Here is a 57,671-nt window from a genome sequence, read left to right on the forward strand (position 1 = left end):
GGGGTAGCAAAAATAGGCCGCTTGAGCTGGTAAAACGCCGGTCTGCTTCTGGAGCCTGATGCATCACCACTGGATGTTCCAGGCGGAGAACGGCTGATCGGGCCGTCGCCCTGCGTTCCGGTGGTGCGCAGGGCGGTACGGTGGGGCCGCCGAATGGGGAGGGTTGGGGACATGGACGTGTTCCTTGTCGGTGCAGCCGCGGTGGGCTTTGGCCTGTTGGGTGCCTGCGGGTGTGTGGCGTTGGCCACCGGGTGGCTGCTGCCGTGGCTGCGCAGCCGCGTAGTGCGGCCGGAGCTGTGGGGCTATGGGGCGGTGTCGCTGGCCGCGAGCCTGGCGACCGGTATGTCCTTCAAAGTGGCGGGGCATTCGATGATCGTGCTGAACACGCTCTTCGTCGTCACCGTCGCGTTGGCTGTCCTGGGCGGCCTGCTGCAAAGGCGCTCACTGCGTCGCCCCGAGGGCGGCTGAACGGCCCGTGCCCGCTCAGCGGGCGGCGGGCAAGGTTGCCGCAGGGCGACGCCTTCGAAGCCGCGAGGCGCGTCGCCTTCACGGCGCGGATCCGCCCGCACCGCTTCGCGCAGGCCGAGGAGCGGACGCGGTCGTCCTGGATGCGGCTCGGGCCCGGCCGGGGGACACTCACACGAAGGACGGCGCATCTCCGGCGCCGACCGGAAGGAAACCCGGATCCCGCTCCCGGAAAGGCGTTCTGGTGCAGATCCAAAGGGCGTTCGGTGCGGCCCGGTGCTGCATCGGTGAGCCGTCGATGCGCCTCCACGGCGGGTGAGGCGGCGTTCTAGCGTCCGGCTGGAGGTGAACGGCCATGGTGCGGCGGGCAGTGCGGTGGGGGATGAGTCTGGGGCTCGGGGCGGCATGGACGTGGGCCGTCGTGCGGATCGTGCTGGGCGCGGATGTGGGGGCGCTGGAGGGCGCCGTCGCGGCCGGCGGCTGGGGGCTGAGCCTGCTGCCGGTGCACTGCATGCCGAAGGCGTGCGCCGCGGGCGCCGTCGGACCGGAGCGGTGGGTGGCCGCCTGGCGGGCCGGTGATGTCACCAGGGCATCGCGACTCCCCCGTTCGGACGCAGGATCTGGCCCGTCGTGAACGAGGACGCGTCGGACGCCAGGTACAGCACGGCGTGCGCGACCTCCTCTGCCTCGCCGACCCGGCCCAGGGGCGACATGCGGTTCATCAGGGTCTCCGCGCGGGCCTGCGCCGCGTGGTCGTGGCGGGCGGTCATCGGTGTGCGGATCCAGCCGGGGGCGACCGCGTTGACCCGGATGCCGTGCCGGCCGACCTCGGTCGCCAGCGTCTTCGTGAGCTGCACCACGGCCGCCTTCGCCGCGCCGTAGCAGAGCAGCCCCGGGCCGCCGGTGTCGACGGCGCCCGAGGCCATGGTGACGATGCTGCCCCCCGTTCCACGGTCGAGCATCAGCAGCGCCGCCTCCTGGCAGGCATGGAGCACGCCCTTGAAGTTGACGTTCAGCACCCGGTCGAGGTCCTCGTCGGTGGTCTCCAGGACCGGGCTGCTGTGCATGATCCCGGCGACCGCCGCCGGCACGTCCAGGCGCTCGCAGGACCGTACGGCCTCCCGCAGCGCGGCCCGGTCGGTGACGTCAAGCCGATGGGTGCGGGCGGTGCCGCCCCGGGCCTCAATGTGGGCCGCCGTCTCGCGCAGGCCGGCGGCGTCCCGGTCGGCGCAGTGCACGGTCGCGCCCGCCTCGGCCAGCAGCACGGCACAGGCCCGGCCGATGCCGCTCGCGGCGCCGGTGACGAATGCGGTGCGTCCGCTGAGGTCGTACGCGTCGACGGTCATGAAGTGACCGTACGAGCATTTCTGACGGGTCGTCAATTGTTGTCGCGGGGGCGGATTCCGCGGGCCTGCGGGGAACCCGGTGCCGGTGCCGGGCCCTGCTGGCAGCGCGGGCACCAGTACGTGGGCCGCTCCCGTGAGCCGTCGCCCTGGTCGGCCACCCGGACCTGGGTGTGGCAGCGCAGGCAGGGGCGGGGCGCCCGGCCGTAGACGAACAGGTCCTGGCCGCGTCGGCCCGTGGTGGTGCGGACCGGCCGGTCGCGGTTGGTCTCCAGGAGTCTCTTGGCGAGGGCGGGCAGCTTCGCGGCGCGGTCGTCGGGCAGGGCGCCCACCGGCAGCCACGGGGTGACGCCGAGCAGGAAGCAGAGCTCGCTCTTGTACACATTGCCGATGCCCGCCAGGTTGCGCTGGTCGAGCAGGGCCTCGCCGAGGGGCCGGGCGGGGTCCGCGAGCAGGTTGGCGAGGGCGGCCTGCGGATCCCAGTCGGGACCGAGCAGGTCGGGACCGAGATGGCCCACGGCGCGGGATTCCTCCGTGGTGCGCAGCAGCTCCAGGACCGGGAGGCGGTAGCCCACCGCGGTGTGCTCCCCGGTGCCCAGGATGACGCGGATCTGGTGCGCCGGGCCGCCGCTCCAGCGCTCGCCGTCGCCGTACACCCGCCAGGCGCCGTCCATGCGCAGGTGTGTGTGCAGCGTGAGACCGCCCTCGATACGGGTGAGCAGGTGTTTGCCACGCGGCGTGACGTCCAGCACCGTGCGCCCGGTGAGATCGACCGTGGCGTACCTGGGCACCCGCAGATCGCTGCGGGTCAGCACCCGGCCCGCGAGCGTGCCGTGCAGCCGCCTCGCGGCCTGCCAGACCGTGTCACCTTCGGGCATGCGTCCAGGGTGGCACGACGGGCAGTCGTGGCACGACGGGCGCGTGGTCGTCGGCGGCAGCTGCCGGTGCCGCGGTCGTGTTCGTGGCGGTGGGGTGCGCTGCCGCGGACACGACGGCGGGGGAGCGGCGTCCGCGTCGGGGGGCCTGGGCGCGACCGCCGCGATCCGGTTCGCGTCGGGTTCTGGGCCGGGTTCCGCGTCGGGTTCTGGGTCGGGTTCCGGGCGTCCCCACCCGGTCGGGCACGATCCGGCTCGGGGCACCGGCGACGGTCCCGGTGACGGCCCGGGCGCGGGGGTGCGACGGGGCGCGGCAGCGGTGCCTCGGGCGGTGTGGGCGGGGCCGGGCGTGCCGTCGGCTCGGCGGGAGCCGGCTTGGTGGGTACGACGGTCCGCTCCCGTTCCGTGTGCCGCCGGACCTCGGCGGCGCCCGGGCGGGGCGCATCCGCCTGCGCCGTGGTGGTGCTGGGCTGTGTGCAGATCACGCGGTGAGCCAGCTGTTGATCACGGTCTGAGGCGCAGTCCGCGCGGGGTCGCCACGAAACCGGCTCCTTCCAGGAGAGTGCCGACGGGGGAGGTGAGCGCCGCGGCGCCGTTCACGCGCTCCACCGTGACCGTGCCCAGGGCGCCCGCGCGGGCGGCGGTGGCCAGGGCGTCCGCGGCGGCCCGGAGACGGGGGTCGTCGGCGGGCTCGGTGTCTGCGGTGGCGGGCCAGGCCAGCAGGGTCTTGCCGCCCCGCTCCATGTAGAGCGTCAGCTCGCCGTCCACCAGCACCACCAGGGAACCCGCCTTGCGGCCCGGCTTGTGCCCGGCCCCGGTCGGCGGCTCGGGCCAGGGCAGGGCCGAGCCGTAGGCGTTCGCCGGGTCGGCCGCGGCGAGGACGACCGCCCGGGTGTCGGCGGCGGAGGTACGGGTACGGCGGTCGCCGTATCCGGCGCCGTACGGCAGGACAGGGCCGCCTCGGGGGCCGCCGTGCCCGGGGGAGGCGATGGCCCTGAGGTCCCTGGGGGAGACGTAGTCGCCCGGTGCGGTGCGGTTGCCGGGTGGCAAGGAGAGGTCTTCCTCCGGGTACGCCCAGTCGGTCCCCTCGGTCGTGTCCGTCCCGTCGGGTCCTTCCGCTGCCTCCGGCCCGCCGAACGCGCCGGAGGCCTGGTCGAACCCGGTGGCCGAGGCGTCGTCGGGCGGGCTGGAGCCCTGGAAGCCCTCGTGCGTGAAGTCGGGGATGTCGTCCCCTGCGGGGCCCGGGGTGTCGTTCCCCGTGAAGCCGTGAGGGCTGCCGTTCGCGGCGCCGGGGGCGGGCAGGCCGTCGCCCCGCTCGCGGGCGTTGGCGACCGCTCGCAGCCGGTCGACCGCCCCGTCCATCGCGAACTGCGCGGCGCCGAGCCCTTCGACGACATAGCCGCGCCGGGCTTGGCCGCTCTCCTCGAAGGCCGACAGAATCCGGTAGACCGCCGAGAAGCCGCCCTCCACGCCCTCGGCGGCGACCGCTCCCCGGGTGACCACACCGTGCCGGTCGAGCAGGGTGCGGGCCAGGGCATGGGCGCGCACGGTGCCGTCCGGCTCGCGCTCCGGGAGCAGGGACCAGCGGCCCGCGACGGTCGGCGGGCCGGCGCGGGAGACGGGGCGGGCGGCGGCCGTCAGCGAGCCGTAGCGACCGCGCGGGACGGTGCGCCTGGCCCGGTGGGCCGTGGAGCCCGCCGTGCGGCCCGAACCGAGCAGCGAGCGCATCGGGGCGAGTGTGTCGTTCGTCAGCCGCCCGGACCAGGCCAGTTCCCAGAGGGCGTCGGCCAGTTGGGGATCGGTGACGTCCGGGTGGGTGGTGGCGCGGACCTGGTCGGCGATCTGCCGGAAGAACAGGCCGTAGCCGCCGGAGAGGGCGTCCAGCACCGACTGGTGCAGCGCGGTCGGCTCCAGGGGGTGCGGCGGCGGCAGGAGCAGCGGTGCCGCGTCCGCCAGGTACAGCGACACCCAGCCGTCCTTGCCGGGCAGCGCCCCCGCTCCCGCCCAGACGATCTCACCGGCCGAGGTGAGTTCGTCGAGCATCGAGGCACTGTAGTTCGTCACCCGCGACGGCAGGACCAGCTTCTCCAGGGCGGACGCCGGGACGGACGCACCCTGCAACTGTTCGACGGCGCGCACCAGTCCGTCGGTGCCGCGCAGGCCGTGCCGCTTGCCGATGTGCTGCCACTGCGGCAGGAACTGCGCCAGCGCGGGCGGCGGCACCGGCTCCAACTCGTGCCGCAGCGCGGCCAGCGAACGGCGGCGCAGCCTGCGCAGGACCGCCGCGTCGCACCACTCCTGGCCGATCCCCGCGGGGTGGAACTCGCCCTGGACGACCCGGCCGCCCGCCGCGAGCCGCTGGAGGGCCCCCTCCGTGACCGCCACGCCCAGGCCGAAGCGGGCCGCCGCGGTGGCCGAGGTGAACGGGCCGTGGGTGCGGGCGTACCGGGCGAGGAGGTCGCCGAGCGGGTCCTTGACCGGCTCGGTGAACGCCTCGGGCACCCCCACCGGCAGTGCGGTGCCGAGCGCGTCGCGCAGGCGGCCCGCGTCCTCGACGGCCGCCCAGTGGTCCGCTCCGGCGATCCGGACCCGGATGGCGCGGCGGGCGGCGGCCAGCTCCCCGGCCCACCGCGGGTCGGCGCCCCGCTCGGTCAGTTCGGCCTCGGTCAGCGGTCCGAGCAGCCGCAGCAGGTCGGCCACGCCCTCGACGTCCTTGACCCGGCGGTCCTCCGTGAGCCACTGGAGCTCGCGCTCCAGCTCGGTCAGCACCTCCGCGTCGAGCAGTTCACGCAGCTCCGCCTGGCCCAGCAGCTCGGCCAGCAGCCGCGAGTCCAGGGACAGGGCGGCGGCGCGCCGCTCGGCCAGCGGGGAGTCGCCCTCGTACAGGAACTGGGCGACGTAGCCGAACAGCAGGGACCGCGCGAACGGCGACGGCTCGGGGGTCGTCACCTCCACCAGGCGCACCCTGCGGGACTCGATGTCCCCCATCAGCTCGGCGAGCCCGGGGACGTCGAAGACGTCCTGGAGACACTCGCGGACCGCCTCCAGGACGATCGGGAACGAGCCGAACTCGCTTGCCACCTGGAGCAGTTGCGCGGCCCGCTGGCGCTGCTGCCACAGCGGGGTGCGGCGGCCGGGGTTGCGGCGCGGCAGCAGCAGCGCGCGGGCGGCGCACTCGCGGAAGCGGGAGGCGAACAGCGCCGAGCCGCCGACCTGGTCGGTGACGACCTGGTCGACCTCGCCCTTGTCGAACGCGACGTCCGCCGCGCCGACCGGCGCCTGCTCGGCGTCGTAGGCCGTGGACGCCTTCATGGGCTCCTGGTCGAGCAGATCCAGGCCCATCAGGTCGGCGTCGGGCAGGCGCAGCACGATGCCGTCGTCGGCGTGCATGACCTGCGCGTCCATGCCGTACCGCTCGGACAGGCGGGCGCCGAGCGCCAGTGCCCACGGGGCGTGCACCTGCGCACCGAACGGGGAGTGGACGACGACACGCCAGTCGCCCAGTTCGTCGCGGAAGCGCTCCACCACGATCGTCCGGTCGTCGGGGACATGACCGCACGCCTCGCGCTGCTCGTCCAGATAGGACAGGACGTTGTCCGCGGCCCAGGCGTCGAGGCCCGCGGCGAGCAGCCGCAACCGGGCGTCGTCCTTCGGGAGCGAGCCGACCTCGCGCAGGAACGCGCCCACGGCGCGGCCCAGTTCCAGCGGGCGGCCCAACTGGTCGCCCTTCCAGAAGGGCAGCCTGCCCGGCACGCCGGGCGCCGGGGAGACCAGAACGCGGTCGCGCGTGATGTCCTCGATGCGCCAGGAACTCGTGCCCAGCGTGAAGACGTCTCCCACGCGCGACTCGTAGACCATCTCCTCGTCGAGTTCGCCGACCCGGCCGCCGCCCTTCTTCGGGTCCGCGCCGGCGAGGAAGACGCCGAAGAGCCCCCGGTCGGGGATCGTGCCCCCGGAGGTGACGGCGAGCCGTTGCGCGCCGGGGCGGCCGGTGACCGTGCCGGCGACCCGGTCCCACACCACGCGCGGCCGCAGCTCGGCGAAGGCGTCGGACGGATAGCGGCCCGCGAGCATGTCAAGGACGGCCGTGAACGCCGACTCCGGGAGCGAGGCGAACGGCGCGGCACGGCGCACGGTGGCCAGCAGGTCATCGACCTGCCAGGTGTCCAGCGCCGTCATGGCGACCAGCTGCTGGGCCAGGACGTCCAGCGGGTTGGCGGGGACCTTCAGCGACTCGATGGCGCCGGAGCGCATCCGCTCGGTGACGACGGCGGCCTGCACGAGGTCGCCGCGGTACTTCGGGAAGACCACGCCGGTGGAGACGGCGCCCACCTGGTGACCGGCACGGCCGACACGCTGCAGGCCGGAGGCGACGGAGGGCGGGGACTCCACCTGCACGACGAGGTCGACCGCGCCCATGTCGATGCCCAGCTCCAGGCTGGAGGTGGCCACCACGGCGGGCAGCCGGCCCGCCTTCAGGTCCTCCTCGACCAGGGCACGCTGCTCCTTGGAGACCGAGCCGTGATGGGCGCGGGCGATGACCGGCGGCGCGCCCTGGGCCGCGCCCGACCCGCCCATCAGCTGGGCGGGGGAGTGGTGCTCCTCCAAGGGCTCGCCGGTCGCCCGCTCGTAGGCGATCTCGTTGAGCCGGTTGCACAGGCGCTCGGCGAGGCGCCGGGAGTTCGCGAACACGATCGTCGACCGGTGGGCCTGCACCAGGTCGGTGATCCGCTCCTCCACATGCGGCCAGATCGACGGCCGCTCCGCGCCCTCGTTGCCGTCGGCGGCCGGGGAACCGACCAGCTCGCCCAGGTCCTCCACCGGGACGACGACGGAGAGGTCGAACTCCTTGCCGGACTCGGGCTGGACGATCTCCACCTTGCGGCGCGGTGAGAGATACCGGGCCACCTCGTCGACCGGGCGGACGGTCGCCGACAGCCCGATGCGGCGGGCCGGCCTGGGCAGCAATTCGTCCAGCCGCTCCAGGGTGAGCGCGAGATGCGCGCCGCGCTTGGTACCCGCGACCGCGTGCACCTCGTCCAGGATCACCGTCTCGACGCCGGTCAGCGCGTCGCGGGCGGCCGAGGTCAGCATCAGGAACAGGGATTCGGGGGTGGTGATCAGGATGTCCGGCGGGCGTGTGGACAGGGCACGGCGCTCGGCAGCCGGGGTGTCGCCGGAACGGATGCCGACCTTGACCTCGGGCTCGGGCAGGCCCAGGCGCAGGGACTCGTGCCGGATGCCGGTGAGCGGGCTGCGCAGGTTGCGCTCGACGTCGACCGCGAGGGCCTTGAGCGGTGAGACGTACAGCACACGGCAGCGCTTCTTCGGGTCGGCGGGCGGTGGGGTCGAGGCCAGCTGGTCCAGGGCGGCGAGGAAGGCGGCCAGCGTCTTGCCGGAGCCGGTCGGGGCCACCACCAGCACGTCGCAGCCCTCCCCGATGGCCTGCCACGCGCCCGCCTGGGCCGCGGTGGGCGCGGAGAAGGCCCCCGTGAACCAGCCGCGGGTCGCGGGGGAGAAGCCGTCGAGGGCTCGATGTGCGGAGCTGACCATGCGTCCATCCTGCACCCGAGCACTGACAAACGGCCTGACCTGGGCAAACGCCGCCGGTGCCGGTGCCGGTGCCGGTGCCGGTGCCGGTACGCCGGGCGGCGGGCGTCGGGCGCCGACGGCGGCCGTGGCCGGACCGGCAAGGGCCGGGACCGTACTGACGGGGGCTGCTGATGGCATCGGCGGGGGCCGGGACCGTATAGACGGGGCCGCTGATGGCATCGGCGGGGACTCGGACCGCACTGTCGGGGGCCGTTGACGGCACCGGCGGGGGCCGGGACCGCATCAGCCGGCCGCGACCGGACCGACGGCGGCGTGGCCGCGGCGGCGGTGTGACGGACAATGACCGGATGGCGGGGTCGGGCGAGCTGGCGCGGCACTGGCAGTACGAGGAACTGCCCGGTGTCGACCTGCTGCGCGCCCGCTACATCCGCAAGACCTTCGTCCGGCACACCCACGAGCACTTCGTGATCGCGGCCATCGTCGACGGCGTCGAGGTCTTCCACCACGGCGGGTCGGACGTGGCCGCCGGCGCCGGAGCACTGGCGCTGGTCAACCCGGACACCGCACACACCGGCCGGGCGGGCGGCCCCGAGGGCTGGCGGTACGGAGCCGTCTACCCCTCGCCCGACGTGGTGGCCGCGATAGCCGCCGAGACCACCGGGATCCGGGGCACCCCCGGCTTCGTCAGCCCCGTCCTCGACGACCCGTACGCGGTCGGCCTCGTCCACCAGGTGCTGCGCGCCGCCGACGAGGGCAACGCGCTCGCCGCCGACACCCTGCTGCGGGTGGCGGTGACCCGGCTGCTGCGGCTGAACGGCGGGCCGGTGCCCCGGCACGAGGTGCGGACGGCCGGAACCCGGATCGCGGCACGTGCGCGTGCCGTGCTGGAGGAACGGATGACCGAGCCGCCCACGCTGGAACGGCTCGCCGCCGACCTCGGAACCAGCCCCTTCGCCCTGCTGCGGGCGTTCCGCGACGCCTACGGCATGCCGCCGCACGCCTGGCTGACCGACGCCCGGGTGCGTCGGGCCCGGCGTCTGCTGGACGCGGGCACGACACCGGCCCAGGCGGCCGTCACCGTCGGGTTCACCGACCAGCCGCACCTCAACCGCCACTTCGCCCGGATCGTCGGCGTGCCTCCCGGGGCGTACCAGCGTGAGCGCAAGAACGTACAAGACCCGCGGCGGCGGCTGCCCGTACCGTCCGAGGTGTGGCAGAACAGACAGCTCTCGCAGACATACGCGCCGAAGACCCAGGGAAAGCCGACTCCGCCGTCGTCCGGGACGCACTCGGAGTCGGAGTCGCCGTAGGACTGTCCGGCTTCGCCTTCGGGGCGACCTCGGCCGGCGGCGGACTGAGCGTGTCGCAGACCTGTGTGCTCAGCCTCCTGGTGTTCACCGGCGCCTCCCAGTTCGCGCTCGTGGGCGCGCTCGCGGCCGGCGGCGGCCCGGTCACGGCCGCGGCGGGTGCCTTCTTCCTGGGGGTGCGCAACGCGTTCTACGGGCTGCGCCTGTCCCAGTTGCTGGCTCTTGGCCGCGCGGTGCGGCCGTTCGCGGCCCAGTGGGTGATCGACGAGACCACCGCGGTGTCGCTGGCGCAGCCGACCCGGCGCGCTGCCCGCCTCGGCTTCCTGGTCACCGGGATCAGCCTGTACGTGCTGTGGAACCTCACCACGCTGCTCGGCGCCCTGGGCGCCGAGGCCATCGGGGACACCGACGCGTGGGGCCTCGACGCGGCCGGACCCGCGGTCTTCCTCGCGCTGCTCGCGCCCATGCTGAAGTCCGTGACCGAGCGAGCCGTGGCGGGCCTCGCGGTGGTCCTGGGGCTCGGTCTGCTGCCCGTCCTGCCCGCCGGGGTGCCGGTGCTGATGGCCGCGCTCGCGGCGCCGCTCGCCCTGTTCGTGGAGGGCCGCCGCGGCGGCCGGACCCGCGGCGGCGCCGCTCGCCCTCAGCCCGCACCAGATCGGACGACACCGGACCCGACGACAGAGGAAGCGCGTTGAACACCTGGATCGCCATCGGGGCCACCGCCCTCGGCTGCTACGCGGTCAAGCTCGCCGGCCTGCTGGTGCCCGCGGGCGCCCTGGAGCGGCCGCTCGTCAAGCGGCTCGCCGCCCTGCTGCCCGTCGCCCTCCTCGCCGCCCTCACAGCGCAGCAGACGTTCGCAGACGGCCACGCGCTCGTGCTGGACGCCCGGGCGGCGGGGCTCGCGGCGGCCGCGGTGGCGCTGATACTGCGCGCTCCGTTCCTGCTCGTCGTCGCGGCGGCGGTGCTGGTGACGGCAGGAGTGCGCGCCATGGGCGGCTGACGCCGGACCCGAACCGACCGGCGCCAGCTCGGTCGCGCCCGCACCCGCGCGTGGGACTCGCGCGAACTGCCAGGCGTGCAAGGCCTGAGCACAGACCGCACGCGCCCGCGCGTGGGGCTCGCGCGCGTCACCCCACGTGCCGGCCGTGTGCTCTCAGCGTGCGCAGGGCCTCGATCGTGACCATGGGGCGGGTCTCCAGAGTGATGCCCGGGGCCCACCGGACGTGGCGGGCCGGCCAGCCGCCGTCCTCCTGCTGTCGCGCGGCGAGGAAGTCCAGCGAGCGCGTCATCTCGTCGTCGGTGAACCACGCGCGCGCGAGTGAGTCCGGAGTCCGGGCGAAGTCGTGCGGGAGGTGGCGTCCCGCCGGATCGTGGCCGGGCGCGAGGGGCTGGTGAGGCGGGACGGGCTGGTCCGCCGAACGGTCCGCATCCAGCGTCGCGAGCCGCTGCTCGCGCACCAGGCGGCCCAGCCGGTCGGCGAGCGCCGCCGCGCGCGGGCGGTCGGGCACGGCGTCCAGGAAGGCCACCGCCGCCGTGATCTCACGGGGGTGGGGCCTCTCCAGCGCCTCCACGGTCCGCCAGCAGAAGTCCGTGGCCCGGAACAGCCAGGCGTGCCACACCTCGTTGCGGTGCAGCAGGCCGACCACCGGAGCGGTGGCCAGGAGGTCGCTCGGCAGGTTGTCCACGACCGGCACGGACGGGGCAGTCGGGTAGCCGCGCTGGCCGGGACCGACCGGAGGCAGGGCGCCGTCGGCCGTGGACACCGACGTCAGATAGCGGCACACGCGTTCCACCCGCTGTCCGCCGCAGCGTCCGATGGCATCCAGGACACCCAGCGCGTGACCGGTGTGCGGTGGCTGGCTGACCGGGCCGCGCAGATCGGGCTCCAGGGCGTGGCCGTACCCGCCGTCCTCGTTGCGATAGGCGTCCAGTGCCGTCTCCACCGGATCGGCGCCGCCGTTCAGGAAGTGGTACGCGAACAGGCGCTGCTCCAGCACGCGCGCGGTGAGCCAGACGAAGTGCTCGGCGCGGAAGAGCGGGGAGTGCGCCGTGGGCGTAGGGGGGAGTGGGGAAGCTCCGGTTTCGGCCATGCGACAGACCGTAGGGCGGAAAGCGGTCTCCGCACGTGGCCCCGGGCAGGGCCCACCCTCAGGGGCGGGATACTGGAGTCATGCGGTTGACGGTCTTCTGGCAGCGGATGGCGGACCAATTCGGTCCGGGATACGCCGATACGTTCGCGCGCGATCACGTGATGGCGGAGCTGGGCGGACGCACGGTGCGCCAGGCGCTGGACGCCGGCTGGGACGCCAAGGACGTGTGGCGCGTGGTCTGCACCGTCATGGACGTGCCGGGGGAACGGCGCTGATCGGTCACGAAGACCGGAGGAGGGCAGCGGGTTGTCGGTGCCGTGGGCGAGACTTGCACCGTGGCCTCCACTGACGAGACCGGGCAGATCACCCGGCACGCATCCCCGCCCGGCGCGACGCCGCCCGCCCGGCCTCCGGCCGACCGCGCCGCGCCGGGCGCCCGCATGCCGCGCTGGCTGCCGCGCGCCATGGTGCTCGCGCTCGCCCTCATCGCCTCGTTCCAGCTGGGCAGCTGGGCCTTCCACCAGCTGACCGGTCTGCTGATCAACATCCTTATCGCGTTCTTCCTGGCCCTCGCCATCGAGCCGGCGGTGAGCTGGATGGCCGGGCACGGCATGCGCCGCGGGCTCGCCACCTTCCTGGTCTTCCTCGGCCTGGCGATCGTCACGGCGGGGTTCGTCACCCTGCTCGGCTCGATGCTCGCGGGCCAGATCGTCAAAATGGTCGAGGGGTTCCCCGACTACCTCGACTCGGTCATCAACTGGATCAACGAGACGTTCCACACCGAACTCAGACGGGTCGACGTCCAGGAGGGGCTGCTGCACTCCGACTGGCTGCGCAAGTACGCGCAGACCAGCGCCGCCGGGGTGCTCGACGTGTCCGCCCAGGTGCTCGGCGGCCTGTTCCAGCTGTTGACGATCGGGCTGTTCTCGTTCTACTTCGCCGCCGACGGGCCGCGGCTGCGTCGCGCCCTGTGCTCGGTGCTGCCGCCCGCACGCCAGACGGAGGTGCTGCGGGCCTGGGAGATCGCCGTGGACAAGACGGGCGGCTACCTGTACTCCCGCGGGCTCATGGCGCTCGTCTCCGGGATCGCGCACTACGTCCTGCTCCAGGCCCTCGGCGTGCCCTACGCGCCCGTCCTGGGCGTCTGGGTGGGGCTGGTCTCCCAGTTCATACCGACCATCGGCACGTACCTCGCGGGTGCGCTGCCCATGCTGATCGCGTTCACGGTCGATCCCTGGTACGCGGTGTGGGTGCTGGTCTTCGTCGTGATCTACCAGCAGTTCGAGAACTACGGGCTGCAGCCCAAGCTCACCTCGAAGACCGTCGACATCCACCCCGCGGTCGCCTTCGGGTCGGTCATCGCGGGCACCGCGCTGCTCGGCGCCGTCGGCGCGCTCATCGCGATCCCCGCGGTCGCCACGCTCCAGGCGTTCCTGGGCGCGTACGTGAAGCGGTACGACGTCACGGACGACCCCCGGGTGCAGGGCCACCGGGTGCGCGGCACGAACGGGCCCGGCCGTCTCACGCGCGCGTGGACGCGGCGACCGGGACCGGGCGAACCGGAGGCCCAGGAGGAGGGCTCCGCCTGAGGATCGGGCGTGGCGCCGTGATCAGTGTGCGTCGCTTCAGTATGTGAGGACCGCTCAGTACGTGAGGACCGCCCAGATCCCGGTCGCGGCGACCGCGGCCACGTAGCAGCCGATCGCGACGGCCACGGTGCGCCGCCGGGTCTGTTCGCTCCAGGACGTTCGGGACAGCAGCCAGGCCAGCGCCGGCAGCACCAGCACGGCGTGCAGGCTCACCCCGTGCAGCGGCTTGAGCGGGGCCGTCGAGTGGTAGGCGGCCTCCTGGTGGCCGGTGCGGGTGAGCAGCACCCCGCGCGCGATCATCGCGGCACCCGAGGCGAGCGCCACGAGCAGGACGGCGAATCCCGCACGGACCGCCGGTGCCATGCCCGGGGGCCCGGCCGGCCGGTGCCGGAAGGCGGCCACCGCGAACACGGTGAGCAGCACCACGAGGACGCCGCCGCCGATCGCCAGCGTCATGGACACCGCGGTGTCGAAGGGCGTCTCCATGTCGAGGTGCGAGGGCACCCGCCGCCAGGCCTGCAAGGTGATGCCGCCGACCTCCACCACGCAGTCGGCGGCGAACACGGTGAGCAGGACGGCGCGCAACCGTGTCTCGATGCGCAGATACGAGGTGACCCAGGTGATCGCGATCAGCGTCGCGCCGAAGGAGAGCCCGAACGTGACGGGTTTGCGCCAGGAGACGGGGCCGTACCAGGGGCCGCCGTCGACGGCGAACACGGCCAGGTGCAGGGCACCGGAGACGACGAGAAGCAGACCGATCGCGTGACAGAGACGCTCGACGGGGCGTGGATCATCCATGCGCCAAGGCTCCCGAGCGAGTGACCCGAGGTCGTCGTCCAGCCGAAGACACCCGTCGTACGCCCTGGGGAGCAGCGGTGCGACGGACTCGCCGCCCCCCTCCGACAACTCAAGTTGTCTTGACAAAATTGTCGGAAGCAGGCTAAGAGCGTGCTGGACGTCGCTGTGATCGAAGACCGCGCCGTGGCGGAGGCGTTACTGGCACCGGTCGAGGAGCGGTGCAAGCTCAGCGTCACCGAGCGGGTGTACCACACGGCGATCGCCTCCCGATCATCGTCCACGGCAGCGCCTCCCTGAACCTCGGCCTGTCCGACGGGGGTCTGATCGACCGCTACCGCCTGCTCGTCTTCCCGCTGCTGGTGGGTGCGGGCAAGCGTCTGTTCAGCGCCACGGACAAGGACACCCAGAGGCTGAAGCTGGTCGAGCGCGACGTCCACGCCAACGGCCTGCAGAAGCAGGTCTTCGACGTGGTCCGCTGACACGGCTCGTGTCCCGCACTGTCGTCGCCTCTTCGGACCGACCCCGCGGCGGTCAAAAGGCGATAAGGCGACGGCAGGTCCGGGAGGCCGCCGGCCTCAGGGGCGGTCGATGGCGCGCTGGGCCCGGGTGGGAACGCCGGTCAGCCGAGGTAGTTCGCGTGTCCCTCCTCGTCGAGTTCGAAGGGGCCCTCGGGGATGATGCAGAACTCATTGCCCTCGGGGTCGGCCATCACCAGGAACCCGCCGTCGGCATACTCCTGCAGCCTGTGCCCGCCGAGCGCCTCGACCCGCTGCTGCTCCGCGGCCGGGTCGGGCGAGGTGATGTCGAAGTGCATGCGGTTCTTGCCCGACTTGCGCTCGGCGGTCTGCTGGAAGCCCAGGCCCAGGCCGTCCTCGCGCCGCAGCCAGACATACGGTCCGGTGCGGCCCACGACCGGCCTGCCCAGCAGATCGGACCAGAACGCGGCAAGCCGCTCGGGGTTGGTGGCATCGACGATGAGGGCATGGATCCGCATGGGTGAGTGAGCCATGCCCCGACCCTTTCACGGCCCGCAAGGCCGCACAGCGGCAGCGCCACGCCACCCGCGTGCACGCTGCGCCCACCGTCATCGCCCCTGGACGCGCCCGGCGGCATGGTGTCGCCCCCGCCCCGGCCCCCGTGTTCTACACCCAGCCACAGCCGTCGTACGGGGCCGGCCTGGTGCCCCGAACGCCCCGCTGCCTCCCGGATACGGCCAGTCCCCGGCCCCGCAGGCCCCGGCGCCGCCGCCCGGCCAGGGACAGCCGGTCCCGCCCCCGGATACGGCCGGCAGCCGCCGCTCGGACAGGCCCCCGGCCGCCCGCCCGCCGGCTACGGCGTGCCGCAGGGCGCGCCCCAGCGCGGCGCCGGTGTGACCGCGCGTTATGCGGCGGCAGAACCGGTCGGCCGGTGGGGCTTCGACGGGCGGACGGCAGTGGCTGGACGAGCGTAAGTGCCGTGTGGTGCGCTTGACATGAAAATCGAACATCCATTCTCATAGAGGTCCAGGCGAAGTTCTCGACGGGGGGTTTCGGCCCGGTTCGGGTGGATAAGTGCCGGAGTTATCCACAGGCCGGGTCGGCGTCGGGACGCATTGTCAGTGGCAGGCGTTAGCGTCTTTGACGTGAAGCGATCGACTCAAGCAAACCGGGTGGAACCCATGGCAGGAACCGACCGCGAGAAGGCGCTCGACGCCGCGCTCGCGCAGATTGAACGGCAATTCGGCAAGGGCGCGGTCATGCGCATGGGCGAGCGGTCGAAGGAGCCCATCGAGGTCATCCCGACCGGGTCGACCGCGCTCGACGTGGCCCTCGGCGTCGGCGGCCTGCCGCGCGGCCGTGTGGTCGAGATCTACGGACCCGAGTCCTCCGGCAAGACGACCCTGACGCTGCACGCCGTGGCGAATGCGCAGAAGGCAGGCGGCCAGGTCGCGTTCGTGGACGCGGAGCACGCCCTCGACCCCGAGTACGCGCGCAAGCTGGGCGTGGACATCGACAACCTGATCCTGTCCCAGCCGGACAACGGCGAGCAGGCGCTGGAGATCGTGGACATGCTGGTCCGCTCCGGCGCGCTCGACCTGATCGTCATCGACTCCGTCGCCGCGCTCGTCCCGCGCGCGGAGATCGAGGGCGAGATGGGCGACAGCCATGTGGGTCTGCAGGCCCGGCTGATGAGCCAGGCGCTGCGGAAGATCACCAGCGCGCTCAACCAGTCCAAGACCACCGCCATCTTCATCAACCAGCTCCGCGAGAAGATCGGCGTCATGTTCGGCTCCCCGGAGACCACGACCGGTGGCCGGGCCTTGAAGTTCTACGCCTCGGTGCGCATCGACATCCGCCGCATCGAGACGCTGAAGGACGGCACGGAAGCGGTCGGCAACCGCACCCGCTGCAAAGTCGTCAAGAACAAGGTCGCGCCGCCCTTCAAGCAGGCCGAGTTCGACATCCTCTACGGCCAGGGCATCAGCCGTGAGGGCGGCCTGATCGACATGGGCGTGGAGCACGGCTTCGTCCGCAAGGCCGGCGCCTGGTACACGTACGAGGGCGACCAGCTCGGCCAGGGCAAGGAGAACGCGCGCAACTTCCTCAAGGACAACCCCGACCTGGCCAACGAGATCGAGAGGAAGATCAAGGAGAAGCTGGGCGTCGGAGTGCGGCCGGAGGAGCCCGCCGCCGAACCGGCCGCGGCGGTCGCCACCGCTCCGGGCGACGCGGCGAAGACGGCGCCCGCCCCGGCAGCCGCCAAGGCCACCAAGCCCAAGGCCGCCGCAGCCAAGAGCTGACCCGTGACACGACGAACCGACTGGGCCGAGTACGCACAGCTCGACGCTCACCGGGAGCGGACGGGCAGAGGTGGCGTCGGTCCCGCCCGGCCGGGCGACGGCCCGGACGGCGAGGGGGCGTTCGAGGACGACCGGCCGTCTTGGGGTGGAACCCGCGGAGGGGCCGACCCCTTCGGCCCCGACGGCCCGCGGGACCCATACGGTGACGAGCCACACAGCGGTTGGCCCCACGACGAGGGGCGGTACCGGGACAGCCGCCACGACGAGGGGCGGTACGGGGACGGCTCTCACGGCGAGGGGACACAAGGCGTGGGGCCCCACGGGGGTGGGCCCCGCGGCGAAGGACCACACGGGGATGGACCGCCCGGTGGCGGGCGTCGTGGCGGCGCCCCGCGCGGGCGTCGTCGGCGGGGCCACGGGGGACCGGCCGACGAAGACGGAGGCTCCTTCTCCTCGTCGAGGGCCGAGCAGGAGGAGTCTCCAGGGGACCCGGCTGAGCGGGCGCGGGCGATCTGTCTGCGCCTGCTCACCGGGACCCCGCGCACCCGCAAGCAACTGGCGGACGCCCTGCGCAAGAAGGAGATCCCGGAGGACGTCGCCGAGGAGGTGCTGTCGCGGTTCGAGGAGGTCGGCCTGATCGACGACAGCGCGTTCGCCGACGCCTGGGTGGAGTCGCGGCACCACGGCCGGGGGCTGGCCCGTCGCGCGCTCGCCCGGGAACTGCGCACCAAAGGGGTCGACTCGGCGCTGATCGACGAGGCCGTGGCCCAACTCGACGCCGAACAGGAGGAGTCGACCGCTCGCGACCTCGTCGCCCGCAAGCTGCGCTCCACCCACGGCCTCGACCGGGACAGACGCATACGGCGCCTGGCGGGGATGCTCGCCCGCAAGGGCTACCCCGAGGGCATGGCCCTCCGGGTGGTCCGGCAGGCGCTGGAGGAGGAGGGCGAGGACACGGAGTTCCTCGACGGCGAGGAGTTCTGACCCATCGGGAACGGGCCGGCGAGATCGGTCACGAGGGCGGCACCACCGAGACGCCGAGCCGTCTGGCCACCGCGGACCGGTGCCGAAGCCGTCCCCCGGCCACGCTCCGGACCCGGAGGGCCGGGCGTGGAGGCCGGGGGAGTACGGCCCGGCGGACGGACGCCCTGGGTCAGGACGCCACCGGCAGCCCCGCCGCCTTCCACGCCTGGAAACCGCCGATCAGGTCCGTGGCTCGGTGCAGACCCAGCAGGTGCAGGGAGGAGACCGCCAGACTGGACGCGTAGCCCTCATTGCAGAGGATTACGATGCGCAGGTCGTGGCCGGTGGCCTCGGGCGCGCGATGGCTGCCCCGGGGATCGAGGCGCCACTCCAGTTCGTTGCGCTCGATGACCAGCGCGCCGGGGACCAGCCCATCGCGCTCGCGCAGCGCCGCGTACCGGATGTCGACCAGCAGGGCATCCCCGCCCTGCGCCGCGTCATACGCCTCGCGGGGCTCGATCCGCCGATAGCCCGCACGCACCCGCGCCAGCAACTCGTCTATGCCGAGCGGCGGTTGGGCCCCGCTCGCGCCCGACGACTCGCTCACTGCCAGTCCTCGGGGTGCTCCACCTGCTCCAGACGCAGTACCTGGCCGCTGCGGCTGTAGCGGCGGATCTGCGGCAGGGGCGGGTAGTAGGCGTGGACGGACACGGCATGCCGTTCGGTGGACTCGTTGAGCACCTCGTGGACATGGTGCTGACCGAAGGAACGCCCCCGCCCGGCCGGCAGCCGCCGCTCGCGGTCCACGCCCTCGGTGAGTTCGAGCGTCTTCCAGCCGTCGGTGGGCAGCCGGGCGGCGAACGAGTTCTCCTTCAACTCGCCCACCGCGGTGAGGAAGGCACCGATCGACTCGGCGTGGTCGTGCCAGCCGGTACCGGTGCCGGGAGGCCACCCGATCAGCCAGGCCTCACTGCCGCCGGGCCCGTCCAGGTGCACCCAGGTGCGCCCCTCCGGGTCGAGCGGAAGCGAGGCGATCAGTTCGGCGTCGGCGGCGGTCCGTCGGACGAAGTCGAGGAGGTCAGCCTGGGTGGGCGGGGCCGCCGCGGCACCGGTGGCAGGAGAGGCGGAGGGAGCAGATGCGGAAGGAGAGACAGACACGTACACCGTCCTGTTGAGCGTTCGCCGAAAGCGCGCCGCAGGTCAGACGGGGCGCGCCGATGAGAGGGGTGCGAATTCAGCAGGTGCGGCGACACACGCAGCCCGCATAGCGGACCAGGTCCATATGGACCCTCCGCCACAGGCGCACACAGGTGTCGATCACGAAGCGGAGTACACCACTGCGGGAGCGCAGCGGTCAACTTGTCGTCGGAATGTGGACCGGACCAAGGGAGGACCAGGAGAGAGGGAAGGGTCAGCGCGCCCCGGAACCCGCCCCCGCAGCGGCCTCGGCCTCCTCCTTCGCGGCGCCGCCCAGTGCCGCCTGCGCGGCCGAGTACAGGTCGGCCGGTCGGACCCCGCCCAGCGCGGTGATTAGGTGCCCGTCGGGGCGGACGAGCAGCACGGTGTGCGCGGGCGCGCCGGGGTAGGCCTCGGCAACCAGCAGCTCGGCCTGGTACGGCAGCGCGGCCACCGCTGCCGCCAGCCGGGGCATGATCCCGGCGGTCACCCAGTGCTTGCGGTCCCACACGCCCGTGCCCGGAGCGATCAGGACGACCAGCAGCGCACCGCGGCCGAGACGGTCCCGCAGCCGGACGAAGGTGCCGTCCTCCGCGGTGACCCGCACATCGCTGACCTGGGCGCCCGGCGGAGTGTCGACCGGGACCTCCGCATCGAGGTGCCCGGGCGCGAGTGGGGAGTCGGCGTACGTCCCCGGTGCGCCGAGCTGCCCCCGTCCCAGATGGCCGTCCGTGAGCAGCGTGTCGTACCCGCGGGCGGTGCCGGGGACGTAGGCGCGCAGTCCGCCACCGCCGCGCAGCACCGGCAACACCTGGTCGGTGGCGCGCAGTCGCGCGGCGACCACGGCGCGCCGCTCCGCCTGGTAGGAGTCGAGCAGCGCCTCGTGCGGACCGTGGTGCCAGGCCGGCGCCAGCTTCCAGGCGAGGTTGTCGGCGTCCCTGAGCCCCTCGTCGAGGCCCTGGGTGCCGAGCGCGCCGAGCAGATGGGCGGCGTCCCCGGCGAGGAACACCCGCCCCGCCCGCCACCGGCGGGCGAGCCGGTGATGCACTGTGTGGACGCCGGTGTCGAGGAGTTCGTACGGCGGTGTGGTGCCGCCCGTCCAGCCGGCCAGGGTCTCGCGGACCCGGGCCACGAGGAGTTCGGGCGTGACGAGGTCCTTGCCCGGCGGCAGCAGCCAGTCCAGGCGCCACACGCCGTCCGGCAGGGGGCGGGCGGTCACCTCGCCGGCGAACGGCCCGGACGCCCGCCACGGCGGCAGCCGGTGCAGCAACCCCCAGTCGGGCCGGGGCAGTTCGGCGCGCAGCGCGGCCACAGCGTGCCGCTCCACCGCCGTACGGCCGGGGAAGCGGATGTCCTGGAGCTTGCGCACGGTGGAGCGGGGACCGTCGCAGCCGACGAGATAGCTGCCGCGCCACCAGGTGCCGCCCGGCTCCCGGGTATGGGCGGTGACGCCGGAGCGTTCCTGCTCGATCGTGTCGAGACGGCTGTTCACGGCCAGCCTGGCCAGCGGCTCGTCGGCGAGCGCGGCGCGCAGAGCGCCGGTCAGCACATGCTGCGCGAGATGCAGCGGGCCCGGCTCCTCGTCGTCGAACTCGATCTCGCCCATCACCTGCTTGCGCCGCAGCGACCGCCATCCGGCCCAGCGCAGCCCCCGCTCGGCGAGCGGGACGCCGGTGAGCCGGGTCACCAGCGCGGCGGTGTCCTCGCGCAGTACGACGGTGCGCGCGGCGCGTGGTTCGTCCATGCCCGGACCCTCGTCCAGGACGACGGACGGCACATCCTGGCGGGCCAGCGCCAGGGCGAGCGTAAGCCCGACGGGCCCCGCTCCGACGATGATCACTGGGTCCACGGCGCGGCGCCCCCTGCCCGCGGCTCTGCCTGGACGGACATGTGTGAACAGGAAGGTGGAGCAGGGTGCACGATCACAGAACGTATGCAACCCATTGGCGGTGTTTGCGTCAAGCGACCAAGGGCGGTGGCGATCATGCCACTGCCCCCGGGGAATTGTCGCTACGTCAGATCATCGTCTGATTGGGTTTATCGGGCTGATCAGGTGCGTTGGGCGTATCAGGCTCGTTGGACTCATCGGGCAGCGCTGCGCCCACCGCGGGTCCGCCCGCGCTCAACGGGCCCGCCCGCGCGCAAGGGCCCCATCGGCATCATCCGACCTTCGTCACGTCTTCGTGCTCGCCCGGGGCGGCCAGCTCGGCGACCGCGTCGGCGCCCAGGACCGCGCCGGTGGACTTCTTGCCCTGCCGCAGCCGTCGCTCAAGCCACCCCGCGAAGGACGTGAGCGAGAAGTTGATCGCCACGAAGATCACGGCCACCACGGTGAAGGAGGCGATCGTGTTGGCCCCGTAGTAGCCGCTCATCGTGTTGGCCGAGGCGAGCAGTTCGGGGAAGGTCATGACCGCGCCGCCGAGCGCCGTGTCCTTCACGATCACCACGAGCTGGCTGACGATCGCCGGGAGCATCGCGGTGACCGCCTGCGGCAGCAGGATCAGCCGCATCGTCTGGTTCTTGCGCAGACCGATCGCCATCGCGGCCTCGGACTGGCCCCGCGGCAGGGACAGGATGCCGGCCCGGACGATCTCGGCCAGCACGGACGCGTTGTACAGCACGAGGCCGGTGACGACCGCGTACAGCGGACGGTCGTCCGAGCTGACGTCGGTGTACTCGGAGTACCAGGCCATCCCGAAGATCATCAGGACCAGGACCGGGATCGCCCGGAAGAACTCGACCACGACCGACGCCGGGACGCGCACCCACACGTGGTCCGAGAGACGGGCTATGCCGAGGACCGCCCCCAGCGGCAGCGCGATGATCATGGACAGGGCGGCGGCCTTGAGGGTGTTCTGCAGACCGGGCCAGATATAGGTCGTGTAGGCCTCGGTGCCGCCGAGGAACGGCTTCCATTTCTCCCAGGCCAACTGTTCCTTGTCGGCAAGGGCGCTGAACACCCACCACAGGACGGCGGCCGCGGCGAGGGTGAAGACCGCCGTGTAGAGGACGTTGCGCCGCTTGGCGCGCGGGCCCTGGGCGTCGTACAGGAGGGAACTCATCGCTTCACCGCCACCTTCTTGGCGACCCAGCCGAGGAGCAGACCGGTCGGCAGCGTCAGGAGGCAGAATCCGACGGCGATGACGGCTGAGATCAGCACCAACTGCGCCTCGTTCTCGACCATTTTCTTCATCAGGTACGCGGCCTCCGCCACGCCGATCGCGGCCGCCACCGTGGTGTTCTTGGTCAGCGCGATCAGGACGTTCGTCAGCGGGCCGACGGCCGCACGGAAGGCCTGTGGCAGCACCACCAGGCCCAGTACCTGGGTGAAGCTGAGGCCGATCGCCCGGGCGGCCTCGGCCTGCCCGACCGGCACCGTGTTGATGCCGGAGCGCAGCGCCTCGCAGACGAAGGCGGATGTGTACACGATCAGGCCGAGCACGGCCAGCCGGAAGTTGCTTGTCTCGATGACGTTCGACCCCATGGTGATGTTCAGAGTCGAGTACAGGCCGAGCGAGCTGAACAGGATGATCACCGTGAGCGGGATGTTCCGCACGATGTTCACGTAGGCGGTTGCGAAACCGCGCATCAGCGGCACCGGGCCCACCCGCATGGCGGCCAGCAGGGTGCCCCAGATCAGGGAGCCCACGGCGGACAGCAGCGTCAGCTGCACCGTCACCCAGAAGGCGCCCAGCAGGTCGTAACCCTCAAGAAAGTCGACCCCTAGCCCCGGCGTTGCGGGTTGTGGGGAGGCCCGGGGGCCCGCCCCCCCCGGCGCCCCACCAGCCGGGCGCTGCTTCAGCTCTTGACGTCGCCGATCTTCGGGGCGGGCTCGTTCTTGTAGTTGGCCGGACCGAAGTTGCTGTCCACGGCCTTCTGCCAGGAACCGTCGGAGACCATGGACTCAAGGGCCTTGTTGATCTTGTCCTTGAGGTCGCTGCCCTTCTTGACGCCGATGCCGTAGTTCTCGTTGGTCATCTTGAGGCCGGCGAGCTTGAACTTGCCCTTGAACTGGGACTGCGAGGCGTAGCCGGCGAGGATCGAGTCGTCCGTGGTGAGCGCGTCGATGGCCTTGTTCTGCAGACCGGTCAGACACGCCGAGTACGTCGGGTACTCCTGGAGCTGGGCCTTGGGAGCCAGCTTGTCATGGACGTTCTGCGCCGAGGTGGAACCGGTCACCGAACACAGCTTCTTGCTGTTGAGGTCCGCGGCCGCCTTGATGCTGTCGTCGTCCGCGCGGATCAGCACGTCCTGGTGGGCCAGCAGATAGGGGCCGGCGAAGTCGACCTGCTGCTCGCGCTCGGGGGTGATCGAGTAGGAGGCGGCGATGAAGTCGACGTCACCGCGCTTGAGCATCGTCTCGCGGTCGGCGCTCTTCGACTCCTTCCACTCGATCTGGTCCTCGCCGTAGCCGAGCTTCTTGGCGACATACGTGGCCACGTCCACGTCGAAGCCCGTGTAGCCCTGCGGGGTCTTCTGGCCGATGCCGGGCTGGTCGAACTTGATGCCGACGGTGATCTTCTTGCCGCCGCCGGAGGAACCGCTGTCGTCCTTGTCGTCGGAACCGCACGCGGTGGCGGCCAGGGAGAGGGCGAGCACGGCGGCCGAGGCTGCGGTGACCTTGCGGAGCTTCATGGTGAACATCCTTCGTGTGGTGAGGAAGCGGGCCGGCGGTGCGGGTGAACCGGTTCGTCCGTCATACGTGCGGGTGCCGTCAGTGGTGCAGGATCTTCGACAGGAAGTCCTTGGCCCGGTCGCTGCGCGGGTTGCTGAAGAACTGGTCCGGCGTGGACTGTTCGACGATGCGGCCGTCCGCCATGAAGACCACGCGGTTGGCGGCCGAGCGTGCGAAGCCCATCTCATGGGTAACGACGATCATGGTCATGCCGTCGCGGGCGAGTTGCTGCATGACCTCCAGGACCTCGTTGATCATCTCGGGGTCGAGGGCGGAGGTCGGCTCGTCGAAGAGCATCACCTTCGGGTCCATCGCCAGGGCCCGTGCGATGGCCACGCGCTGCTGCTGCCCGCCGGAGAGCTGCGCGGGGTACTTGTCGGCCTGGGTGCCGACGCCGACCCGGTCGAGCAGGGCCCTGGCCTTGTCCTCGGCCTGCTTCTTGTCCGCCTTGCGGACCTTGACCTGTCCCAGCATCACGTTGTCGAGCACGGTCTTGTGCGCGAAGAGATTGAAGGACTGGAACACCATCCCGACGTCAGCCCGCAGCCGGGCCAGTTCCCTGCCCTCCTGGGGCAGCGGCCTGCCGTCGATCGTGATGGCGCCCGAGTCAATGCTCTCCAGGCGGTTGATGGTGCGGCACAGGGTCGACTTACCGGACCCGGAGGGTCCGATGACCACGACGACCTCGCCGCGAGCGATCGTCAGATCGATGTCCTGGAGCACGTGCAACGCGCCGAAGTGCTTGTTGACGCTTCTCAGGACGACCAGATCGCCGGTCGCGGCCACGTCTTCCTTGGCCACCGATACTTCGGTCATCGCTCTCGGGCTCCGTCCTCCTCGGTTGCGGAGGACAGTAGTGAGCCCTGTGACATGCGTCATTACATCTGAGGGGAATCTGAGCATCACGATCCGATAGCAATCGGACACGTGTTGTAGCAGTTGCGAGCTGGTCACGTATCGGCCGGGTAACGGATGCGGTGGGTAACCGGAACCCTCTTGACGCCGTCCTCGTCCATCGGCGTGACTGCCATGGTGCACGCGCGCGTGGGCAACCTTCTTGTGCGCGGGCACCTTCTTAGTGGCCGATGGACAACCGGGACGGTACGACCGCTGAACCCGAGGGGGCGGGGATGAGACTGCTGCTCGTCGAGGACGACAACCACGTCGCGGCGGCGCTGTCCGCGATCCTCGCCCGGCACGGCTTCGACGTCACGCACGCGCGCAGCGGCGAGGAGGCGCTCCAGGCGCTCGTCCCCGAGGGCCCCGGCTTCGGCGTGGTCCTGCTCGACCTCGGCCTGCCCGACCAGGACGGCTACGAGGTGTGCGGCAAGATCCGCAAACGCACCGGCACCCCGGTGATCATGGTCACCGCGCGTTCCGACGTCCGCTCCCGGATCCACGGCCTCAACCTCGGCGCCGACGACTACGTGGTGAAGCCGTACGACACCGGGGAACTGCTCGCCCGGATCCACGCCGTCAGCCGGCGCACCGTCCACGAGGACACCGCAACCAGCGGCGACGGCCCGCTGCGGCTCGGTCCCATGCACATCGAACTGCCCACCCGCCAGGTCATGGTGGACGGCACGGTGATCCAGCTGACCCGCAAGGAGTTCGACCTGCTCGCGCTCCTCGCCCAGCGGCCGGGCGTGGTGTTCCGGCGGGAACAGATCATCAGCGAGGTCTGGCGCACCAGCTGGGAGGGCACGGGACGCACCCTGGAGGTGCACGTCGCCTCCCTGCGGGCCAAACTGCGCATGCCCGCACTGATCGAGACCGTACGCGGCGTGGGCTACCGGCTCGTCGCCCCGGCCGCCTAGCGGGCACGGGTGCGCACACGTCTGCTCCCGCTGCTCATCGTCCTGATGGCGGCCGTGCTGCTCGCGCTCGGCATCCCGCTCGCCGTCAGCAGCGCGGCGGCCGAGCAGCAGACGGTGGTCGTCGACCGGATCGACGACACGGCCCGGTTCGCCGCGCTGGCCCAGTTCGTCACCGACGCGCCCGCCGGGTCACGCCGCTCGTCCGAGGACGAGCGCAAGGAGACCCTGCGCCGCGAACTCACCAGCTACTTCGAGGTCTACGGCATCCGCGCCGGCGTCTTCTACCGCAACGCCTCGCCGATGGCGAACGCGCCCGGCGACTGGCTGCTGCCCGAGGAGGGCGAGGTGCGCGACGCCTTCGACGAGGCGCTGCTCAGCCGGCGCAGCCACGACCCGGAGCAGGTCTGGCCCTGGCAGCGCAGCCGGCTCGTCGTCGCCTCGCCGGTGATCCGCGACGGCGACGTGGCGGCCGTGGTGGTCACCGACTCGCCGACCGGAGCGATGCGTTCGCGGACGCTGCGCGGCTGGCTGCTCGTCGGCGCCGGTGAGATCGCCGCGATGCTGCTCGCCGTCGGTGCCGCCCTCAGGCTGACCGGCTGGGTGCTGCGGCCCGTGCGCGTCCTGGACGCCACCACCCACGACATCGCCACCGGACGCCTGAAGTCACGGGTTGCCGCGGCCGGCGGCCCGCCGGAACTACGCAGGCTGGCCCGTTCGTTCAACGAGATGGCGGACAACGTCGAAAGCGTGCTGGAGCAGCAGCGGGCCTTCGTCGCCGACGCCTCCCACCAGTTGCGCAACCCGCTCTCCGCGCTGCTGCTGCGCATCGAACTACTCGCCCTCGAACTGCCCGAGGGCAACGAGGAGATCGCCTCCGTCCAGACCGAGGGCAGACGGCTCGCCCAGGTCCTGGACGACCTGCTGGACCTGGCCCTGGCCGAGCACGCCGAGGCGGACCTGCGACTGACCGACATCGGTCAGCTCGCGGCGGAGCGGGTGGCCGCCTGGGCACCGGCCGCCGAGGTCAAGGGCGTCCGGCTGGTCGGTGACTGCCCGCCCACCACCGCCTGGGCCGACCCGATCACGCTGTCCAGCGCCCTCGACGCGGTGATCGACAACGCGGTGAAGTTCACCCCCGAGGACGGCACCGTCGCGGTGGCCGTCGCCCGCAACGGCGCGACCTCGACGGTCGTGGTCACGGACACCGGGCCCGGCCTGTCCGACGAGGAACTGGCCCGCATCGGCGACCGCTTCTGGCGCAGCGGCCGGCACCAGAACATCAAGGGTTCCGGCCTGGGCCTGTCCATCACCCGGGCCCTGCTCGCGGCGGGCGGCGGCTCCATCGCGTACGGGCATCACGCGCCGCGCGGCCTGAAGGTGACGGTGGCCGTTCCCCGGCACGGGCCCGTGGCCGCGAGCGCGCCTACGGTTTGACCGACCGGTAGTACCGCCGCGCGCCCTCGTGCAGCGTCAGCGGGTCGGTGTAGATCGCGGTACGCAGGTCGACCAGCTGCGCGGAGTGGACATGGCCGCCGATGTCGTCACGGCTCTTGATCACCGTGCGGGTCAGCCACTCGGTGAGCCTCGGATCCACGTCCTTGCGGGTCATCAGCAGGTTGGAGACCGCGATCGTCGCCACGGTCATGCCCTGTTGGGCCAACGGGTAGGCGGACTCGGGCATGTTGGTGGTGCGGTAGTAGCGGGTGACATCGCCCTGGCCGCGCAGCCGGGCCACCAGGTCGGCCCCGATCGGGACGAACCGGAGGGCGAAGGTGCGGGCCACCTCCGACAGCCCCTTCGTGGGCAGGCCGCCCGACCAGAAGAACGCGTCGATGTCGCCTTCCTTCAGCCGGTCGGGCCCGGTGTCGATGCCGTCGGCCAGGGGTGTGATGTCCTTGCCCGGATCGATGCCCGCGGCCCTGAGCACCCGGTTGGCGATCAGCCGCACTCCGGAGTCGACCGGTCCGATGGCCACCCGCTTGTGCTTCAGGTCCGCGACCGTCCGCACATCGGAGTCACGCGGGACGATCAGCTGCACATAGTCGTCGTACAGCCGGGCCACGCCGCGCAGGTCGCTCGCGCCGGGCCGGTCGTCGAGCACATAGGTCTCCACCGCGTCGGCCGCCGCGATGGTGAAGTCGGCCTTGCCGGTCGCCACCCGCTGTACGTTCTCCTGCGAGCCGGCGCTGTTCAGCAGCTTCACCTTCAAGCCCGGCATGTCCTTGTCGAGTTCGGTGCGCAGCCGCTCCCCGTACTCCTGGTACACCCCGCGCTGGGTCCCGGTGCTGAAGACGATCGTCCCGGTCGGCGGGTCCTCGCCCAGGGGCAGCAGCCACCACGCCAGCAGGGCGAGGGCGACGACACCGACGGCCGCGCCCTGCACCGCACGGCGCTTGCCGACACGGGGGATCACCTTGGACATGCGCGCGATCCTGCCAGCCCGCCCATGCTCCTGAACAGGCCGGGCGAGGCGGGGGCGGTGTCATGGTCGGGCGGCCCGGGGCGTGTTCGGTGTCGTGGGCACGCGGGGTGCGGCGCGGGTGGCTGCACAGTCGGCGGGGCGGGCCGCGGGCGATGTCACAGGTGGCCGCTACAGTCGCCGTATGACCTCCTCGCCCGCCGACCTCGTCCGTGAATTCCATCTGGCCTTCGGCCTCGACGCCCGCAGCACACCGACCGAGGTGTCCCCCGAACTGGCCGCGCACCGCGGGGAACTGCTCGCGGAGGAAGCCGCGGAGGTCGCCGAGGTCTCGGTGGCGGGCCCCCTCGACCGGCTCGCGCACGAACTGGCCGACGTGGTCTATGTGGCGTACGGCACGGCGCTGGTCCACGGCATCGACCTCGACGCGGTGCTGACCGAGGTGCACCGCTCCAACATGAGCAAGCGGGGACCCGACGGCCGGGTCGCCCGCCGGGCCGACGGCAAGGTCCTCAAGGGCGACCACTACGAGGCCCCGGACGTCTCCGCGGTCCTGCGCCGCCAGGGCTGGATACCGGGCGGCGCCTGACGATGACGCGGTGCGCCGTGGGTGTGCGCCGTGGGCCCGGCCTCCCGGGCCGCGCAGGCAGGGGCCCTCCCCGAAGCGCCTACCCTTGAGGAATGACCAGCAGCAGCGACCGGAGCCCCGCAGTGGACGTTCGAGAATCCAAGAGCTACGAAATCCGGACCTACGGGTGCCAGATGAACGTTCATGATTCCGAGCGATTGTCCGGGCTGCTCGAAGAAGCCGGTTACGTACGCGCCCCCGAGGGCTCCGACGGCGACGCGGACGTCGTCGTCTTCAACACGTGCGCCGTGCGCGAGAACGCCGACAACCGGCTGTACGGCAACCTCGGCCGGCTCGCGCCGCAGAAGGCCCGGCGCCCCGGCATGCAGATCGCGGTCGGCGGCTGCCTGGCCCAGAAGGACCGCGACACGATCGTGAAGAGGGCGCCCTGGGTGGACGTCGTCTTCGGCACGCACAACATCGGCAAGCTCCCCGTCCTGCTGGAGCGCGCCCGCGTGCAGGAGGAGGCCCAGGTCGAGATCGCCGAGTCCCTGGAGGCGTTCCCCTCGACGCTGCCGACCCGGCGCGAGAGCGCGTACGCGGCCTGGGTGTCGATCTCCGTCGGCTGCAACAACACCTGCACCTTCTGCATCGTCCCCGCGCTGCGCGGCAAGGAGAAGGACCGCCGCCCCGGCGACATCCTCGCCGAGGTCGAGGCCCTGGTCGCCGAGGGCGTCAGCGAGATCACGCTGCTCGGCCAGAACGTCAACGCCTACGGCTCCGACATCGGCGACCGCGAGGCGTTCAGCAAGCTGCTGCGCGCCTGCGGCGCCGTCGAGGGCCTGGAGCGGGTGCGTTTCACCTCGCCGCACCCCCGCGACTTCACCGACGACGTGATCGCCGCCATGGCCGAGACGCCGAACGTCATGCCACAGCTCCACATGCCCCTCCAGTCCGGCTCGGACACCGTCCTGAAGGCCATGCGCCGCTCGTACCGGCAGGAGCGCTACCTCGGCATCATCGAGAAGGTCCGCGCCGCGATCCCGCACGCGGCGATCACCACCGACATCATCGTGGGCTTCCCCGGGGAAACGGAGGAGGACTTCGAGCAGACCCTCCACGTCGTCCGCGAGGCCCGCTTCACGCAGGCGTTCACCTTCCAGTACTCCAAGCGCCCCGGCACCCCGGCGGCCACCATGGACGGCCAGATCCCCAAGGAGGTCGTCCAGGCGCGCTACGAGCGGCTGGTCGCCCTCCAGGAGGAGATCTCCTGGGAGGAGAACAAGAAGCAGGTCGGTCGCACCCTGGACCTGATGGTCGCGGAGGGCGAGGGCCGCAAGGACGGCGCCACGCACCGCCTGTCCGGCCGCGCCCCCGACAACCGCCTGGTCCACTTCACCCAGCCCGAACAGCCGGTGCGCCCCGGCGACGTGGTCACCGTCGAGGTGACGTACGCCGCCCCGCACCACCTCCTCGCCGAGGGCCCGGTCCTCGACGTGCGCCGCACGCGCGCGGGTGACGCATGGGAGAAGCGGACCGCGGCCGAGTCCGTCAAGCCGGCGGGCGTCATGCTGGGCCTGCCCAGGATCGGCGTCCCGGAGCCCCTGCCGGCCGCCACGAGTGCCTGCGGCTGCGACTGACGTACGCTGCCGATCATGCTTGTCGCCGCCGCAGCCTGCCCCTGCCCGCCCCTCCTCGTGCCCGAGGTCGCCGCGGGCGCCGCGGCGGAGCTGGACGCCGCGCGTGCCGCGTGCGCGGACGCGCTCGGCGTGCTCGCCGTCGCCCGCCCCGACCGGCTGGTGGTCGTGGGACCCGCCGCGCCGGACGGTCACGGCGCCCACCCGCAGGGCGCCCGGGGCTCCTTCCGCGGCTTCGGCGTCGACGTCGCCGTGCGGCTCGGGCCGCGCGTCGACCCGGCCCCCGGGCGTGCCCTGCCACCGTCGCTCGCCGTCGCCGCCTGGCTGCTGGAACGGACCGGCTGGGCGGACGCCCCGATCGAGGGACTCGGCGTGGGGGAACCGCTCGCGCCCGAGCGGTGTATCGAAGTGGGAAGGGAAATCGGCGCGCGGGCCGCGCGGACGGCACTGCTGGTGATGGGCGACGCCAGCGCCTGCCGCACGCTCAAGGCGCCGGGCTATCTGGACGAGCGGGCGGCGCCGTTCGACGCGCGCGTCGCGCATGCGCTGGGATCGGCGGACCTGGCCGCCCTCGCGGCACTGGACGCCGAACTGGCGCAGGAGCTGAAGGCGTCGGGCCGCGCACCCTGGCAGGTGCTCGCGGGCGCCGCCGAGGGCGCGCACCTGACCGGCACCCTGCTCTACGAGGACGCGCCCTACGGCGTGGGGTACCTGGTGGCGGCCTGGTCCTAGGCGCCCAGGAACCGGGCGTGTGACGGCCGACCGCCACGCCCAGATGCTGTGGCCTGGCCTGGCCTGCGGCGGCCCTGGCGCCCGATCCGCGGCGCCACGGAACCACGGCGGCGGGTCCGCGGAACCACGGTGGCGGCGCCACGGGACCACGGTGGCGGGTCCGCGTCCCGGACGCGGACCCGCGTGATCAGGAGGACGGTGGGGGCGTCTCGGTCGTGCCCGTCGTCCCCTTCGTTTCCGACGCCCCCGTGGTTCCCGCGGTCCCGGTCGTACCGCCGGCCGCTTCGGGACCGCCCTTGTGCGCGAGCCGGTCCATGGCGCCCTTGGCCTTGTCGGTGCCCGCGTGGATCTTGTCGCTGTACTTGCCCTTGGTCTTCTCGTCGACCACCTTGGCGGCCTTGTCGATGCCGCCCTGGATCTTGCCCCCGTGCTGCTGCGCGAGGTCGGACACCTTGTCCTTGGCCGGGCCCAGCTTGGCCTTCACATTGTCGAAAAGACCCATGGTCCACCTTCCTTGCGGGACGGTTGCCTGCGGGCACCCGCACCGTCCCCCGCCGCCTCCGCGGCTTCCTCGCCACGGCCCCTGCCAAGGTCGCGAGAAGGCAGTCTGAAGTGCCCACATCCGTTCCATACGGTACTCGCGCGGGCCCGATCCCGCGTGACCCGACGCATCCCCGGGCGTGACCGCGCAGCCCCGAAAGGGCCGCCCGCCGGCCGTCGCACCACCCGTTCGAGGCGCGGCCGCGGGGTTTGCGAGACTGGTGCGGTGAGCAGTACACCCTCCGCCCCCCGAGTCATCGCCGTCGTCGGACCCACCGCCGCGGGCAAGTCCGACCTGGGCGTCTTCCTCGCCCAGCGGCTCGGCGGCGAGGTGATCAACGCCGACTCCATGCAGCTCTACCGCGGCATGGACATCGGCACGGCCAAACTGACCCTGGAGGAGCGCGGCGGCGTCCCGCACCACCTGCTGGACATATGGGACGTCACGGTCACCGCATCCGTCGCCGAGTACCAGAGGCTGGCCCGCACCCGGATCGAGACACTGCTCGGCGAGGGACGCTGGCCCATCCTGGTCGGCGGCTCCGGCCTGTACGTCCGCGGCGCGGTGGACCACCTGGAGTTCCCCGGCACCGACCCCGAGGTCAGGACCCGGCTGGAGGACGAACTCGCGCTGCGCGGCTCCGGAGCGCTGCACGCCCGTCTCGCCGCCGCCGACCCCGAGGCCGCTCGGGCGATCCTGCCCAGCAACGGCCGCCGTATCGTCCGCGCCCTGGAGGTGATCGAGATCACCGGCCGGCCGTTCACCGCCAACCTTCCCGGCCATGACTCGGTGTACGACACCGTGCAGATCGGTGTCGACGTGGCCCGCCCCGAACTCGACGAGCGCATCGCGCACCGCGTCGACCGCATGTGGGAGGCGGGCCTCGTGGCCGAGGTGCGCGCACTGGAGGCGCGCGGCCTGCGCGAGGGGCGCACGGCGTCGCGCGCGCTCGGCTACCAGCAGGTCCTCGCGGCGCTGTCCGGGGACTGCACCGAACAGGAGGCGCGCACGGAGACCGTACGTGCCACCAAACGCTTCGCGCGCCGCCAGGATTCGTGGTTCAGGCGCGACCCCCGCGTGCACTGGTTGAGTGGGGCCGCGGCGGACCGCTCGGAACTTCCGCACCTCGCACTGGCGTTGCTCGAACGACCGGTCACAGCCTGATCACGTGATGGCATCGGGATGCGCCGCCGGTCATCGGGGCCTTCGGCGCCATGCCATCATCGAGCTTCGATCGACCAAGTGGAGTCCGAGTTGGGAGGGCGCGTGGCGATGGAGGCCGGCCCTCGCGACACCGCACAAGGCACCGAACACGTCACCGCCGACGTCGGCGAAGCGGAGCCGGGTGAGGACCGCCTGAGCCCCGACGGACCCGACGAGACGCCGGGCGGCGTGACCGCCGACGGACCCGAGCCGGAGGAGATGTTCACCGGCGGGCCGGAGGTCGAGGTCGAACTGCGCCCGCAGCGCCGGCTGCGGATCTGGCAGCTCGCCCCCATCGTGGGCCTGGCCGCGGTCGGTTCCCTGATGTTCGCCTTCCCGCTCGCCTTCGACTTCGGGGACAGCGGCGCGGTGATCGCGATGCTCGGCCTGCTGATCTGCTCCTGCTCCGCGGGCTGGGGCATGATGGCCGCCCGCCGCGTCGGCCACACCCTGCCGGGGCTGCCCGCGCGGGGCTCCGGACGCCGCCCCGACTGGCGGGTCGTCCTGGCCTACGTCCTGATCGTGGCCGTGGTGGCGGTCCTCGCCGTGTGGCGCGTGGCCCGCCTCCGTCACTGAGCCGACCGCGTCGGCCACCGAGGACCGCTTGCCGCAGGCGTCGGCGGGGGAGCCACATCGGATTCCGAGGACCGCTTGGCCGCAGGTGTCGGCGGGGGAGCCACATCGGATTCCGAGGACCGCTTGGCCGCAGGTGTCGGCGGGGCGTCGCGCGTAATTCCGAGGACTGCTCGGCAGCGGTGGTCGGCGGCGGGCGCCGGGTCGGTCTCCGAAGGCCGCTCGGCCGTTATCCCTCGGGGGTGCCGCCGGTTTCCCAAGGGTGTGTGGCTGCGCCCGGCGGCTGAGCGCCGCGTCGGTGAGCGAGAGGCGTTCGGAGGCGGGCGTCGGTGAGGGCGGTGTGCCGGTCTGCGAAGGCCGGTCGGCTGTGCCCGTCGGGGGTGCCGCGTCCGACCCAGTCGGCTGGACCCGTCGGCGGGGTGTGGCGTCGGTGAGCGAGGGTGCTCGGAGGCGGGGTGTCGGTGAGGGCGGTGTGCCGGTCCGCGAAGGCCGGTCGCCTGTGCCCGTCGGCGGGGTGTGGCGCCGGTGTCCGAGGGCCGCTGGGCCGCGGGTGTCGGCGCGGTGTCCGAGGGTCGCTCGGCTGCGGCGTCGGTGGGGTGGTGCGTCGGTTGCCGGGCGGCGGGGGTGTCGTAGTGACCCCGTACGATCGAGGGATGAGCACGCGGATCGCCTTCCTCAAGGGTCACGGCACCGAGAACGACTTCGTGATCGTCCCCGACCCGGAGAACACCCTGGACCTCACCCCGGCCGCCGTCGCCGCCCTGTGCGACCGCCGCGCCGGCATCGGCGGCGACGGCGTGCTGCACGTGGTGCGCTCCGCCGCGCACCCGGGGGCCGCGGGCATGGCGTCCCGAGCGGAATGGTTCATGGACTACCGCAACGGCGACGGCTCGGTCGCGGAGATGTGCGGCAACGGAGTCCGGGTCTTCGCGCGCTACCTCCAGCACGCCGGACATGTGACGGAAGGCGACCTGACCATCGCCACGCGCGCGGGTGTGAAGACCGTCCACATCGCCAAGGACGGCGACGTCACGGTCGGCATGGGCAGCGCGCGCCTGCCCGAGGGGGCCGTGACGGTGAGCGTCGGCGAGCGCAGCTGGCCCGCGCGGAACGTGAACATGGGCAACCCGCACGCCGTCGCCTTCGTCGACGACCTCGCGCACGCGGGCGACCTGCGCACCCAGCCCCCGTTCAGCCCGGCCGCCGCCTACCCCGACGGGGTCAACATCGAGTTCGTCGTCGACCGCGGTCCCCGGCACGTCGCCATGCGGGTGCACGAGCGCGGCTCCGGCGAGACCCGCTCGTGCGGCACGGGCGCGTGCGCCGTCGCCGTGGCCGCCGCCCGCCGCGACGGCACCGAGCCGGCCGTCACCGGAAGCCCGGCGACCTACACCGTGGACGTGCCCGGCGGACGCCTCGTGATTACCGAGCGGCCGGACGGCGAGATCGAGATGACCGGCCCCGCGGTGATCGTCGCCGAGGGCGAGATCGACGCCGAGTGGCTGGAAAACGCGGCTCGCTGACCACGCGAATCGTGGCCCCAGCCGCCCTGGACGCGTGGATCCGCGGGCAACGGGGCCCGTGCCGGTTCGAAACCACGGCCGACCGCGGAGCGTGTGGCGCAAAATCGTAAACCTCCAGATCGTCGCTCGAATGGGTGATCCGTTTCACGCTCGGCGAGAGGCGGTCAGTCGGGCGTGGTGGGCTCGATAGCATCAAGCACCGGCACGGACGGGGGAACGTCGCCATCCCTGAGCCGCGTACGCCCTGGGGCTCCGTCCGCCGGTCCACAAGCCGGAGGTGCCCATGAGTGCGGAGGCCACGAACCCTGCGACCCCTGGTCCTGTAGCCCCTACAGCGCCCCGCAGGAAGGCCCGCCCCCGGATCGACCTGCGTCGGCTCGGCCGGGCCGCGCTGCTCGGTCCGGCCGCCCGTGACCGGCTGCCCGACGCCATCGGCCACGTCGTGGACGCCCACCGCGCCCACCACCCCGACGCCGACCTCGAACCGCTGCGCCGGGCCTACGTCCTGGCGGAGTCCTCGCACCGCGGCCAGATGCGCAAGAGCGGCGAGCCGTACATCACGCACCCCCTCGCGGTGACCCTGATCCTCGCCGAACTCGGCGCCGAGACCACGACCTTGACGGCATCCCTGCTGCACGACACCGTCGAGGACACCGATGTGACGCTGGACCAGGTGCGGGACGAGTTCGGCGAGGAGGTCCGCTACCTGGTCGACGGGGTCACCAAGCTGGAGAAGGTCGACTACGGCGCCGCCGCCGAGCCCGAGACCTTCCGCAAGATGCTCGTCGCCACCGGCAACGACGTCCGGGTGATGTCGATCAAGCTCGCCGACCGGCTGCACAACATGCGCACCCTCGGCGTGATGCGCCCCGAGAAACAGGCCCGGATCGCCAAGGTGACCCGCGACGTCCTGATCCCGCTCGCCGAGCGGCTGGGCGTCCAGGCCCTCAAGACCGAACTGGAGGACCTGGTCTTCGCGATCCTCCATCCCGAGGAGTACGAGCACACGCGGCAGCTGATCGCCGCCAACGCGGCCCGGTCCGACGATCCCCTCACCGAGGTCGCCGGCGAGGCCCGCACGGTCCTGCGCGAAGCCGGCATCCAGGGTGAAGTCCTCATCCGCCCGCGGCACTTCGTCTCCGTGCACCGCGTGAGCCGCAAGCGCGGGCGGCTGCGCGGCGCCGACTTCGGGCGGCTGCTCGTGCTGGTCAACGAGGACGCGGACTGCTACGGCGTGCTGGGCGAGCTGCACACCTGTATGACGCCCGTCGTCTCGGAGTTCAAGGACTTCATCGCCGTACCCAAGTTCAACCTGTACCAGTCGCTGCACACGGCCGTCGCCCGCGCGGACGGCCAGGTCGTCGAAGTCCTCATCCGCACCCACCAGATGCACCGCGTCGCCGAGGCGGGCGTGGTCGCCCTCGGCAACCCCTACGCCCCACCCGCTGACGAGCATGCGTCGGCGGCCGACGGGGAACGCGCCGACCCGACCCGCCCCGGCTGGCTGTCCCGGCTCCTCGAATGGCAGCGGGGCGCCCCCGACCCCGACACCTTCTGGTCCACGCTGCGCGAAGACCTCGCCCAGGACCGTGAGATCACCGTCTTCCGGCCCGACGGCGGCACGCTCGGCCTGCCCGAGGGCGCCACCTGCGTGGACGCCGCCTACGCCCAGTACGGCGAGGACGCGCACGCCTGCATCGGCGCCCGTGTCAACGGCCGCCTGGCCACCCTCAGCACGGTCCTCAGGGACGGCGACTCCGTCCAGCTCCTCATGGGCCAGGACCCCGCCTCCGAACCCTCCCGGGAATGGCTGGAGCACGCCCACACACCGGCCGCGCGGATCGCCATCCAGCGGTGGCTCGCCGCGCATCCCGAGGATCCTGCGGACGCCCCGGCGGTGGAGCGCGGGCGGTTCGGCGAGCGCCCCTCCGACATCGGGAGCGGCGCCGGGTCGGCGCCCGGCCCGCGGACTCCGGTGGCGAGTGACCCGACCGCGCCGGCGGCCGACGCCCGCACGGGCGCCGACGTCGCAACCGAGCGCGCGGGTGGCGCCCCCGTCCTGCACGCTCCGGGCGCTCGCTCCGGCGGTCACCGAGCGCGCTCCGGCGTCGACCCCAGACGCGCGGGCGCCGACCTCCTAGTCGAGGGCCCGAGCGCCGTCGTACGCCTCGCCGGATGCTGTACGCCGGTGCCGCCCGACGAGATCACCGGCTTCTCCGTGCGCGGGGGCGTGGTGACCGTGCACCGCCTGCGCTGCGCCGCGGTGACGCGCATGAAGAGCGGGGGGCGCGCGGAGGTCGGCGTGCGGTGGGGCGACAGCGCCGCATGCCGGGTCACGCTTGTCGCGGAGTCCTTCGGACGGCCCCATCTGCTCGCCGACCTCACCGAAGTGATCGCCCTGGAGGGCGCCGAAATCGTCTCCGCCACCGTCGAACCGCCCAGCGAACAGCGCGTCCGCCACACCTACACCCTCCAACTCGCCGACGCGGCCGGCCTCCCCGCCCTGATGCGCGCCATGCGCAACGTGCCCGGCGTGTACGACGTGACCCGAGCACAACACGAAACCCCCAACCCCTGACCAACACCCCACCTCCCGCACCCCCAAGCACCGCCCACCACCTGGCACGCCCCGAGCGGCGCCTGGCAGCAGACTCCGCGCCCCGGCCTGCGCCGGAGCTGGCGTCTCCCGAGTTGCGTCGGGCAGGCACCATTACGGCTCCGAGCGGCGCCCGTCACCGAGCCACGCGCCTCCGAGCGGCGCCCACCACCGAAGCTCGCGCGCCTCCAAGCTGTGCCTGGCAGCAGACTTCGCGCCCCGAGCTGCGCCGAGCCCCGGATTGGCGTCTCCCGAGTTGTGCCCGGCGCCGGGCTGTTCGCCGCACGAGTTGCGCCCGCCACCGAACCTCGCGCCCCCCGAGCTGCGCCCTGCACCGGACCCTGGCCTGCCGGGCTCCCTCAGGCTCGGGCCCTGGTCTCCTGACGCTTGCCCTCCTGGCCCTTGGCTTCTGGGCGTTGTTCGGCACCGGGGACTGGCCTCGTAGGCGGCGTTGGCACCGGCGTTGCCTCCTGGGCGGCAGCGTTCGGCACCGGCGCTGGCCCCGCTAGCGGCGTTCCGTACCGGTGTTGCCTCCTGGTCGGGGGCGTTCCGTACCCGGTGCTGGGCTCGCCGGCGGCGTTCCGTAGCGGGCCTCGGACTCCTGCCGGCGTCGGCCGGACCAACCCGTTCGAGTGGGCAGCGCGCGCGTCGCCACGGCGGCGCACGGGCGCGCTGGTAGCGGTGGTGCATGCTGCTCACCCCCCGCACCCGGCCGCGCCGGGCCACCCGGCACCGGAAGGCCGCCCTCCTGGCCGCAGCCGTCTCCGTGTGCCTCCTGTCCGCGAGCGCACCCGCCGCCCCGCTGGGCGTCGGCGACCGGCTCTTCCCGTACCTCGGCAACCCCGGATACGACGTGGCGTCGTACGACCTCGACCTCACCTATCCCGGCAGCAACGAAAAACCCCTCAAGGCCGTCACCACCATCGACGCCTGGACCACCGCCACCCTGGACCGGCTCAACCTCGACTTCGCCCACGGCAAGGTCGAGTCCGTGGAGGTCGACGGCAGGCCGGCCGGTTTCGCCTGGGCCGGCGACGACCTGGTCGTCACCCCGGACAAGCCGCTGCCCCGGGGCAGTTGGACGAGGATCATCGTCCGGCACACCAGCGACCCGATGCCCGCGAAGGACCGGGACGGCGGTTGGGTGCGCACCACGGACGGCCTCGCCCTGGCCAACCAGGCCGACGCCGCGCACCTGGTCTTCCCGTGCAACGACCACCCCTTCGACAAGGCGATGTTCACCTTCCGGATCACCGCCCCGAACGACTACACCGCGGTCGCCAACGGACTGCCGACCGGCGTGGACCGGGTCGGCTCCGCCACCACCTGGACGTACCGCACCCAGCACCCCATGGCCACCGAACTCGCCCAGGTGTCCATCGGCCGCTCCAGCGTGCTGCACCGCTCCGGACCGCACGGACTGCCGGTGCGCGACGTCGTGCCGAGCGCCGACCGCAAGGCCCTCGAACCCTGGCTGGCGAAGACCCCCGGCCAGATCGCCTGGATGGAGGGCAAGGTCGGGCCGTACCCCTTCGAGACGTACGGCCTGCTCATGGCCCAGGCCGCCACCGGCTTCGAACTGGAGACACAGACCCTCTCCCTCTTCGAGAAGGAACTGTTCACCGAGCCCGCCTACCCCAAGTGGTACGTCGAGTCGATCATGGTGCATGAGCTGTCGCACCAGTGGTTCGGGGACAGTGTCAGCCCGCGCACCTGGTCCGACCTGTGGCTCAACGAGGGACACGCCACCTGGTACGAGGCCCTGTACGCGGAGGAGAAGGCGGACCGGCCCATGGTCGACCGGATGAAGGCGGCCTACGGCGCCTCCGACCGCTGGCGCGCCTCCGGCGGCCCGCCCGCCGCCCCCAAGCCCCCCCAGCCGGGCCAGAAGATCGGGATCTTCCGGTCGAACGTCTACGACGGCGCGGCACTGGTCCTGTACGCCCTGCGCCAGGAGATCGGACACTCCGCCTTCGAGCGGCTGGAGCGGCTCTGGGTGCAGAAGCACCGGGACGCCACCGCGACCACGGCCGACTTCGAACGCCTCGCCTCGTCGGTCGCCGGACGCGATCTGAGCGGATTCTTCAAGGGCTGGCTGTACGGCGAGAAGACCCCGCCGATGCCCGGACACCCGGACTGGAAGTCCACGCCTCCCGAGAAGAAGACCGGGGAATCCCCCTCGCAGAACGCCGCGGGAACATCCGGGAAGGCGGGGACGGGAACATCCGAGAAGGCGGGCACGGGGGCGTCTGAGAAGAAGGGAAAGGGAGCATCCGCGAAGGAGGGAAAGGGAGCGTCCGCGAAGGAGGGCGCCGCATCGCGGGTGAGCGGGGCCGCGGGATGAGACCCGGAATAAGCCGGTGACGAGACGGCCCGTGCCGTGCGACCATCGTCAGGTCGGCGCGGCACGGGACACGGGAATCTACCGCCGTCCTCGTGCGTTGGTCTTCATGACAGCCGTAACGGAAATCCCCTGCGACGTAAGGACCCAATGACCTCCTCTTCTTCCTTCTCCCAGGACACCAAGCGCTTTGCGCACGACTACCCCGAGGGTCTTCGGGCCGATGCCCTGATGGAAGAGGACGTCGCCTGGAGCCACGAGAGCGACGGAGAGCGGGACGGCGACCAGTTCGACCGCTCCGAGCGCGCGGCGTTGCGTCGCGTGATCGGCCTCTCCACCGAGCTTGAGGACGTCACCGAGGTCGAGTACCGACAGCTCCGCCTGGAGCGGGTCGTGCTCGTCGGGGTATGGACCTCCGGGACCGTGCAGGACGCCGAGAACTCCCTCGCCGAGCTGGCCGCCCTCGCCGAGACCGCGGGCGCGCTCGTGCTCGACGGCGTGGTCCAGCGCCGCGACAAGCCGGACGCGGCCACCTACATCGGCTCCGGCAAGGCCGAGGAACTGCGCGACATCGTCCTCGAAACGGGCGCGGACACCGTCATCTGCGACGGTGAGCTGAGCCCGGGCCAGCTGATCCACGTGGAGGATGTCGTCAAGGTCAAGGTCATCGACCGTACGGCCCTGATCCTCGACATCTTCGCCCAGCACGCCAAGTCCCGAGAGGGCAAGGCGCAGGTGGCGCTCGCGCAGATGCAGTACATGCTGCCCAGGCTGCGCGGCTGGGGCCAGTCGCTGTCCCGCCAGATGGGCGGCGGCAAGGGCGGCGGCCTCGCCACCCGTGGCCCCGGTGAGACCAAGATCGAGACGGACCGGCGCCGGATCCGCGAGAAGATGGCGAAGATGCGCCGGGAGATCGCGGAGATGAAGACCGGCCGCGAGATCAAGCGCCAGGAACGCAAGCGGAACAAGGTGCCGTCCGTCGCCATCGCGGGCTACACCAACGCCGGCAAGTCCTCGCTGCTCAACCGCCTCACGGGCGCGGGCGTCCTGGTCGAGAACGCCCTGTTCGCGACCCTGGACCCGACCGTCCGCCGGGCCGAGACCCCGAGCGGCCGGGTGTACACGCTCGCCGACACCGTCGGCTTTGTCCGGCACCTGCCGCACCACCTGGTCGAGGCGTTCCGCTCCACCATGGAGGAGGTCGGCGACTCCGACCTGATCCTGCACGTGGTGGACGGCTCGCACCCCACCCCGGAGGAGCAGCTGGCCGCCGTGCGCGAGGTGATCAGGGATGTCGGCGCCACCGACGTGCCCGAGATCGTCGTGATCAACAAGGCGGACGCGGCCGACCCGCTGGTGCTCCAGCGGCTGCTGCGCGTCGAGAAGCGGTCCATCGCCGTCTCGGCCCGCAGCGGCCGGGGCATCGACGAACTGCTCGCGCTCATCGACAACGAACTGCCCAGGCCCTCGGTCGAGATCGAGGCCCTGGTGCCGTACACGCACGGCAAGCTGGTCGCCCGCACCCACACCGAGGGCGAGGTGATCTCCGAGGAGCACACCGCGGAGGGCACCCTGCTCAAGGCGCGGGTGCACGAGGAACTGGCGGCCGACCTCGCGCCGTACGTTCCCGCGTCGCTCGCCTGAGCCACCGCGACACAGACCGAAGGCCCGCCCCCGCCGACCGCGGGAGCGGGCCTTCGGCATGTCGTGGTCTCACTGACCGCCGTACGTCCTGCTCATGTTCTGGTACAGCGCCTCGGCCTCCTGGCCGAGCTGCGGACCCGCGAGCCAGGTGCTGTCCGTCGGGCCGATCGACGTGTTCGAGACCAGCACGGTCCTGCCGTCCGCCACCCGGAACCAGCCGCCGCCCGACGATCCGCCGGTCATGGTGCAGCCGATGCGGTACATCGTCGGCAGCGACGGACTCAGCGACAGCCGCCCCGGCCGGTCGAGGCACTTGAACATCTTCAGACCGTTGTACGGCGGCGCCGCCGGATACCCCCAGGCACCCATACTGGCCACCTCGGCCGCGGACGGCGCGGAGAAGTCCACGTCGAGCGCCGCGCCGACGGTCTCCTCCAGGGACTTCGACCCGTTCTCCGGCTTCACATGCAGTACGGCGTAGTCGTGTGCGGCGCCCGCGCCGCCCGTCTCCGAACCGCCCTGGATCCACTCGTTCGAGGTGGAGGCCCAGTCCGCCCACCAGGTGCCGTACGGGGCGATCTGCGAGGTCGTCGCCCCCGACAGCTCCGCCTCGGACTTGCCGAGGTCGTTGTACGACGGCACGAAGGCGATGTTGCGGTACCAGCCGCCGTTCTGACCGGCGTGCACACAGTGACCGGCCGTCCACACCAGGTTGGACCTGCCCGGATGGTTGACGTCCTTGACGACCGTGCCGGAGCAGACCATCGAGCCCTCGGGGGAGTCGAAGAAGACCTTGCCGACCGGCGCCGCGTTCTCGTGGTACGGCGTCTTCTCCGCCCGCGCCTGCACGGGCTGCGGCTCCGGGTCGCTGACGCCCTGGTCCGCGGAGGCGTCCTGCGTCGAGATCGTCTTGTCGGCCTCCTTCGCGGACTGCATCCGCTCCGGCTTCCAGAGGCCCTCGATCACCGGGTTGACGAAGTCCTTGGCCTCACTGAGCCACTTGTCCCTGTCCCAGTCCTTCCAGCCGCCGCCGGTCCACTTGTCGACATCGATGCCGTGCTCCTTGAGCCTGCCCGCGATATCGGCCGGGATCCCGGCCTTGCCGTCATCGGCGCCGGCCGCCTGAGAAGCGCCGGGCTTGTCGCTCGCCTTCTCGTCGCCGGAGCCGCCGCAGGCCGTCGCCGTGAGCGCCAGTGCCGCGACCAGACCGGTGGCCGCGAGGACGGTGCGCCGCCGTCCACGGCGGTGCGTGAAGGGCGTACGTATGGAACGCATGGTGCGATAACCCCCGTTGAAGCGTGTGATGACACCCCACTATGCCCGTGGGGCTGGGGACGAACGGCGGCGAGCAGGTGAAGGTTCCCGTGACACCCCGTCGCCGTCCCTGACCCGGCCGTGCCCGCCGGCTCCTACTGCCCGGCGAACTTCTTGCTGACCGCGCCGTACACACCCTCGGCCACGTCACCCAGCCGCGGACCGGCCAGCCAGCCCGAACTCACCGGTCCGATGGAGGTGTTGGACACCAGCGCCGGCTTGCCGTCGGAACCGTTCTCCACCCAGCCGCCGCCGGACGAACCACCCGTCATCGTGCAGCCGATGCGATACATCGTCGGGTCCGACTTGCTGAGTGACAGCCTGCCCGGCTTGTCCGTGCACTGATACAACGACTGACCGTCGAACGGCGCCGCTGCCGGATAGCCGGTCGCCGTGACACTCGCGACCTTCGGCACCGCAGGGGCGTCGAAGTCCACCGGAAGCGCCGAACCGACCGTCTCCTCCAACGACTTGCCGCTGCCGCCCTCCTCGGGCGTCACATGGATCACGGCGAAGTCGTAGGAGGCTCCGTCCCCGCCCGTCTCACCACCCTGCTCGATCCACTGCTGAGAGGTCTGCGCCCAGTCGCCCCACCAGATCCCGTACGGAGCGATCTGCTCCTTGGTGGCGCTCTGCAACTCCTCGTTCGTCATGCCCTTGTCGTTGTACGACGGCACGAACGCGATGTTGCGGTACCAGCCGCCCTTCTTGCCGGCGTGCACACAGTGGCCGGCGGTCCACACCATGTTGGACTTGCCGGGGTGCGCCGGGTCCTGCACCACCGTGGCCGAGCAGACCATCGTGCCCTCGGGGGAGTCGAAGAACACCTTGCCGGCGGTGGCGGCGTTGGTGTGGTACGGCGGCTGCACCGCCTGTGCCTTCACCGGCGCCGGCGTCGGGTCGGTCACACCCTGGTCACCGGAGAGGTCGTTGTCGTCCACGCCCCGGTCCGGGTCGTCGGCGTCCCGCATGCGGTCCGGGTCCCACAGTCCCTTGATGATCGGGTTGATGAAATCGTTCGCCTCACGCAGCCAGTCGTCCTTGTTCCAGTTCTTCCACGCGCCGTTCTTCCACTGGTCGAGGTCGATCCCGTGCTCCTTGAGCCGGTCCTTGATGTCCTCCGGGATCTTGATCTTTCCGTCGTCGGCGGCCGCGGAGGCGGTGGCCCGGCCGTCCGCGTTGTCGTCGCCGTCGCCGTCGCCGTTGCACGCGGTGGCGGTGAGCGCCAGCGCCGAGACGAGGGCGACGGCGGCCAGCACGGGGGAGGTTCTGCGGCCCGTACTCCTGCCGCGGCGAACCGTGAAGGACGGCCGTATGGATCGCATGCTCTTGACTCCCCCTGGTGATAAGGAAACTCGGTGCTACGACCGTGATGTCAGGCGGAATCTATGGGCAGTTCACGCCACTCTCACGGCCCTCTGGGAACGGCACCACACACTATGCGTTCGCTGTGGGGGACTTCCGACGGAACAGCAACAGTTGCGTCACGGCAAGGATCTTGAGGCAACCCGTAACCCGGTGGGCGGTCCGGGGTTGTAGCCGTGAGGGGCCTGCTGCCCGTGCCCGGTCCCGCGGATCAACTCGCCTCTGGACAGCGGGAGGACTCCAAGCCGTGGCCGTGACCGATTCGGTGACCCATCCCAAGACCCGGGAACCGTCCGAGGAAGCGCACGCCGCCCACGCGGGCACCCCGGCGACCCCGTCGACACGCGGACCGACAGCGCGCAGCGACGCGCACGCCCTCCCCACCGCCCCACTGCGATCGCGCGCGCCGACCGACAAGCCCCCCGACACCCGAAGCCACCTCGCCCCCGGCACCGGGACCGGCGCCCCTCCGGTATCGGCACCGGCGCCCGCTCCGGCACCGGGGCTGGCGCCGGTCCCGGAGCCGGCACCGCGGGTCACCACACCCCCGCCGCCCTGGCGGCCATCCGCGAGGTCCTTGCGCCAGGCACCCCGTTCTCCAGACTCGCCCCGGCCGCCCCCGTCCCCCTTGACCCGTCCACGCCCGTCAAGGACGCCTCCGCCCCCCAACCGCCCCGCGCTCCTCCGTTTGCCGTCGCCGACCGTGACGGAGCCCGCGTACGGTGCTATGGACGGGCCGGCCCGGACGCGGGCGCGGCGCCCCTCGCAAGGGCCCAGGTCGCCACCGGCCACCCCCGAATCCTCGCCGTCACCGGCGTTCACCCCAGCGGTGATCACCGGCACCCTGGGCGCGCCCGCCAACGCCCAACGCCTGCGCCGAACGGATCGCCCGCCTGTCCCACCTCGGGACTACGGCTGCCCCTTTGGCGCCCTCGGCCGGTTCGCCTCCGCGCTCCCCGCTCGAACCACCTCCCCTCGCTGTGCCCCGCCGTCGTTCCGACCCCTCGTCGATGAGGCCGAGCGACGCCCCAAGGCCGTCGACCCCTTGCTCCGCACGCTCCTAGGACACTGTCTTGAACGCCAGCGCCACCCCCAGCGGCCGTTCCCGCACTCCTGACCTCACCTCCCACGACACACAGCCTCCGCCCTCGCCGACGGCCGGGCGGGTGCCCGAACAGCGGCACCGGACCCCGGAAACGGACCGCTCGCGGAGCGCGCCCGACGACCTCTTGGAACATCCGGACCCCCACACGGCCGCCCAGGGCGCGGCCGTGGAGAACCTGCTCCGCTGCTGGGTCCGCGAGAGGAACCTCGGTCCCGACGCCGACCCCCACGTCGGTTCCGATCCCGACACCGATGCCGGCGCGGGCTCCCGCTTCGGCTCGCTCCGCATCCCGCTGCCCCTCAGCGGCACGGCCCTGACGGCACCCATCCGCTACTGGTCCCCGACCGGCTGGCACCGATTCGGCCCTCCGCGTCTGGCCGACGCCCCTGCGGACGCCTCACCGGTCGACGCCGTGACACTCGCGGCGCTGATCGCCAGGGAGACACCCGGCGGCAGTGACACCCCCGCCGGTCCGGGCACCGTCGCGACCACGGACGGGGGAGACCTGGCCGCACGCGTGGCCGACTCGGTCCGCCGCACCGCCGGCTTCATCAGCGACCGTCGCTCCCACCCCGTCGACGGACCCGACCTGTTTCTCAGCGCCGAACAGGCACTCCTGCTCGGACACCCGCTGCACCCGACCCCGAAGAGCCGAGAGGGCCTGTCCGAAGCCGAAGTCCGCCCTTACTCACCGGAACTGCGCGGCTCCTTTCCTCTGCACTGGATGGCCGTATCACCTTCCTTGCTCGCTGCCGACTCGGTCTGGACCGAGCGCGGACGCCCCGTCCGAGCGGAGTACCTCACGGCACGGCTCGCCGGCTCCGGGCTGCCCCTGCCTGAAGGGTTCGCCGCCCTTCCCCTGCACCCGTGGCAGTCACGGGAGGTCCGGCACCGAGACGACATCGCCGCCCTCCTCGACGCGGGGCTGCTCCGTGAACTCGGTCCCTTCGGGACCCCATGGAATCCCACCTCCTCCGTACGCACCGTCCATCGATCCGGTGCTCCCGCGATGCTCAAGCTGTCGCTGGGCCTGCGGATCACCAACTCCCGCCGGGAGAACCTCCGTAAGGAACTCCACCGCGGCGTCGAGGTGCACCGCCTGTTGCGCTCCGGCCTGTCGCGGCAGTGGCAGGCCGTGCACCCGGGCTTCGACATCGTCCGCGACCCCGCGTGGCTGGCCGCCGACGACCAGGACGGCCGGCCCGTCCGGGGACTCGATGTGGTGATCCGGCACAATCCCTTCGCACCCACCGACGACGTCTCCTGCCTCGCCGGTCTCGTGGCGCCTCGCCCCATGGCCGTTCCCGCGGCCAACGGGCACCTCACGCCTGCGGGGGCATGGCCCCTCCAGTCCCGCCTGGCCCACATCGTCACGCGCCTCGCCGAGCGGACCGGTCGCCCCCGTGGAACGGTCGCCGCGGAGTGGTTCCTGCGCTACCTGGAACTGGTCGTGCGTCCCGTGCTGTGGCTGGACAGCGAGGCGGGGATCGCGCTGGAGGCGCACCAGCAGAACACGCTGCTCGTCCTGGACGGCGACGGTTGGCCTGCGGGCGGCCGCTACCGCGACAACCAGGGCTACTACTTCCGCGAGTCCCGCCGAGCCGAACTCGACGCACGACTGCCCGGCATCGGCGAGCACAGCGACACATTCGTCTCCGACGAGGTCACCGACGAGCGGTTCGGCTACTACCTCGCCATCAACAACGTGTTCGGCCTGATCGGTGCGTTCGGCTCGCAGCACCTCGCCGACGAGCGCCTGCTGCTGGCCGCGTTCCGCCGCTTTCTCGCCGGAGTCGCCGCCGGGCCCACGCCGCTGCGGACCTCCCTGCCCGCCCGCCTGCTGGACTCACCCGTCCTGCGCTGCAAAGCCAACCTGCTCACGCGGTTGCACGGCCTCGACGAACTCGTCGGTCCAGTCGACACCCAGTCCCTCTACGTCACCATCGCCAACCCCCTTCATTCCTGACCCGGACAACACCCACTTCATTCACCCTCCGAGGAACGTGATCCACCTCGGCCTCTGAGAGGAGCGCGCCATGTCCCCTGCCGACGCGAGCACCGACACCGGACCCGTGCCCGTTCGCCCGGGTTCCTCCGATCCCGGAGGGGACAGCGAGGATACGCTGGACCTGCGCCTCCCCGATGAACTCGTGGCCCTCTTCGCCGCGGAACCGGAGGACTCCGATGCCCCATCCGGTGCCGGTGCCGCCACTACCGGTACCGGTGCCGCTCCGCTCGCCGTGGGGGACGAGCGGGGGCCGTCTCCGACGGTGGCCGACCAGGGCTCCGCGACGGACACCGGTCGGCGCTCGGAGTTGGACACCCTCTATGCCTTCGCGGCACCGGCCAACTCGCCGTCTGCCGCGAAAGTCGGCCCGCCGCCCGCTGCGGAGGCCGGCCTCTCCCGCGCGGAAGACGACCTGCTCGACCATGTCGCTGCCTGGGGCCCGACCGGCACACCCGCGGGCCTGTTCCAGTTGGTCCCCGTCCGCCTCGACCACGACCTCCCGCTCATCAGCCGCTGGATGAACGACCCGGCAGTCGCTGCCTTCTGGGAACTGGCCGGTTCCTCGGACAGGACCGAGGAACACCTGGCCACCCAGCTCACCGGTGACGGCCGTAGCGTGCCGTGCCTCGGCACGCTGGACGGCACTCCGATGAGCTACTGGGAGATCTACCGGGCGGATCTGGACCCGTTGGCACGTCACTACCCGGCCCGCCCGCACGACACCGGAATCCATCTCCTTGTCGGCGGCGTCGCCGACCGAGGGCGGGGCCTTGGATCCGCCCTGCTCAGAGCAGTGGCCGACCTGGTCCTGGGCCGACGGCTGGCCTGTTCACGAATCGTCGCCGAGCCCGACCTTCGCAATACGCCGTCCATTGCCGCCTTCCTTTCTGCAGGCTTCCGGTTCGCCGCCGAGGTCGACCTGCCGGCCAAGCGGGCCGCCCTCATGATTAGGGACCGGTCACTGCGTGATGTGTTGTAGCGCCGAGTGACGACGCGTTCACATGTAGTACGCGGCGCGGGCCGCTGAAGTTCCCGGTCGGCCGAACCGAATTCATCGAGCAAGGCAGCCGGGCCATCTTCAGCGAAGCAGCGGTTTGCCGGTCGCTTTGCGCACCGCCGCTAGCCAAGCAATCCGGACGCGGACCGGCCCGCGCTGCCCGGCACCGGCCGAAAAGCCTCCTGCCGCCTGCCTCTTGCCACCCGCTGCCTGCCGCCTGCCGAATCAGCCGACTGGGCCCGCCCTGTCGATTCCGCCCGACCTGACACGCTCTGCTGATCGAGTCCGACTGAACCCCTGCGCCCCGCCTCGACGCCCCTTGGGTCCCGGTGCCACCCCGGCCCTTGCCCGGTCGCGGCCCGGTCGCGCTCCAGCGCCACCCCCCTGAGTCCCGCCTCGCCCCACTCCACCCCGCCCCACGTCCGACACCGCCGAGGAGTCCGCACCGTGATCCGCACCGGCCTTCACCGGTCCCGCCCGTGGCGTCTCAGCCAATCCCGCGAACATGGCACCCGATCCCGCGATCCTGATCTCCGCAGCAGTCGTGAGGCACCGCCCACTGCCCCGTCGGTCGGCCGGTCCACCGGCGCTCACCCCGTCCGACCTCTCCTCTCCCACTTGATCCCACGTTTGTCGGTGCCTGGCCGTAGGGTGGTCGGGCTATGACGAAGCCCTCACTCCCCGAACTCCTGCATGCCGCTGTCGCAGCCGTCGGCGGCACGGAGCGCCCCGGCCAGGTGACCATGGCCGAATCGGTCGCCGAAGCGATCGACGACGGATCCCACCTGCTGGTCCAGGCCGGTACCGGTACCGGTAAGTCGCTGGGCTACCTGGTGCCCGCGCTCGCGCACGGGGAGCGCGTCGTCGTCGCGACGGCCACCCTCGCTCTGCAGCGCCAGCTCGTGGAGCGCGATCTGCCGCGCACGGTCGAGGCGCTGCATCCCCTGCTGCGCCGCCGTCCGGAGTTCGCGATGCTCAAGGGACGGTCCAACTATCTGTGCCTGCATCGTCTGCACGAGGGCGTACCGCAGGACGAGGAGGAGGGGCTCTTCGACCAGTTCGAGGCGGCTGCGCCGACCAGCAAGCTGGGCCAGGACCTGCTGCGGATGCGTGACTGGGCGGACGAGACCGAGAGCGGGGACCGGGACGATCTGACACCTGGTGTGTCCGACCGTGCCTGGGCGCAGGTGTCGGTCTCCTCCCGGGAGTGCCTGGGCGCCTCGAAATGCGCCTACGGCGCCGAGTGCTTCGCCGAGATGGCCCGGGAGCGGGCCAAGCTCGCCGAGGTCGTCGTCACCAACCACGCGCTGCTCGCGATCGACGCCATCGAGGGTGCCCCGGTGCTTCCTCAGCACGAGGTGCTGATCGTGGACGAGGCGCACGAACTGGTTTCGCGGGTCACCGGCGTCGCGACCGGGGAGCTGACGCCGGGCCAGGTCAACCGGGCGGTGCGCCGCGCCGCGAAGCTGGTCAACGAGAAGGCCGCGGACCAGCTCCAGACCGCCGCCGAGGGCTTCGAGCGGCTGATGGAGCTGGCCCTTCCGGGCCGCTTGGAGGAGATCCCGGAAGATCTCTCCTACGCCCTGATGGCCCTGCGGGACGCCGCCCGCACCGTCATCTCCTCGATCGGCGTGACCCGTGACAAGTCGGTTCAGGACGAGGACGCGGTCCGCAAGCAGGCGCTGGCGTCCGTGGAGACGGTGCATGACGTGGCGGAGCGCGTGGTGAACGGCTCCGAGTGGGATGTCGTCTGGTACGAACGGCACGACCGCTTCGGCGCATCCCTCCGCGTCGCACCCATGTCCGTCTCGGGACTCCTCAGGGAGAAGCTCTTCGCGGACCGCTCCGTCGTCCTCACGTCCGCAACGCTCAAACTGGGCGGCGACTTCAACGGAGTGGGGGCCTCCCTGGGCCTGGCCCCGGAAGGCACCGAAGGGGAGGATCTCCCTCAGTGGAAGGGCCTCGACGTCGGCTCACCCTTCGACTATCGCAAACAGGGCATTCTGTACGTCGCCAAGCATTTGTCGCGTCCGGCACGGGACGGCGACCGCGCGGACATGCTCGACGAACTGACCGAACTGATCCAGGCGGCTGGCGGCCGCACGCTCGGCCTGTTCTCCTCCATGCGGGCGGCTCAGCTCGCCGCCGAGGAACTGCGCTCGCGGATCCCCGAGTTCCCGATCCTGCTCCAGGGCGAGGAGACCCTCGGCGAGTTGATCAAGAACTTCGCCGCTGATTCCCAGACCTGTCTGTTCGGCACTCTGTCGCTGTGGCAGGGCGTCGATGTCCCGGGGCCCAGCTGCCAGCTGGTCGTGATGGACAAGATCCCTTTCCCGCGCCCCGACGACCCGCTGATGAGCGCTCGCCAGAAGGCAGTGGAGGATGCGGGCGGCAATGGCTTCATGGCGGTCGCCGCCACTCATGCGGCGCTGCTCATGGCGCAGGGCGCCGGCCGGCTCGTCCGGGCCTCGGGAGACAGAGGTGTGGTCGCCGTGCTGGACCAGCGGCTGGCCACTGCACGGTACGGCGGTTACCTCAAGGCGTCACTGCCCGACTTCTGGTACACCACGGACCGCAACCAGGTGCGAAAGTCGCTCGCGGCCATTGACGCCGCCGCGCGGCAAGGGGACGCGAAGTGATCGCGGGTTAGCCTGTCCCGGCGCCGGGACAGGCTAACCCGCGATGTGACGCCGCCGGTCGCCGGGGCCGTGCAGCACAGGACCCCGGAACCGGCGCAGAGGTTCCGGGGCCCGGTCAGGGGAAGAGCCGACGCTCGCCGTCGGGCCGTCAGACGCGGCGCAGGACCGCGACGACCTTGCCCAGGATGGTCGCGTCGTCACCGGGGATGGGCTCGTACGCGGAGTTGTGCGGGAGGAGCCAGACATGGCCGTCCTCGCGCTTGAAGCGCTTGACGGTGGCTTCACCGTCGAGCATCGCGGCCACGATGTCGCCGTTCTCCGCGACCGGCTGGCGGCGGACGGTGACCCAGTCTCCGTCGCAGATCGCGGCCTCGATCATGGAGTCGCCGACGACCTTCAGCACGAACAGCTCACCGTCGCCGACGAGCTGCCGGGGAAGGGGGAAGACGTCCTCGACCGATTCCTCTGCGAGGATCGGGCCACCGGCGGCGATGCGGCCGACGAGCGGGACGTAGGACGCGGCGGGCTTGCCGGCGGTGTCCGTGGGCTGCACGGTCACCGTCTGGTCGGAGCCGCGGACCTCGTACGCGCGCGGGCGGTGCGGGTCGCGGCGCAGGAAGCCCTTCCGTTCGAGCGCCATCAGCTGGTGCGCGACCGAAGAGGTGCTGGACAGGCCGACGGCCTGACCGATCTCCCGCATCGACGGTGGGTAGCCACGCCGCTGCACCGAGTCCCTGATGACCTCGATCACCCGACGCTGCCGGTCGGTGAGTCCCGAGCTGTCGGCCCGGATGCCTGGAGGTCGGCCGGGCAGAGAGCGCTTGTGCCCTTCTGGATTCGCGGCTTCGTTCATCGCGTGCACCGGCTCAAGTCGGCCCTGGGAGCGGTCCTGGGCAGTGATGGTGGCTGTGTCTGCGGTGGTGGTCACGTCGGCCCCTCTCGATGGTCTCCCTGCTGCACAACGGTAGTTGCTTTCGAAAGGTTGCGCCAAACACACGTTCGAGTGAAAAAACGCGGTTCGCTTAGCGTGATCACGTGTCTGGGTGTATGGCTAACGCGGTGCCTGGCGGAAAAAAGGGCTCATTGCTGTACTCTTCACCGCCGGGCCGACGACCTCGTGGGTTGCGCGCCCAGTCTGCCATTCGGAGCCCTGTCGACCAGGAGCCGGTCCCCTTCTGTGCCGGAGCCGCACGCGTCCTTCGCGTGGCGTCCACGGTATCTCCGTATCCCTCGCCGCGGTACGCATGCGACACGCGCGCGTGTCGATGTATTGAGCCAGGCACCACATCTAGTGGTTGGATTGCTACAGCTGCCCACAAGTTGTGGTCCCCGGGTCATCGATGTCGGAGAGATCGCCTATGCTGGGGGCTGCTTCGAGGGGCCCAAGAGGTCTTTCGGGGCCATTGAGTCTGCTGTGAGGAGGGTTGGAGATCATGCACTGCCCCTTCTGCAGGCACCCCGACAGCCGTGTCGTGGACAGTCGGACGACCGACGACGGCACGTCGATCCGCAGGCGCCGTCAGTGCCCGGACTGCACCCGCCGCTTCACGACCGTGGAGACGTGCTCGCTCATGGTGGTCAAGCGGTCCGGGGTCACCGAGCCGTTCAGCCGCACCAAGGTCATCAACGGTGTGCGCAAGGCATGCCAGGGGCGACCCGTCACCGAGGACGCGCTCGCCCAACTCGGCCAGCGGGTCGAGGAGGCGGTGCGGGCCACCGGGAGTGCCGAGCTGACCACCCACGACGTGGGGCTGGCCATACTCGGCCCGTTGCAGGAGCTCGACCTCGTCGCCTATCTGCGATTCGCCTCCGTCTACCGGGCGTTCGACTCGCTTGAGGACTTCGAGGCCGCCATCGCCGAACTCAGGGAAGCGAGGCGAGTCCCCGCCGCGGACGACGATGACGCGGGAGCGGGGAGCCGGGAGGACGAGCGCGGGCGCGGAGGGGCTGCCGAGGTCCCCGTGCCCGCCCACGCCGCCGACTGAAGGACGCGCCGGAGCGGGCGGGGTCCGGGATCCGGCCGGACGGCGGCGAGTGAAGACCTGTTGCGGGCGGCAGCGTGCTGGGAGCCCGCAACACAAGACAGAACACCGTGCCACGGGAACATCGGGGCACTTCAGGGCGTTTTAGCCCGTACAGGGAGGCGGCATGACAGAGACGGCGAGCGGTCCGGCGCGAGGTTCCCGAGCCAAGGGGGCCAAGGTCACCAAGGGGCTGCGTATCGAGCGCATCCACACCACCCCCGGCGTACATCCGTACGACGAGGTGGAGTGGGCGCGCCGTGACGTCGTCATGACCAACTGGCGCGACGGCTCAATCAATTTCGAGCAGCGTGGCGTCGAGTTCCCCGACTTCTGGTCGGTGAACGCGGTCAACATCGTCACCAGCAAGTACTTCCGTGGTGCCGTGGGCACCCCGCAGCGCGAGACCAGCCTCAAGCAGCTGATCGACCGCATCGTGAAGACGTACCGGAAGGCCGGAGAGGACTACAAGTACTTCGCCTCGCCCGCCGACGCCGAGATCTTCGAGCACGAGCTGGCGTACGCCCTCCTGCACCAGATCTTCAGCTTCAACAGCCCCGTCTGGTTCAACGTCGGGACGCCCCAGCCCCAGCAGGTCTCCGCCTGCTTCATCCTGTCCGTCGACGACTCCATGGAGTCGATTCTCGACTGGTACAAGGAAGAGGGCATGATCTTCAAGGGCGGCTCCGGAGCCGGCCTGAACCTCTCCCGCATCCGTTCCTCCAAGGAACTGCTGTCCTCCGGCGGCAACGCCTCCGGTCCGGTCTCCTTCATGCGTGGCGCCGACGCCTCGGCGGGCACCATCAAGTCCGGCGGAGCCACCCGGCGCGCCGCCAAGATGGTCATCCTCGACGTCGACCACCCCGACATCGAGGACTTCATCGAGACCAAGGTGAAGGAAGAGGAGAAGATCCGCGCCCTGCGCGACGCGGGCTTCGACATGGACCTGGGCGGCGACGACATCACCTCCGTCCAGTACCAGAACGCCAACAACTCGGTCCGCGTGAACGACGAGTTCATGAAGGCCGTCGAGCAGGGCGGAAAGTTCGGCCTCCGCGCGCGGATGACCGGCGAGGTCATCGAGGAGGTCGAGGCCAAGACCCTGTTCCGCAAGATGGCCGAGGCCGCCTGGGCCTGCGCCGACCCCGGCATCCAGTACGACGACACCATCAACCACTGGCACACCTGCCCGGAGTCCGGCCGGATCAACGGCTCGAACCCCTGCAGCGAGTACATGCACCTGGACAACACGTCCTGCAACCTCGCCTCGCTGAACCTGATGAAGTTCTTGAAGGACGACGGCAAGGGCAACCAGTCGTTCGAGGTCGAGCGCTTCGCGAAGGTCGTCGAACTCGTCATCACCGCGATGGACATCTCCATCTGCTTCGCCGACTTCCCGACCCAGAAGATCGGCGAGAACACGCGCGCGTTTCGCCAGCTCGGCATCGGCTACGCCAACCTGGGCGCCCTGCTGATGGCCACCGGCCACGCCTACGACTCCGACGGCGGTCGTGCCCTGGCCGGCGCCATCACCTCCCTGATGACCGCCACGTCGTACCGGCGTTCCGCCGAACTCGCCGCGGTCGTCGGCCCGTACGACGGCTACGCCCGCAACGCCGACCCCCACAAGCGCGTCATGAAGCAGCACGCCGACGCCAACGCCGCGGCCGTTCGCATGGACGACCTGGACACCCCGGTCTGGGCCGCCGCCACGGAGGCCTGGCAGGACGTGCTGCGCCTCGGTGAGAAGAACGGATTCCGTAACTCCCAGGCGTCCGTCATCGCCCCGACCGGCACCATCGGTCTCGCGATGTCCTGCGACACCACCGGCCTGGAACCCGACCTCGCCCTGGTCAAGTTCAAGAAGCTGGTCGGCGGCGGCTCGATGCAGATCGTCAACGGCACCGTCCCGCAGGCCCTGCGCCGCCTGGGCTACCAGGAGGAGCAGATCGAGGCGATCGTCGCCCACATCGCCGAGCACGGCAACGTGATCGACGCCCCCGGCCTCAAGCAGCAGCACTACGAAGTGTTCGACTGCGCCATGGGCGAGCGGGCGATCTCCCCGATGGGCCATGTCCGCATGATGGCCGCGATCCAGCCGTGGATCTCCGGCGCCCTGTCCAAGACGGTCAACATGCCGGAGTCGGCGACCGTCGAGGAGGTCGAGGAGATCTACTTCGAGGCGTGGAAGATGGGCGTCAAGGCGCTCGCGATCTACCGCGACAACTGCAAGGTCGGCCAGCCGCTCTCCGCGAAGAAGAAGGGCGACGACAAGAAGACCGAGACCAAGACCGAGGAGGCCCCCAGGGTCGAGAAGGTCGTCGAGTACCGCCCGGTCCGCAAGCGCCTCCCGAAGGGACGTCCTGGCATCACCACGTCCTTCACCGTCGGCGGCGCCGAGGGCTACATGACCGCCAATTCCTACCCGGACGACGGTCTCGGCGAGGTCTTCCTGAAGATGTCCAAGCAGGGCTCGACCCTCGCGGGCATGATGGACGCCTTCTCCATCGCCGTCTCCGTCGGCCTTCAGTACGGCGTGCCCCTGGAGACGTACGTCTCGAAGTTCACCAACATGCGCTTCGAGCCGGCCGGCATGACCGACGACCCGGACGTGCGGATGGCCCAGTCGATCGTCGACTACATCTTCCGCCGTCTGGCGCTGGACTTCCTGCCCTTCGAGACGCGCTCGGCGCTCGGCATCCACTCCGCCGAGGAGCGCCAGCGCCACCTGGAGACCGGCTCCTACGAGTCGTCCGAGGACGAGGTCGACGTCGAGGGACTGGCCCAGTCGGCGCCGCGCCAGACCGACCTGAAGGCCGTGTCCACCCCACAGGCCGGCGGTGAGGCGGCCAAGCCCGCCCCGAAGCAGGCACACACCAGCGCGGAGCTGGTGGAGATGCAGTTGGGCATCCAGGCCGACGCCCCGCTGTGCTTCTCCTGCGGCACGAAGATGCAGCGGGCCGGATCCTGCTACATCTGCGAGGGCTGCGGCTCGACGAGCGGCTGCAGCTGATCCCGTGAGGTGAGGGGCGCCGGCCACGGGTCGGCGCCCCTTTCCGCTCACGTACCACGCATTGCCCTTCTGGCCTCACCCGTCGCAGCGACGGGGCGGCACCTCCGGGTGCCGTCCGGCGCGCTCCGCACCGTCCATGTCGACGGATGCGCTCCCGGTGAACCCTGGCCGCGGGAACCGGCGGCGGCGCAGGACCACGCCCACGCCACGGCCGTGCGCCGACCACCCGGTGTCGATGCGCGCATGGACGCGGCCGAGCGCCACGCCCCGGCGTCCGCGCCGTAGCGCACGGCGCAGAGCCCACCGTCGGGCCCACGCCATCGCGCCCGATACTCGCCGGGCCTTGTGCCGTCCCCGCTCACACAGAGGCCCGCTCGACACAGAGGCCGGTACCCGACGTCCGAGCTTTCCGGATCCGGGCCGGACCACCCGCCGAGGCGTTCAACACGCTGCACAGGCAGCGTCCGCTCCATGCCCTGGCGGACCACGGCCCCGGCACCCGCGACCTTGATGAGCCGCCGCGTGGCGTCACCCACCGCGGGGCGGCCTCGGACCCGCCGGCGCGGACTCCCGCGATCGTCGCCCCTACTCGGGCCGGGCTGCGGGGCCGCCGCGCCGGCCCATGGTCCTGCTGAAGGCCGCGGGGTCGTCCTCGAAGCCACGGACACCAGGATGGAACCGCCACCCGCCGGACTCGTCACGGACGAACTCCGCGACGGTCGCCGCCGTCGCCCCGGGAACCGATGCGAAATCGTCCTCGGCCAGGACGGTGTAACCCTCGCGGATGCGCACCGCCGGATTGAGGACGCCGGCGAACCCGCGCTCGGCGCGGTGCTGCTGGATGACGACACCGACGACCACGCGCGCGTACCGGTCGGCCAGCCGGTCGAGTTCCAGCGTCATGACTTCGTCCGAGCCGAAGCCCTGACCGTCCGCGCTGTCCCGGTTGAGGTAGATCGTTCCATCGGGGGAGCGACTGTCGAAGTGCACCAGATAATCCGGCGTGCCGTACGGGTCGTCTCTCCTGTATGTGGCGGCGATGAGGTCGAGATCGGTGGGCTGCTGCCCCATGGGGCTCGGATCCCACTGCAACGCGACCTCGACCTTGCGGATCCCCTTGCTCAAGCCGTTCACCAAGCTTCCCCTTCCCCCTCTGGGCCTTGTCCCAACTCCCTGGTGGCCAAGGTTCGTTGTCCATCGTGCCATGTGCTGCGGGCCGGTGCGTGGGTGATCTCTTCCAGAGCGTGACCGGTGCCACGCTCCATGGCCTTACGATGGCGCGGTGCTGGTCAAGTGGATTCGCTGCACCGTGGTGGACCGCCGCGGGTTCGAGCGGGGGCAGCGAAAGTGGGCGGGGCTTCTGGGAGAGCCGGGGTTTCGCGGGCAGGGCGGCGGCTGGAGCCGGCAGCGGCCCGGCGTGGCGCACATCTTCGCCTTCTGGGAGAGCCGCGCCTTCTACGACTCCTTCATGGCCCGCTCCCACGACCGTCTCGCGGCGTCGCAGGCGGGCACCTTCAAGGACAGTCAGGCCAAGCTGTTCGAGTACCGCTTCGATGTGAAGACCGGCTTCGAACCGAGGTTCGCGGACTCCGATCTGATCCGTGTCGCCCACTGCCGCATCCACGAAGAACGAGTGGAGAACTTCACGCTGATGCAGGAGAAGGTCTGGAATCCCGCCATGGCCGGCTCGCCCGGCATGATCCGTGGCATGTTCGCCGAGGCCCCCGAGCACGAGTTCCTGATCCTCTCGATGTGGCGCTCGGCCGCCGAGCACGGCAAGTACCGCACCGAACGCGTGGAACGGCTGGCCCTGCGGGCACAGACCGAGGCGGACGTCGCGGCGCTCACCGGTGACATCGTGGAGCTGGAGCCGACATGGACGGTCTGACATACGAGCCTGTGAAATGTGTGCCTCAAGCGGCCCCTGGTGCCGGATTCGTGTGACCTACGCCGTATGGAGCGCTCAGGATTGTCCGGCCGGGCGTCACCCGATCTAGGGTTT

At 71.6% G+C, this 57,671-nt stretch carries 45 protein-coding genes and 1 pseudogene; 26 read left to right on the plus strand and 20 right to left on the minus strand.

Translation table 11 applies throughout. The annotated features are described in order from the left end of the window. The first annotated feature begins 171 nt into the window (after positions 1–171). The gene (locus ABT245_RS34560) at positions 172–468 is read left to right on the plus strand and encodes a hypothetical protein (RefSeq protein ID WP_351741582.1); all 297 of its coding nucleotides are present in this window, start codon (positions 172–174) and stop codon (positions 466–468) included. A gap of 578 nt (positions 469–1,046) precedes the next feature. Here the strand turns inward: ABT245_RS34560 and ABT245_RS34565 are convergent. The 3 genes from ABT245_RS34565 to ABT245_RS34575 form a co-directional block, all read right to left on the minus strand. Further along, positions 1,047–1,811, minus strand: a complete 765-nt coding sequence (locus tag ABT245_RS34565) for an SDR family NAD(P)-dependent oxidoreductase (protein ID WP_351741585.1) — start codon at positions 1,809–1,811, stop codon at positions 1,047–1,049. A 32-nt stretch (positions 1,812–1,843) separates the two neighbouring features. Beyond that, positions 1,844–2,686 carry an Fpg/Nei family DNA glycosylase gene (locus ABT245_RS34570; protein ID WP_351741587.1) on the minus strand — a complete coding sequence of 281 codons (843 nt, stop codon included), beginning with the start codon at positions 2,684–2,686 and terminating at the stop codon, positions 1,844–1,846. A 501-nt stretch (positions 2,687–3,187) separates the two neighbouring features. Further along, complete coding sequence (locus ABT245_RS34575) at positions 3,188–8,236, minus strand: ATP-dependent helicase (protein ID WP_351741590.1); 5,049 nt, start codon at positions 8,234–8,236, stop codon at positions 3,188–3,190. Between the two features lie 347 nt (positions 8,237–8,583). On the opposite strand from ABT245_RS34575, the gene ABT245_RS34580 reads away from it, so the two are divergent. The 3 genes from ABT245_RS34580 to ABT245_RS34590 are packed head-to-tail and all read left to right on the plus strand — an operon-like array spanning position 8,584 to position 10,543. After that, positions 8,584–9,546 carry an AraC family transcriptional regulator gene (locus tag ABT245_RS34580; RefSeq protein WP_351741593.1) on the plus strand — a complete coding sequence of 321 codons (963 nt, stop codon included), beginning with the start codon at positions 8,584–8,586 and terminating at the stop codon, positions 9,544–9,546. Continuing rightward, positions 9,447–10,238: an AzlC family ABC transporter permease gene (locus tag ABT245_RS34585; RefSeq protein ID WP_351741596.1), complete on the plus strand. Its 792-nt coding sequence runs from the start codon at positions 9,447–9,449 to the stop codon at positions 10,236–10,238. The genes ABT245_RS34580 and ABT245_RS34585 overlap by 100 nt, the downstream gene beginning before the upstream one ends. Beyond that, positions 10,235–10,543 (plus strand): AzlD domain-containing protein, encoded by a 309-nt coding sequence (locus ABT245_RS34590; protein WP_351741599.1) that lies wholly within the window; start codon positions 10,235–10,237, stop codon positions 10,541–10,543. Before ABT245_RS34585 ends, ABT245_RS34590 begins: the two co-directional genes overlap by 4 nt. A 127-nt stretch (positions 10,544–10,670) precedes the next feature. Here the strand turns inward: ABT245_RS34590 and ABT245_RS34595 are convergent, their stop codons facing one another. Next, the gene (locus tag ABT245_RS34595; RefSeq protein WP_351741601.1) at positions 10,671–11,633 is read right to left on the minus strand and encodes a prenyltransferase/squalene oxidase repeat-containing protein; all 963 of its coding nucleotides are present in this window, start codon (positions 11,631–11,633) and stop codon (positions 10,671–10,673) included. Positions 11,634–11,713: 80 nt separating this feature from the next. On the opposite strand from ABT245_RS34595, the gene ABT245_RS34600 reads away from it, so the two are divergent. Both ABT245_RS34600 and ABT245_RS34605 read left to right on the plus strand, forming a co-directional pair. Further along, a complete protein-coding gene (locus tag ABT245_RS34600) occupies positions 11,714–11,908 on the plus strand; it encodes a DUF3046 domain-containing protein (protein WP_351741603.1) in 195 nt (64 codons plus the stop codon). Between the two features lie 60 nt (positions 11,909–11,968). Then, complete coding sequence (locus ABT245_RS34605) at positions 11,969–13,222, plus strand: AI-2E family transporter (protein ID WP_351741605.1); 1,254 nt, start codon at positions 11,969–11,971, stop codon at positions 13,220–13,222. Positions 13,223–13,276: 54 nt separating this feature from the next. Here the strand turns inward: ABT245_RS34605 and ABT245_RS34610 are convergent, their stop codons facing one another. Then, positions 13,277–14,020 carry a hypothetical protein gene (locus ABT245_RS34610; protein WP_351741608.1) on the minus strand — a complete coding sequence of 248 codons (744 nt, stop codon included), beginning with the start codon at positions 14,018–14,020 and terminating at the stop codon, positions 13,277–13,279. A gap of 266 nt (positions 14,021–14,286) precedes the next feature. On the opposite strand from ABT245_RS34610, the pseudogene ABT245_RS34615 reads away from it, so the two are divergent. After that, positions 14,287–14,499 (plus strand): annotated as a pseudogene (locus ABT245_RS34615) (dihydrofolate reductase family protein); the annotation flags it as partial. A gap of 140 nt (positions 14,500–14,639) precedes the next feature. On the opposite strand, the gene ABT245_RS34620 reads toward ABT245_RS34615, so the two are convergent. After that, on the minus strand, positions 14,640–15,029 hold the full coding sequence (locus tag ABT245_RS34620; protein WP_351741610.1) for a VOC family protein: 390 nt from the start codon (positions 15,027–15,029) through the stop codon (positions 14,640–14,642). Between the two features lie 648 nt (positions 15,030–15,677). On the opposite strand from ABT245_RS34620, the gene recA reads away from it, so the two are divergent. Then, complete coding sequence (gene recA, locus ABT245_RS34625) at positions 15,678–16,799, plus strand: recombinase RecA (RefSeq protein WP_351741612.1); 1,122 nt, start codon at positions 15,678–15,680, stop codon at positions 16,797–16,799. A gap of 3 nt (positions 16,800–16,802) precedes the next feature. Continuing rightward, positions 16,803–17,783, plus strand: a complete 981-nt coding sequence (gene recX, locus ABT245_RS34630) for a recombination regulator RecX (protein WP_351741615.1) — start codon at positions 16,803–16,805, stop codon at positions 17,781–17,783. Positions 17,784–17,952: 169 nt separating this feature from the next. On the opposite strand, the gene ABT245_RS34635 is transcribed toward recX, so the two are convergent. The 8 genes from ABT245_RS34635 to ABT245_RS34670 form a co-directional block, all read right to left on the minus strand. Then, on the minus strand, positions 17,953–18,369 hold the full coding sequence (locus ABT245_RS34635; RefSeq protein WP_351741618.1) for a rhodanese-like domain-containing protein: 417 nt from the start codon (positions 18,367–18,369) through the stop codon (positions 17,953–17,955). After that, positions 18,366–18,920 (minus strand): cupin domain-containing protein, encoded by a 555-nt coding sequence (locus ABT245_RS34640; protein ID WP_351741621.1) that lies wholly within the window; start codon positions 18,918–18,920, stop codon positions 18,366–18,368. The genes ABT245_RS34635 and ABT245_RS34640 overlap by 4 nt, the downstream gene beginning before the upstream one ends. 76 nt (positions 18,921–18,996) lie before the next feature. Next, positions 18,997–19,044, minus strand: coding sequence for a hypothetical protein (locus tag ABT245_RS34645; protein ID WP_351741692.1), 48 nt, complete (start codon positions 19,042–19,044; stop codon positions 18,997–18,999). A gap of 129 nt (positions 19,045–19,173) precedes the next feature. After that, positions 19,174–20,787 carry an FAD-dependent monooxygenase gene (locus tag ABT245_RS34650; protein WP_351741623.1) on the minus strand — a complete coding sequence of 538 codons (1,614 nt, stop codon included), beginning with the start codon at positions 20,785–20,787 and terminating at the stop codon, positions 19,174–19,176. Between the two features lie 310 nt (positions 20,788–21,097). Next, a complete protein-coding gene (locus ABT245_RS34655) occupies positions 21,098–22,000 on the minus strand; it encodes an amino acid ABC transporter permease (RefSeq protein ID WP_351741626.1) in 903 nt (300 codons plus the stop codon). Then, a complete protein-coding gene (locus tag ABT245_RS34660) occupies positions 21,997–22,635 on the minus strand; it encodes an amino acid ABC transporter permease (protein WP_351741694.1) in 639 nt (212 codons plus the stop codon). Before ABT245_RS34660 ends, ABT245_RS34655 begins: the two co-directional genes overlap by 4 nt. A 101-nt stretch (positions 22,636–22,736) precedes the next feature. Continuing rightward, on the minus strand, positions 22,737–23,573 hold the full coding sequence (locus ABT245_RS34665) for a glutamate ABC transporter substrate-binding protein (protein WP_351741628.1): 837 nt from the start codon (positions 23,571–23,573) through the stop codon (positions 22,737–22,739). A 79-nt stretch (positions 23,574–23,652) separates the two neighbouring features. Then, positions 23,653–24,429, minus strand: coding sequence for an amino acid ABC transporter ATP-binding protein (locus ABT245_RS34670; RefSeq protein WP_351741630.1), 777 nt, complete (start codon positions 24,427–24,429; stop codon positions 23,653–23,655). Positions 24,430–24,743: 314 nt separating this feature from the next. On the opposite strand from ABT245_RS34670, the gene ABT245_RS34675 reads away from it, so the two are divergent. After that, the gene (locus ABT245_RS34675; protein WP_351741632.1) at positions 24,744–25,430 is read left to right on the plus strand and encodes a response regulator transcription factor; all 687 of its coding nucleotides are present in this window, start codon (positions 24,744–24,746) and stop codon (positions 25,428–25,430) included. Positions 25,431–25,439: 9 nt separating this feature from the next. Further along, positions 25,440–26,864 (plus strand): sensor histidine kinase, encoded by a 1,425-nt coding sequence (locus tag ABT245_RS34680; protein ID WP_351741633.1) that lies wholly within the window; start codon positions 25,440–25,442, stop codon positions 26,862–26,864. Here the strand turns inward: ABT245_RS34680 and ABT245_RS34685 are convergent. Next, positions 26,854–27,852 carry a TAXI family TRAP transporter solute-binding subunit gene (locus tag ABT245_RS34685; protein ID WP_351741635.1) on the minus strand — a complete coding sequence of 333 codons (999 nt, stop codon included), beginning with the start codon at positions 27,850–27,852 and terminating at the stop codon, positions 26,854–26,856. The genes ABT245_RS34680 and ABT245_RS34685 overlap by 11 nt on opposite strands. Before the next feature lie 181 nt (positions 27,853–28,033). On the opposite strand from ABT245_RS34685, the gene ABT245_RS34690 reads away from it, so the two are divergent. The 3 genes from ABT245_RS34690 to ABT245_RS34700 all read left to right on the plus strand — a co-directional run bounded on the left by ABT245_RS34690 (position 28,034) and on the right by ABT245_RS34700 (position 30,786). Then, positions 28,034–28,438: a pyrophosphohydrolase domain-containing protein gene (locus ABT245_RS34690; protein ID WP_351741638.1), complete on the plus strand. Its 405-nt coding sequence runs from the start codon at positions 28,034–28,036 to the stop codon at positions 28,436–28,438. 92 nt (positions 28,439–28,530) lie between these two features. Continuing rightward, a complete protein-coding gene (miaB, locus tag ABT245_RS34695) occupies positions 28,531–30,057 on the plus strand; it encodes a tRNA (N6-isopentenyl adenosine(37)-C2)-methylthiotransferase MiaB (RefSeq protein ID WP_351741641.1) in 1,527 nt (508 codons plus the stop codon). A gap of 15 nt (positions 30,058–30,072) precedes the next feature. Then, positions 30,073–30,786: a class III extradiol dioxygenase subunit B-like domain-containing protein gene (locus ABT245_RS34700; protein WP_351741644.1), complete on the plus strand. Its 714-nt coding sequence runs from the start codon at positions 30,073–30,075 to the stop codon at positions 30,784–30,786. A gap of 187 nt (positions 30,787–30,973) precedes the next feature. On the opposite strand, the gene ABT245_RS34705 is transcribed toward ABT245_RS34700, so the two are convergent. Next, positions 30,974–31,288, minus strand: a complete 315-nt coding sequence (locus tag ABT245_RS34705; protein WP_351741646.1) for an antitoxin — start codon at positions 31,286–31,288, stop codon at positions 30,974–30,976. 264 nt (positions 31,289–31,552) lie between these two features. On the opposite strand from ABT245_RS34705, the gene miaA reads away from it, so the two are divergent. The 6 genes from miaA (at position 31,553) to hflX (ending at position 41,207) form a co-directional block, all read left to right on the plus strand. Continuing rightward, complete coding sequence (gene miaA, locus ABT245_RS34710; protein WP_351741649.1) at positions 31,553–32,491, plus strand: tRNA (adenosine(37)-N6)-dimethylallyltransferase MiaA; 939 nt, start codon at positions 31,553–31,555, stop codon at positions 32,489–32,491. Positions 32,492–32,599: 108 nt separating this feature from the next. Then, on the plus strand, positions 32,600–33,106 hold the full coding sequence (locus ABT245_RS34715; RefSeq protein ID WP_351741697.1) for a hypothetical protein: 507 nt from the start codon (positions 32,600–32,602) through the stop codon (positions 33,104–33,106). A gap of 650 nt (positions 33,107–33,756) precedes the next feature. Then, positions 33,757–34,626 carry a diaminopimelate epimerase gene (dapF, locus tag ABT245_RS34720; RefSeq protein ID WP_351741651.1) on the plus strand — a complete coding sequence of 290 codons (870 nt, stop codon included), beginning with the start codon at positions 33,757–33,759 and terminating at the stop codon, positions 34,624–34,626. Positions 34,627–34,909: 283 nt separating this feature from the next. Next, positions 34,910–37,204, plus strand: a complete 2,295-nt coding sequence (locus ABT245_RS34725) for a RelA/SpoT family protein (protein ID WP_351741654.1) — start codon at positions 34,910–34,912, stop codon at positions 37,202–37,204. Between the two features lie 706 nt (positions 37,205–37,910). Then, on the plus strand, positions 37,911–39,566 hold the full coding sequence (locus ABT245_RS34730) for a M1 family metallopeptidase (protein ID WP_351741657.1): 1,656 nt from the start codon (positions 37,911–37,913) through the stop codon (positions 39,564–39,566). A gap of 147 nt (positions 39,567–39,713) precedes the next feature. Continuing rightward, positions 39,714–41,207 (plus strand): GTPase HflX, encoded by a 1,494-nt coding sequence (gene hflX / locus ABT245_RS34735; protein ID WP_351741660.1) that lies wholly within the window; start codon positions 39,714–39,716, stop codon positions 41,205–41,207. A gap of 69 nt (positions 41,208–41,276) precedes the next feature. Here the strand turns inward: hflX and ABT245_RS34740 are convergent, their stop codons facing one another. Both ABT245_RS34740 and ABT245_RS34745 read right to left on the minus strand, forming a co-directional pair. Then, complete coding sequence (locus ABT245_RS34740) at positions 41,277–42,482, minus strand: trypsin-like serine peptidase (protein WP_351741662.1); 1,206 nt, start codon at positions 42,480–42,482, stop codon at positions 41,277–41,279. 134 nt (positions 42,483–42,616) lie between these two features. Further along, positions 42,617–43,846, minus strand: coding sequence for a trypsin-like serine peptidase (locus tag ABT245_RS34745; protein ID WP_351741665.1), 1,230 nt, complete (start codon positions 43,844–43,846; stop codon positions 42,617–42,619). A gap of 1,113 nt (positions 43,847–44,959) precedes the next feature. Between ABT245_RS34745 and ABT245_RS34750 the strand changes: the two genes are divergently transcribed. The 3 genes from ABT245_RS34750 (at position 44,960) to ABT245_RS34760 (ending at position 50,635) form a co-directional block, all read left to right on the plus strand. Further along, positions 44,960–46,957 carry an IucA/IucC family protein gene (locus tag ABT245_RS34750; protein WP_502982251.1) on the plus strand — a complete coding sequence of 666 codons (1,998 nt, stop codon included), beginning with the start codon at positions 44,960–44,962 and terminating at the stop codon, positions 46,955–46,957. 70 nt (positions 46,958–47,027) lie between these two features. Then, the gene (locus tag ABT245_RS34755; RefSeq protein ID WP_351741667.1) at positions 47,028–47,978 is read left to right on the plus strand and encodes a GNAT family N-acetyltransferase; all 951 of its coding nucleotides are present in this window, start codon (positions 47,028–47,030) and stop codon (positions 47,976–47,978) included. A 680-nt stretch (positions 47,979–48,658) separates the two neighbouring features. Further along, the gene (locus ABT245_RS34760; RefSeq protein WP_351741669.1) at positions 48,659–50,635 is read left to right on the plus strand and encodes an ATP-dependent DNA helicase; all 1,977 of its coding nucleotides are present in this window, start codon (positions 48,659–48,661) and stop codon (positions 50,633–50,635) included. Between the two features lie 148 nt (positions 50,636–50,783). On the opposite strand, the gene lexA is transcribed toward ABT245_RS34760, so the two are convergent. Beyond that, positions 50,784–51,563 carry a transcriptional repressor LexA gene (gene lexA / locus ABT245_RS34765; RefSeq protein ID WP_351741671.1) on the minus strand — a complete coding sequence of 260 codons (780 nt, stop codon included), beginning with the start codon at positions 51,561–51,563 and terminating at the stop codon, positions 50,784–50,786. 505 nt (positions 51,564–52,068) lie between these two features. Between lexA and nrdR the strand changes: the two genes are divergently transcribed. Further along, on the plus strand, positions 52,069–52,620 hold the full coding sequence (nrdR, locus tag ABT245_RS34770) for a transcriptional regulator NrdR (protein WP_351741673.1): 552 nt from the start codon (positions 52,069–52,071) through the stop codon (positions 52,618–52,620). Between the two features lie 163 nt (positions 52,621–52,783). Further along, entirely contained in the window at positions 52,784–55,669 is a 2,886-nt protein-coding gene (locus ABT245_RS34775) for a vitamin B12-dependent ribonucleotide reductase (protein WP_351741675.1), read from the plus strand. Positions 55,670–56,254: 585 nt separating this feature from the next. Here ABT245_RS34775 and ABT245_RS34780 read toward each other — a convergent pair. Beyond that, positions 56,255–56,875, minus strand: a complete 621-nt coding sequence (locus ABT245_RS34780) for a TerD family protein (RefSeq protein ID WP_351741677.1) — start codon at positions 56,873–56,875, stop codon at positions 56,255–56,257. A gap of 76 nt (positions 56,876–56,951) precedes the next feature. On the opposite strand from ABT245_RS34780, the gene ABT245_RS34785 reads away from it, so the two are divergent. After that, positions 56,952–57,557 carry a YdbC family protein gene (locus tag ABT245_RS34785; RefSeq protein WP_351741681.1) on the plus strand — a complete coding sequence of 202 codons (606 nt, stop codon included), beginning with the start codon at positions 56,952–56,954 and terminating at the stop codon, positions 57,555–57,557. Positions 57,558–57,671 lie beyond the last annotated feature (114 nt).

The sequence above is a fragment of the Streptomyces sp. NPDC001508 genome, assembly GCF_040298665.1.
Taxonomy (GTDB): domain Bacteria; phylum Actinomycetota; class Actinomycetes; order Streptomycetales; family Streptomycetaceae; genus Streptomyces.

Coding starts and splice junctions, on each gene's coding strand:
- ABT245_RS34560 (WP_351741582.1), top strand. CDS start 172: ATGGACGTGTTCCTTGTCGGTGCAGCCGCGGTGGGCTTTGGCCTGTTG.
- ABT245_RS34565 (WP_351741585.1), bottom strand. CDS start 1,811: ATGACCGTCGACGCGTACGACCTCAGCGGACGCACCGCATTCGTCACC.
- ABT245_RS34570 (WP_351741587.1), bottom strand. CDS start 2,686: ATGCCCGAAGGTGACACGGTCTGGCAGGCCGCGAGGCGGCTGCACGGC.
- ABT245_RS34575 (WP_351741590.1), bottom strand. CDS start 8,236: ATGGTCAGCTCCGCACATCGAGCCCTCGACGGCTTCTCCCCCGCGACC.
- ABT245_RS34580 (WP_351741593.1), top strand. CDS start 8,584: ATGGCGGGGTCGGGCGAGCTGGCGCGGCACTGGCAGTACGAGGAACTG.
- ABT245_RS34595 (WP_351741601.1), bottom strand. CDS start 11,633: ATGGCCGAAACCGGAGCTTCCCCACTCCCCCCTACGCCCACGGCGCAC.
- ABT245_RS34600 (WP_351741603.1), top strand. CDS start 11,714: ATGCGGTTGACGGTCTTCTGGCAGCGGATGGCGGACCAATTCGGTCCG.
- ABT245_RS34610 (WP_351741608.1), bottom strand. CDS start 14,020: ATGGATGATCCACGCCCCGTCGAGCGTCTCTGTCACGCGATCGGTCTG.
- ABT245_RS34620 (WP_351741610.1), bottom strand. CDS start 15,029: ATGGCTCACTCACCCATGCGGATCCATGCCCTCATCGTCGATGCCACC.
- recA (WP_351741612.1), top strand. CDS start 15,678: ATGGCAGGAACCGACCGCGAGAAGGCGCTCGACGCCGCGCTCGCGCAG.
- ABT245_RS34655 (WP_351741626.1), bottom strand. CDS start 22,000: ATGAGTTCCCTCCTGTACGACGCCCAGGGCCCGCGCGCCAAGCGGCGC.
- ABT245_RS34665 (WP_351741628.1), bottom strand. CDS start 23,573: ATGAAGCTCCGCAAGGTCACCGCAGCCTCGGCCGCCGTGCTCGCCCTC.
- ABT245_RS34670 (WP_351741630.1), bottom strand. CDS start 24,429: ATGACCGAAGTATCGGTGGCCAAGGAAGACGTGGCCGCGACCGGCGAT.
- ABT245_RS34675 (WP_351741632.1), top strand. CDS start 24,744: ATGAGACTGCTGCTCGTCGAGGACGACAACCACGTCGCGGCGGCGCTG.
- ABT245_RS34685 (WP_351741635.1), bottom strand. CDS start 27,852: ATGTCCAAGGTGATCCCCCGTGTCGGCAAGCGCCGTGCGGTGCAGGGC.
- ABT245_RS34690 (WP_351741638.1), top strand. CDS start 28,034: ATGACCTCCTCGCCCGCCGACCTCGTCCGTGAATTCCATCTGGCCTTC.
- miaB (WP_351741641.1), top strand. CDS start 28,531: ATGACCAGCAGCAGCGACCGGAGCCCCGCAGTGGACGTTCGAGAATCC.
- ABT245_RS34700 (WP_351741644.1), top strand. CDS start 30,073: ATGCTTGTCGCCGCCGCAGCCTGCCCCTGCCCGCCCCTCCTCGTGCCC.
- ABT245_RS34705 (WP_351741646.1), bottom strand. CDS start 31,288: ATGGGTCTTTTCGACAATGTGAAGGCCAAGCTGGGCCCGGCCAAGGAC.
- ABT245_RS34715 (WP_351741697.1), top strand. CDS start 32,600: ATGGAGGCCGGCCCTCGCGACACCGCACAAGGCACCGAACACGTCACC.
- dapF (WP_351741651.1), top strand. CDS start 33,757: ATGAGCACGCGGATCGCCTTCCTCAAGGGTCACGGCACCGAGAACGAC.
- ABT245_RS34725 (WP_351741654.1), top strand. CDS start 34,910: ATGAGTGCGGAGGCCACGAACCCTGCGACCCCTGGTCCTGTAGCCCCT.
- ABT245_RS34730 (WP_351741657.1), top strand. CDS start 37,911: ATGCTGCTCACCCCCCGCACCCGGCCGCGCCGGGCCACCCGGCACCGG.
- hflX (WP_351741660.1), top strand. CDS start 39,714: ATGACCTCCTCTTCTTCCTTCTCCCAGGACACCAAGCGCTTTGCGCAC.
- ABT245_RS34740 (WP_351741662.1), bottom strand. CDS start 42,482: ATGCGTTCCATACGTACGCCCTTCACGCACCGCCGTGGACGGCGGCGC.
- ABT245_RS34745 (WP_351741665.1), bottom strand. CDS start 43,846: ATGCGATCCATACGGCCGTCCTTCACGGTTCGCCGCGGCAGGAGTACG.
- ABT245_RS34755 (WP_351741667.1), top strand. CDS start 47,028: ATGTCCCCTGCCGACGCGAGCACCGACACCGGACCCGTGCCCGTTCGC.
- ABT245_RS34760 (WP_351741669.1), top strand. CDS start 48,659: ATGACGAAGCCCTCACTCCCCGAACTCCTGCATGCCGCTGTCGCAGCC.
- nrdR (WP_351741673.1), top strand. CDS start 52,069: ATGCACTGCCCCTTCTGCAGGCACCCCGACAGCCGTGTCGTGGACAGT.
- ABT245_RS34775 (WP_351741675.1), top strand. CDS start 52,784: ATGACAGAGACGGCGAGCGGTCCGGCGCGAGGTTCCCGAGCCAAGGGG.
- ABT245_RS34780 (WP_351741677.1), bottom strand. CDS start 56,875: ATGGCACGATGGACAACGAACCTTGGCCACCAGGGAGTTGGGACAAGG.